Raw genomic sequence first — 41131 nt, 5'->3', positions numbered from 1 at the left:
CCCTCACCCTCCCCCCAACCCCACCGAACAACACCCCGCGCCCCCACCAACCGCCCTCCCGCTGCCCGCCCGTCGCCGGGGCAGGTACGGGTGGGTGGGAGAAGGGGCTTCGGGGCAGGTTCCGTGCGGGGGCTCGTGCTGTCACCATGCTCACCCAGGCTGAGGGGGAGGCGCGGATGGCAGAGGTGTTCTTGCGGCGGCTGTCACGTTGGCAGGCGGAGCAGCAGCGCGAGGACGTGGCGACCGTGTACACGGCGTGCCACGAACAGGCCCGGTATCAAGAACAGGGCAGCACCCGGGACGTGGGCAGGGGCCCGGGGCAGGCCCCGTACAGGATCGGCGGGCAGGAGCGCACCGAGTTCCTGGCCAGGTTCGAACGGCACGTGCAGGAGCGTGACTTCGACATGGTGGCCGCCGACTCCGCCGCGGGCCTGGTCGGCTGCCTGTACGGCTACCGCGCCGCCCCGGAAACGCCGGACTTCGCGGCCCTGCGCGACGTCCTGCCGCCCGCGGCGACGGCCGCGGCCGCGGCGGGCCGGCTGTTCCTGCTGGTGGAGCTGATGGTGCTGCCGGAGCACCGCCGCAGGCGGGTGGCGACCCGCCTGCGGGACCTGCTCCTGGCCAGGCACGGCACGGACGTCGTGGTCACGACGCTGGCCGCGGCGCCGGGCGAAGAGAGCGCGCACGAGGTGCTGCGGGCCTGGTCGTGCACGCGGCTCGGCGCGTTCGGGACGCCGCCGCGGGAGGCCTGGCTGCACCCGGCCTAGGACCGGGGCCGGCCGGCCTTCAGGGAGTACATCAGCGGCACGCGCGGGCTGGTGGCCGGATGGCGGTAGAGGCCCTCGCGCGGTTCGAGCGCGGCGAACCTCCGGAAGAGGGTCACGTCGTGCTCGTGCAGGAAGTCGACGCGCAGGCCCGCCTGCGCGAGGGCCGTGACGACCTCGCCGACGGGGTGCTGCCACTCGACGCTGCGGTTGTGGACGGTGACGGCGTCCCCGTCGGCGTACCCGCCGGGCCCGTCGTCGACCCACGGGTCGCGCGCGAAGTAGTCGTGCTCGATCCGCGTGCCGGTGGCGTCGTCGAGTACGTCCGTGAGGGGGTGGAACTCGGCGAGGTAGAGGAAGCCCCCGGGTGCGACGAGCGAGGCGGCGGTCTCGGCCCAGCGCCGGATGTCGGGCAGCCAGCACAGGGCCCCGGCACCGGTGTAGACGATGTCGTACGTGGAGTCCGGCACGGCGCCGGCGGCGTCGTACACGTCGGCCGCGACGAACGCCGCCCGGTCCTGGGTGAAGCCGAGCTCGGCGGCGAGGCCGCGGGCGGCCGCCACGGCGGGCTCGGAGAAGTCGAGGCCGACGACGCGGGCGGCGCCGTGCCGCGCCCAGGCGAGGGTGTCGAGCCCGATGTGGCACTGGAGGTGCAGCAGGGAGCGGCCGGTGACGTCACCGATCTCGGCGCGTTCGAAGTCCCGCAGCGGGTCCTTGCCCGCGCGGAAGGCGGCGAGGTCGTAGTAGTCGCTGGCCAGGTGGATCGGCACACGCTCGTCCCAGCGCCGCCGGTTGGACTCGCGCCAGCCGGCGGGGTTCGGTGTGTACATGCCCGAAAGTTATCCACAGGCTGGGGACCCTCGCCAGCGAATTGCCGGGAGAGCCAGGCACTATGGGGCCATGAGTGAGACGGGTAAGCAGGCGGACGCAGGAACCGGAAGCGACGCGGGGGCGGGGCGCGGCGCGGGCACCGGAGGGGACGCGGCGGGCGCCGCGACGCCCGAGTGGGAGAAGCGCTTCCGCGCGCCGCGCGTCTCCCTGCCGGACTGGGCGGAGGACGCCCCGGACCGCTCCCTGTTCGTGTCGAACGCGACGGGGACGTACGAGCTGTACGCCTGGGACCGCGCGACGGGCGCCCAGCGCCAGGTCACCGACCGGGCGAACGGCACGACGGACGGCCTCCTCTCCCCCGACGGCCAGTGGATCTGGTGGTTCGACGACAAGGACGGGGACGAGTTCGGCGTGTGGCGCCGCCAGCCCTTCGCGGGCGGCGCGGACGAGGCCGCCGTGCCCGGCCTCGCCCCCTCCTATCCGGCCGGGCTCGCCCTCGGCCGGGACGGCCGCACGGTCGTGGTGGGCCGCTCCACGGACGAGGACGGCACGACGGTCCACGTCGTGGGCCCGGACGCGGCCCCCGGCGCCGAGCCCGTCGAGATCTACCGCCACCGCGAGTCCGCGGGCGTCGGCGACCTCTCGCACGACGGCTCCCTGATCGTCGTCGAGCACACGGAGCACGGCGACGCGATGCACTCCGCCCTGCGCGTCCTGCGCCTGGACGGCTCGCCGGTCGCCGAGCTCGACGACACCAAGGGCGGCGAGGTCGAGCTCGGCCTGGAGTCCCTCGGCTTCGCGCCGGTCGAGGGGGACACCCGGCTCCTCGTCGGCCACCAGCGCCGCGGCCGCTGGGAGCCGATGCTGTGGGACGTGGCGTCGGGCGAGGAGACGGACCTGGCCCTCGACCTGCCGGGCGACGTGTCGGCGGAGTGGTATCCCGACGGCTCGGCGCTGCTCGTCGCGCACGGCTTCGAGGCCCGCGGCGACCTGTGGCGGTTCGACCTGGCCACCCGCGAGCTGACCCGCGTCGAGACCCCGCGCGGCTCGGTGTCCGGCGCGACGGCCCGCCCGGACGGCACCGTGGAGTACATGTGGTCGTCGGCCGCCGAGCCGCCCGTCCTGCGCTCCACCTCCGGCCGGGTCGTCCTGGACCCGCCCGGCATGAAGGCGCCCGCGTCGGTGCCCGTGACGGACGCCTGGGTGGAGGGCCCCGGCGGCCGCGTCCACGCCCTGATCCAGAAGCCGGCCGGGGCCGAAGGGCCGCTGCCCACGGTCTTCGAGGTGCACGGCGGCCCCACCTGGCACGACAGCGACGCCTTCGCGGCGGGCCCCGCCGCCTGGGTCGACCACGGGTACGCGGTGGTCCGGGTCAACTACCGCGGCTCCACGGGGTACGGCCGCGAGTGGACCGACGCCCTCAAGCACCGCGTCGGGCTCATCGAGCTGGAGGACATCGCCGCGGTGCGCGACTGGGCCGTCGCCTCCGGCCTCGCGGACCCGGACCGCCTGATCCTCTCCGGCGGCTCCTGGGGCGGCTATCTCACGCTCCTCGGCCTCGGCACCCAGCCCGACGCCTGGGCGCTCGGCCTCGCCGCGGTCCCCGTCGCGGACTACGTGACGGCGTACCACGACGAGATGGAGGCCCTGAAGGCGATGGACCGCACCCTGTTCGGCGGGACGCCGGAGGAGGTGCCCGAGCGCTTCGAGGCCTCCTCCCCGCTGACGTACGTGGACGCGGTCAAGGCCCCGGTCTACATCTCCGCGGGGGTGAACGACCCGCGCTGCCCCATCCGCCAGGTGGAGAACTACGTGGACCGCCTCGCGGAGCGCGCCGCGGTCCACGAGGTGTACCGCTACGACGCGGGCCACGGCTCCCTCGTCGTCGACGAGCGCATCAAGCAGGTCGCCCTCGAGCTGGACTTCGCGGCCCGCCACCTGCGGTAGCCCGCGCGGGGCGCCCCGGGGACAGGCCGCCCCGGAGCGCCCCGTACCGTGGAGGGCGTGTACCGGTTCCTGCTGACCCCCCGCTGGTGGGGGATCAACGTCTTCGTCGCGCTGTCGATCCCGCTGTGCCTGTTCATGGGCTCCTGGCAGCTGAGCCGCTTCGAGGACCGCGTGCAGGACCACGAGGACGCCAAGCGGCAGACCGCCGTCGACACGAGCGCGAAGGCGCGGCCGCTGGCCGGGCTGCTGCCCGTGGACCGGGAGACGTCCGGCAAGCGGGCGACCGCCACCGGCCGGTACGGCAGGCAACTGCTCGTGCCGGAGCGCACGTTGGACGGCAGGAGCGGGTACTACGTGCTCACGCTCCTGCGCACCGACGGCGGCAAGTCGCTGCCGGTCGTGCGCGGCTGGCTGCCCGGCAAGGCCGACGCGGCGAAGGCGCCCGCGCCGCCGAAGGGCGAGGTCACCGTCACCGGCGCGCTCCAGGCCTCGGAGAGCCCCAGTTCGGACGGTGTACGCACGGCGGGCGGCCTGCCCACGGGCCAGGTCGGCATGATCAGTGCGGCCTCGCTCGTGAACCTCGTACCGGACGACTTGTACAACGCCTGGGTCACGCTCGACCGCGGCACCGACGGTCTGCGGCCGGTCCCCGCGGCCGCGCCGGAGGACTCGGGCCTGAACCTCAAGGCGTTCCAGAACCTGGGCTACACGGGCGAGTGGTTCGTCTTCGCGGGGTTCGTGGTGTTCATGTGGTTCCGTCTGTTCCGGCGCGAGCGGGAGTCCGCCCGGGACGCCGAGCTGGGGCTCGCGCAGGAGCCCGAGGCGCCGCAGCCCTCCGCCGTCTGACGAGGCCGGACGCCCCTGACACCGGGGCCGCCGAGGCCGCCGGGGAGTCCCGGCGCGCGCCCCGGCGCGGTGCGCTACTGCGCCGGAAGCACCCCGGTCTTGTACACCGTGCCCGAGCACGCGTTCGTCACCGTGGCGTCCGCCGACGGGGCGCCGGGCTCCGCCGTGAGGGACACCGCGACGCTGCCGTCCTTGGTGCCGTCCTCGCGGACCAGCTGCGGGGTCACGCCGCCGCCGTCGCCCGTGCCGCCCTCCGAGCCGGTGCCGCCCGCGCCGTTGTCGGACGGGGATGGGTTCGGCGTGGGCTCGCCGCCGTCGGCGGGGCACTGCGCCGAGGGCACCCAGGCGAAGCGCACCTCGTACGACGCGCCGGGCTTGAGGACGAGCGAGCTGGCCTCCTGGGCCGGATCGGGCAGTCCGGTGCCGTCGCCCGGGGTGTGGTCGACGACGTTGATGTCCGAGGGGCTGGTCGCGCCCTGGGCGGTGGCGGCCACGGCGCCCGCGTTGTCGACCGTGCAGCTGTTGCCGGAGGTGTTGGCGACGCGGAAGGTGCCGTAGACCTTGCCGTCGGCGTCGGCGGGCGCCACGGAGCTGGAGGCGTCGAGCTGGGCGGCGTCGCAGGCGGGCGAGCTGACGGCGTCGGTGCCCTGGTCGTCCGGCTCGGTGCCGCCGGTGGCGCCGCCCCTGCCGGTCTCGCCCTTGCCCTTGCCGTCCTTCTTCTTGCCCTGGTCGCCCTTGTCCTTGTCGCCCTTCTTCTCCTTCTTCTCCTTGCCGCCGCCGGTCTCCTTGCCGGAGGGCTCGGTGCCCTTGCCCTCGCTGCTGCCGCCCTGGCTGTGCTGGCTGTTGCCCGCACCCGCGATGGACGGCCGCGCGTCGGAGTCGTCCGACGAGCGGGTGACGTGCACGAGCGCGGGCACGGCGGTGGCCGCGAAGAGGACGACGGCGGCCGCGCCGACGAAGGCCTGGCGCTTGCGGGCCCGGCGGGCGGGCACCGCGTGCCGGAGCTTCTCCAGAGCCGCGTCGCCCGGTTCGATGTCCTGGACGGCGGTGCGCAGCAGCCGCCGCAGCGCCAGCTCGTCGTCGGCGAGCCCGCCGGGAGCGTCGAGTGCGCCGGGCGCGTCGGGGCCGTCGACGGCGGCCAGCCGCCCGAGCCCGCGAAGCCGCTCCGTGACGTCCACCGCGTCCGGTACCCCGGACGCACTCGATGCGCTCGCTGCGTTCGGTACGTCGTGTCCGTGGTCGAGGCGGTCGCCGCCGCCCGGCCGGTGCTTCACCGTGTCGTTCCCAGCGTCGTGCTCGTGCTCGTGGTGCTTGTCCATGTCGCCCGCTCCGCTCATGCCGGGGCCTCCATGGCGACACGCAGGGCGGCGATGCCGCGCGAGCCGTAGGCCTTGACCGAGCCGAGCGATATGCCGAGCGTCTCGGCGACCTGGGCCTCGGTCATGTCCGCGAAGTACCGCAGGACGAGGACCTCGCGCTGGCGGCGCTGCAGGCCGCGCATGGCCTTGATCAGCTCGTCGCGCTCCAGCTGGTCGTACGCGCCCTCCTCGGCGCTCGCCATGTCGGGCATCGGCTTGGTCAGGAGCTTCAGACCGAGGATGCGCCGGCGCAGCGCGGACCGGGAGAGGTTCACCACGGTCTGGCGCAGGTACGCGAGGGTCTTCTCGGGGTCGCGGACGCGCTTGCGCGCGGAGTGGACGCGGATGAACGCCTCCTGCACGACGTCCTCGCAGGACGCGGTGTCGTCGAGGAGCAGGGCGGCGAGGCCGAGCAGCGACCGGTAGTGGGCGCGATAGGTCTCGGTGAGGTGGTCGACGGTGGTGCCCGCGGTCACGGCCACCTCATCGCCCTCGCGCTGCGTCGGAATGCGGGCGGGCCGCGTCACGGGCATGGGGGCGATCACCGGCATGCCGCCGGGTACGCGAGGACGGCGGGACGGTCGTAGTGCCGCCGCGCCGCTCGCGGTGAATTCGAGTACCTCTGCCACGCCTGTTGGACACGCTTCCCCCCATCAGGGTTGTACGCGTCAGGCATGGCGTTCGGCATCGCGTGCGCGGCGTGCCTCACAGGCACCGCTCTCCACGGTGCGTCAAAAGCCCCCATGCGTACCAGCTCTTCCCCTATGCCCCAATTGCTTTTCGCAGCGTTCAGGCCGCCCACCGGAGGGCGACGGCGAAGACGCTCACGCCGCCCGGTCGGTTGCAGCGGCCGGAAGCCGAATCTTCGAACGTACGGACGCCCCAGTTCAAGCGGTCTGGACCAGAGATCGGACACAGAACTTACACAGGTCCTACAGGGCGCTCCGCTTCGGGGAGCCGCTTCCCGGGCGGGCCCATGATCGATTCACGCGCCGGGGAACTCCCCCGCCACCAGCTCCGCGATCTGCACCGTGTTCAGGGCGGCGCCCTTGCGCAAGTTGTCCCCGCACACGAAGAGTTCGAGCGCGGCCGGGTCGTCCAGGGCGCGCCGGAGGCGTCCGACCCAGGTGGGGTCGGTGCCGACGGCGTCGGCGGGCGTCGGGAACTCACCGGCGGCGGGGTCGTCGAAGAGCACGACCCCGGGCGCGGTGGCGAGGATCTCCCGGGCCCGGGCGACGGTCACCTCGCCCTCGAAGCGCGCGTGGACGGTCAGCGAGTGCGTCGTGACGACCGGCACCCGTACGCAGGTGACCGCGACCTTCAGGTCCGGCAGGCCGAGGATCTTCCGGGACTCGTCCCTGACCTTCATCTCCTCCGACGACCAGCCGTCGTCGCGTACGGAACCGACCCAGGGCACCACGTTCAGGGCGACGGGCTCGGGGAACGGCCCGGTGTCGTCGCCGACGGCGCGGCGCAGGTCGCCGGGCCCGGTGCCGAGGTCGCTGTCCGCGACGAGCCGCAGCTGCCGCCGCAGGGTTTCGACGCCGTCGCGCCCGGCCCCGCTGACGGCCTGGTACGACGAGACCACGAGCTCCCGCAGGCCGAACTCGGCGTGCAGCGCGCCGAGGGCCACGATCATCGAGAGCGTGGTGCAGTTCGGGTTGGCGACGATGCCGCGCGGGCGGACGCGCGCGGCGTGCGGATTGACCTCAGGCACGACCAGGGGGACGTCCGGGTCCATCCGGAAGGCGGCGGAGTTGTCGACCACGACGACGCCCCGCGAGGCGGCGATGGGCGCCCACTGGGCCGCCACCTCGTCGGGCACGTCGAACATGACGACGTCGACGCCCTCGAAGACGTCCTCGCTGAGCGCGAGGACCTCGACCTCCTCACCGCGCACGGCCAGCTTGCGGCCGGCCGAGCGCGGTGAGGCGACGAGTCTGATCTCGCCCCAGATGTCGGCGTGCTGCGACAGGATCTGGAGCATCACCGAGCCGACGGCCCCGGTCGCCCCGACGACCGCGAGCGTCGGCTTGCGGTTCATCGGCCGGTGCCTCCATAGACCACGGCTTCGTCCGAGTCGGAGTCGAGGCCGAAGGCGGTGTGCACGGCGCGCACGGCCTCGTTGACGTCCTCGGCGCGGGTGACCACGGAGATGCGGATCTCGGAGGTCGAGATCAGCTCGATGTTCACGCCCGCGTCGGTCAGCGCCTCGAAGAACGTGGCGGTGACGCCGGGGTTCGTCTTCATGCCCGCGCCGACCAGGGAGATCTTCGCGATCTGGTCGTCGTAGCGCAGCGAGTCGAAGCCGACGCCCGCCTTCGTCTTCTCCAGGGCGTCGATGGCCTTGCGGCCCTCGGCCTTGGGCAGCGTGAAGGAGATGTCGGTGAGGCCCGTCGCGGCGGCCGACACGTTCTGGACGATCATGTCGAGGTTGATCTCGGCGTCGGCGACGGCGCGGAAGATCGCGGCGGCCTCGCCCGGCTTGTCCGGCACGCCCACGACCGTGATCTTGGCCTCGGACGTGTCGTGCGCGACACCAGAGATGATCGCCTGCTCCACCTTGCGGTCCCCTTGCGGTTCGTTGCTGACCCACGTGCCCTGCAGCCCACTGAAGGAGGACCGCACGTGGATCGGGATGTTGTAGCGGCGCGCGTACTCCACACAGCGGTGGAGCAGCACCTTGGACCCGGAGCTGGCCAGCTCCAGCATGTCCCCGAAGCTGATCCAGTCGATCTTCCGGGCCTTCTTCACGACGCGCGGGTCGGCGGTGAAGACGCCGTCCACGTCCGTGTAGATCTCGCACACCTCCGCGTCGAGCGCGGCGGCGAGGGCGACGGCCGTGGTGTCGGACCCGCCACGACCCAGGGTCGTGATGTCCTTCTTGTCCTGGCTCACGCCCTGGAACCCGGCGACGATGGCGATGTTGCCCTCGTCGAGCGCGGTCCGGATGCGGCCCGGCGTCACGTCGATGATCCGGGCTTTGTTGTGGACCGAGTCGGTGATGACTCCGGCCTGACTGCCCGTGAACGACTGGGCCTCGTGGCCCAGGTTTTTGATCGCCATGGCCAGCAGGGCCATGGAGATCCGCTCTCCGGCGGTCAGCAGCATGTCGAATTCGCGCCCGGCAGGGATCGGCGACACCTGCCCGGCAAGATCGATCAACTCATCCGTCGTGTCACCCATCGCCGACACCACGACGACCACCTGGTGGCCGTTCTTCTTGGCGTCGACGATGCGCTTGGCGACCCGCTTGATGCCCTCGGCATCGGCTACGGAGGAGCCTCCGTACTTCTGCACGACAAGGCCCACGTGCGCTCCTCGCTCAGTTACGTCTCTTCCCGCCTGTGGCGGTCGGCTCAGTCTAACGAGCGGCCGAATTCCGCCCCGGAAGTATCAGATCGTGAGATGTCCCGCTCACGTCGTGATCACCCGACGGCTCCCTGTCCTCCGGCCGCTCCGAGAACTCCACTGCCCGCTACGGAGCGGAGCACTCCGTAAAGTGGGGTGGGTCACAGGGGCGCGCGGGGCCACTGAGGGGGCTCCGCCTCAGTCGGCGTACTCCTTGAGCTTCTCCGTGTCGAGGGCGAAGCCGACGGGGTCGGGCAGCTCGACGGTCTCCCCGAAGGACCGCCTGATCACGCTGCGGTACGTACCGCCCTTCGGCTCGGCGTGCACGATGACCTCGCTGCTGTCGCGGTCGACGAGCAGGTACACGGGGATGCCCGCGGCGGCGTAGGCGCTGGGCTTCTCGACGCGGTCGCGCTGGTCGGCGTCGCGGTCGCACGAGGTCACCTCCACCGCCATGAGCACGCCCTCAGGGGACGCCCATTCCCCCACCTGGCCGACGAAGTGATCCAGCGGCGCCAGAGCCCCGTCCGCACGGGCGCGCCCTTTCCGATACGTGGGGACCTTGAGCCCCTGCTCCGGATACAGGGCCAGTTCGGGCCGCTGCTGCATGCACTGCCGCAGCAGCCACATGACCATTGCCCCGTGGACCTGGTCCGGCACGGGCTTGACCTCCAGCTTTCCGTTGAGGAATTCGAGCTGGTTGCGCAGCGTTTCCGGGGCCCTGTGGACGAGTTCCTCGAAGTCCTCGACGGACATCTGCGGGCGCTCTTCGAAGCTGGGGGTCATGGCGTCGCCTCCTCGACTCCATGGTGCCCGCACCGGCGCGTACGGCACGCTCATCCGCGCCTCCTGGGCGCGAAGCCCGCCGCGAGCCGCACCTCGTCGGCGCGCAGGGGCACGGCGTCCGGCCGGGTCGGGGCCGCCAGGAAGGTGTCCGGGACCGCGCCGGGGACGACCTGGTCCGGCTCCTCCGCCAGGCACTCCGCGCGGCAGTCCGCGCAGAGTCCGTTGATCAGCTCCGTGGTGGTCTCCGGCTCCTCGCAGAGGCCGCAGATCATCACCGCGCGGGTGACGCGGGCCCGGAGCCGGGTCTTGCCCGGCGCCTTGGGCAGCTTGGGGGGCATCTTGTTCTCCAGTCTGTTGCGGGTGAGGCCGCCCGGGTTGGTGACGGCCTCGGGCAGGCCGGTGGTCAGGGCCTCGGTGATGTCGGTCGGGGTCGCCCCGCGCGCCAGCCACTCGGCGGCGAGGGGTTCCAGCGCCCGGCAGTCGCGCTCGGACAGGGCGAGCCGCCGGTCCGCCGCGCGGAGCCGGGCGAGGGTGTTGTGGGCCGCGCTCGCCTCGGGCACGGGCTCGGGCTCCGGCACGGGCTCGGGCACGGGCACGGGCTCGGGCACGGGCTCGGGCTCGGGCACGGGCTCGGGCTCGGTTTCCTCTTCGGTTCCGGTCCGGGCGAGGCCCGGCGCGTACTGGTCCGTCACGTCCCGCCCGTGCCGCTCCCGCACGAACTCCGCCCACCACTCCGGTGACTTGGGCTCCCGCGACCAGTACGTCCTGGTCACCCACCGCATGGAGTTGTCCTCGACGGTGAGGTGTTCCTTGATCCAGCGCAGGTGGCCCGCCTCGATCAGGCGGCCCATCGACGTACGGACGGCCTGCTGGCCGTAGCGGGGGTGCTCGGCGGCGATGACCTTGTGCCCCATCGCCGCGCCAACAGCGAGGTGGTCGATGAAGGTCGCGATCTCCGCGTCGCGTGCGCTCAGGTGTGCGAAGTCGGCTTCGCTGTGCGGGGTTTCGTCACCCGCGTGACGTTTGCCGTAGCCCGTTCTGGCCATTGGGTGGGACGGGGACGGCAGGGCAGGACTAAGATTGGCGTAAGCCACGATCGACCACTTCTCGATTCGTAGGTCAGGCCCCGATCCCGGTGTTGGCGCACCGGCCGGGGCCGTTTCTTTGCCGCGAACCTAGGGCGGCTTTACGTTCTGACGCAAGCTGACCACGGAACGTCACCCTGACGGGTGACGCTCCGTTCAACTCCCTTAGGGGGTGGGTTGGTTGGGTCTCACTTCAACCAACCAGACCCAGGGGAAGAGCTCGGATCTCGGGGCTCAAGCCCCGGGCTGAACTGCGGTGATGAAGGCCCTCCAGGCGGGTGCGGAGATGCGCAGCCGGGGCCCGGCGGGTTGATCGAAGGGCAGCACCTGGCGGCTTCGTACAGCACGAAGCTGAACGCAATCAGCGGCTCATGGCCAAACACGGCAGTAGGGCGCAGCGTAACGCCGCGCCCTACCGGGGGAGCCGGAAAACGGCCTACTGGACGGGGCGCAGGCCCAAGGGGCCGGCGATCTCCTCGGCCATGACCTTGCCCGCGGCCTCTTCCAGGGTCTCGTCCGTGAGGTCCTGGTCGGTGTCGAGGCCGTTGAGGTCCTCCAGGGGCTGGTTCAGGCGGACGTGCGCGACCAGGGACTGGAGGGCCCGCAGGGACGCCGACGCCGTGGCGCCCCAGTTGGAGAAGTAGGAGAACTGCCACCACCACAGGGCCTCCGTGGTGCGGCCCTCGCGGTAGTGGGCCAGGCCGTGGCGGAGGTCCGTTACGACGTCGGCCAGGTCGTCGGAGATGCGGCAGGCCACCGGGGCCTTGCGCGGCTCGTAGGGGTCGAAGACCTCGGAGTAGACGTCGATCGGGTCGAGCAGGACGGCCAGGCGCTCGCGGAGCTCGTCCACGTCGCCCTCCGGGCCCAGGTCCGGCTCGTAGCGCTCGTCGGGGACGATGTCCTCGTGCGCGCCGAGGCGGCCCCCGGCCAGGAGCAGCTGGGAGACCTCTAGGAGGAGGAACGGGACGGCCGAGTCCGGCTCGTCGCCCCTCGCGACCTCCGTGACCGCGACGATGAAGCTCTCGATCTGGTCGGAGATCTGGACCGCGAAGTCGTCGGGGTCCTGGGACGCGGCGTGCACCAGCGTCTTCGGCTGGGGCTCAGGTGACTTAGACATCTAGGAGTCGTCTCCCCTCGAAAGCGCGGCCCAGGGTGACCTCGTCCGCGTATTCCAGATCTCCCCCGACAGGGAGTCCGCTGGCCAGGCGGGTGACCTTCAGGCCCATCGGCTTGATCATGCGCGCGAGGTACGTCGCCGTGGCCTCGCCCTCCAGGTTCGGGTCCGTCGCCAGGATCAGCTCGGTGACCGTGCCGTCGGCGAGGCGCGCGAGGAGTTCCCGTATGCGCAGGTCGTCGGGGCCCACGCCCTCGATGGGGCTGATGGCGCCGCCGAGCACGTGGTACCGGCCCCGGAACTCACGGGTCCGCTCGATCGCCACGACGTCCTTGGGCTCCTCGACCACACAGATCACCGAGGGGTCCCTACGGGCGTCACGGCAGATGTTGCAGAGCTCCTCCTGCGCCACGTTCCCGCAGGTCGCGCAGAAGCGGACCTTCTCCTTCACCTCAAGGAGCGCATGCGCGAGGCGCCGTACGTCCGTCGGCTCCGCCTGGAGGATGTGGAAGGCGATCCGCTGCGCGCTCTTGGGACCGACGCCGGGCAGCCTGCCCAATTCGTCGATGAGGTCCTGGACCACGCCTTCGTACAACGGACTGCCTTTCCTGCGGGTTTTCCGGGGTCAGTGTTCGGGGGTCAGGGGGCTTTGATACGTACCGTAGTTGGCCGCCGGGCGACTTTGAAGGTAACGGCGATTAGAACGGCAGGCCGGGGATGCCGCCGCCGCCCAGGCCCTGGGCCAGCGGGCCGAGCTTCTGCTGCTGGAGCGCCTGCGCGTTCTCGTTCGCCGCGTGCACGGCGGCCACGACCAGGTCCGCGAGGGTCTCCGTGTCCTCCGGGTCGACCGCCTTCGGGTCGATCACGAGGCCGCGCAGTTCACCGGAGCCGGTGACCGTGGCCTTGACGAGGCCGCCGCCCGCCTGGCCTTCGACCTCGGTGCGCGCGAGCTCCTCCTGGGCCTTCGCGAGGTCCTGCTGCATCTTCTGGGCCTGCTGGAGCAGCTGCTGCATGTTGGGCTGTCCACCACCGGGGATCACGATCAGCTCCTGGTGTCGGTCGAGTGCGTACGACGTGCTTGTCGGGCGGGTTGACGCCTGGCACGAGCCTACGTGGTGACGGGGGCGCGCGCCCCGGCACTCCCGGCGGCACTCTTTCGGGTGAGATCGGCGGCGCTCCTATACCTGATCAAGCACCCCTTCCAGGCGGAAAAGCCGTGAAAACGGCCGCATAGCCACCCATTGGGCGGTAGGACTTGTGCTCGCGCAGAGGCACCGTCCATTACGTTGCGTCACTTATGCGGAACTTATGCGGAAGCCGAGGGAGTGCCGGGTGAGCCACCACCAGCCGGAGATGCAGCCTGAGGGGGTGCCCCATGACGGGCACGAGGCCGGGGCGGGGGCGCCGGGCGGCGCGGGTGGCGGGCTCGGCGGCGCCCCCGGCGGCCGGGAGTTCCCCACGGGCGACTGGGGCGAGCCCGCGGCGCGCCTCGACGAGCTGTACCGGTGGGTGGAGCGGGGGGCGCTCGACACCGCCGCGTGGTATCTGCGCGACCGCGTCCGCAAGCGGCGCGGGGCCCGGCTCCTCAGGGGCGGCGCCGCGCTCGGGGCGCTCGGCACCGGGGTGCTGCCGCTGCTCGATCTGACCGGGGCGGTGGGGTCCTCGGCCACGTGGGGATTCGTTTCGCTGCTCGCGGGGGTCGCGTGCGTGGGGTGCGACCGGTACTTCGGCTTCACGTCCGGGTGGATGAGGGACGTCGCCACCGCGCAGGCCGTGCAGCGGCGGTTGCAGGTGCTCCAGTTCGACTGGGCGTCGGAGAGCGTGCGGGAGGTGCTCGGGCCGACGGAGGGGACCGCGAGCGAGGCGGCGGAGCGGTGCCTGGGGGTGCTGCGGAGGTTCTCCGACGACGTGACGGAGCTGGTGCGGGCCGAGACCGTGGACTGGATGGTGGAGTTCGGCGCGGGGGCCGCGCCGCTGGCCATGCAGTCCGGCGGGGGCGGGGCCGTGCCGGGCCCCGCCCGCGAGCCCGGCGCGGCCCCGGGGCGCTTCCCCCTGCCGCCCGGGGCCCGGCCGAACATGCCGCGCCAGCGGCCGCCGGAGCCGCGCTGAGGCGAGGGCCCCACACGGCGCGGTGATCCGCCGCGGCAGCGGCACGGCCGGCGGCTAGCTGTAGATGATCATTGAGCCCTGGGCCAGGCTGCGGGTCGTGGCCGCGTGCAGGCCGAGCCAGACGTGGCGTTCGCGGGCGAACGGGCTCGGGTCGTGGGGCGGCGGCGGGGCCGGTTCCTCCAGGGTCGTCGGGGACCGCGGCGGGGCCGGGGGCAGCGGCGGGTTCGCGGGGTCTATGCCGATGGACGGCGCCACGAACTCCAGCTCGCGCAGCAGGGCGTGGGAGGACCCCAGCGGCCCGCCGCCCGCGAGCAGCTCGTCGTTGGCGAGCGGCGCCGGGAAGTCCACGGGCACGTACGCCCCGGCGTGGTCGTAGTGCCACACCAGGTGCGACTGCTGGGCCGTCGCGTCGAACATCTCCAGGAGCTGCTCGTAGTCCCCGCCGAGCTCGTCGACCGGCGTGACCTCCAGGCCGCAGACGCGCAGCAGGTACGCGCGCCGCAGGAAGTGCAGCGCGTCGTAGTCGAAGCCCGCGACCGGCGCCACGTCGCCGGACAGGCCCGGCATGTACGCGTAGACGGGGACCGTCGGCAGTCCCGCGTCGGTCAGCGCCTTGTCGTACGCGGCGAGTTCCTCCGCGAAGGGGTTGTCGGGGCTGTGGCACAGCACATCGACGAGCGGGACGAGCCACAAGTCGCAGGCCAAGAAGGGCTCCTCGGGTCAGAACGTCGAACGTCGGACGACGTGGGGGTTCGGACGGGACGGGTGGGGGGTCGGTCGAGCGCTCGGGGGCGGACGCGGGTGGCGGAGGGGGCGGACGGGCGGACAGGGGGCGTACGCGGGGGTTCGCTACCGTGCGTGTTGTTCCCGCAGCGTAGTGGCAGCGGGGCCGCTCAGGATCCCCCTTGCACGTCCCAGATCCACACCCCGTCTACCCACTTTCCGCGCTGTCCAAGGAGGTCGTCGAGCGTGCTGCGCAGCGCCACGTCGGCGGCCTGCGGGGCGAGCACGACGACGCCCGCGTTCCAGTACCGCAGGTCCTCGCGCACGGCCCGGCGCCAGGCGTCCGTGGCGCGCACGGCCCGGCCCGTGCCCCGGATGTCGCGCAGCAGGTTGGAGGTGTTGCGGGGCGGGGCGCCGTAGATGCCGACGCGGTCCGGGCCCCAGGGCCCGTTGAAGTACCCGCCGGGGAGCCGGAAGCCCAGGCCCGCGGCGGTCTGCCAGTGCAGCGCCTCCGCGTAGCCGGGGTCGGGCAGCGGCACCGGGACGAGGGTCTCCCCCGCCGCCGTGTCGACGTACCGCTTCCAGGTGCCGTCGGCGATGAACGCCGGGACCTCGATCCGGTCCACGGCCTTCAGGGGCAGCGGTACGAGGGGCAGCAGGGCGGCGGCGACCGCGCCGAGGCCCGCGTACCGCAGGACGGCGGCCCGGGTGCGGCCCTTCGTGGACGCCCACCCCGGCGCCCGCCGCGTGCGCACGAGCAGCCGCTCGATCGCGAGCGCCACGAGCATGCCGAGCGCCGGAGCGCACACCATCGCCACGCGCCCCTCGATGACCGACTCGAAGAGCGGCCGGTCGGAGAGCAGGGCCCACGGCCCCGGCAGGACCACGTCCGTCAGCGGGATGCGGAACTTCGGGCCCAGGGACAGGAACGCCGCCGCGACCGCGGTGAACGCCAGCGCCTGCACCGCCGGACGCCGCCACAGCCACACCACGATCACCAGGGCGAGGACGACGAGCGGCCAGCCGTAGAAGGCGTTCTGCTCGGTCGGGTTCATCGAGAGCGAGGCGGCGCTCTCCGCGTCGCCCGCGAGGGAGCGCTCGGCGAAGGACAGCAGGGCGAGCGGGCTGTTGCCCGCGTTGTCGCCGTGCAGCACGCTCTTGTAGCTCTGCGGCCCGAAGAACTGCCACCACAGCGGGAAGGCGACCAGGGGCAGACAGACGCCGATGCCGATCGCCAGGCCCCGCGCGAGGGGGCGCCAGGCGGCGCGTGCGACATCGCGGCGCACCACCGCGTACGCGACGGTGAAGAGCACCATCCCCATCGCCGCGAGCAGCAGCGGCTCCTCGCCGAGGAAGATCTGGTACGTCGTGAACAGGCCGAGGACGACGCCGTCCCGTACGACGTGACGGCCCTCGCACAGGCGCAGCGCCCGCTCGATGATCAGCGGGATCATGAACAGGACGATGAAGTTCGGGTGCGCGTGCGCGTGGCTGACCATCGGCGGCGCGAAGGCGGCGAGCGCCGCGCCCACGGCGGCGGCTCCCCGGTGCCGCACGAGACGTCTGCGCAGCAGCCAGTACCAGGCGGTCGCGGTGGCGGCGAGGCCCAGCGTCATCGCCACGTTCAGGCTGACGGCCGGGCCGAGCGTCCAGGTCACGGGGGCCAGCGGGACGGACAGGCCGAGCATGACCGTGTTGGCCATGAGGTTCACGCCGTCCGGGGCGTTCTGGAACGTGGTGAACAGGGGGTTGTCGAGGTGCCTCACGTTGTGGGCGGTGACCTCGAAGAACCACTCCCACTGGTTCTGGTCCTGGAGGGCGTGCGGCAGGTAGCGGGTGTCCGGGGAGATCCAGCGCCGCGCGTACAGGGCGGTCGACGCGACCAGGAACAGGGCGGCGACGAGCAGGTCGGCGGGGCGCAGCGCGCGGGCGCGGAGCGCGGTCAGCTCGGCCAGGACGCGGACGTAGTCCGTGGGCCGCACCTTGGAGCCCTCCTGGTGCGACCACTGCACCGGCACCTCGGCGACCGGCCAGCCCTGGGCGCGGAAGTGGTGCAGGATCTCGACGTCGATGCCCCAGCCGCGCAGCCGTGACGCGGCGAAGGCCGCGCGGGCCCGGTCGCCGTCGAACAGCTTGAATCCGCACTGGGTGTCGCGGATCCCGGGGACGGCGACCGTGCGTATCAGGAAGTTCCCGCCCCGGCCGAGCAGCTCGCGCAGCCGGTGCTGGTGCACGCCGATGGTCGCGCCGGGCCGTGCCCGGGAGCCGACCGCCGCCGCGTTCCCTTCGGCGAGGGCCTTCTCCAGGACCTCCAGCTCCTCGATGGGCGCGGCCAGGTCGGCGTCCGTGACCAGGACGCGGCGGCCGTACGAGGCGAGGACGCCCTGGCGCAGGGCGTGGCCCTTGCCGCGGTTCCTGCCGCCGCGGACCAGCTGGATGCGCGGGTCGGCCGCGGCGGCCGCGGCGGCGATCTCCGCCGTGCGGTCCGTGGACCCGTCGTCGACGACGATCAGCTCCCACGCCGGGGGCTCGGGGGCCGCGTCCAGATAGGCGCGGACGGCCTCCAGGGTGGGGGCGAGGCGGCGCTCCTCGTTGAAGGCGGGGATGACGACGCTGAGGTCCACGGCGGTCATCCGGAAGCCCGCTCGTCGTCCCCTGCGGCCAGCGTCTCGATGAGCTTCAGGGAGTGCGCGTTGTACTGCGCGACGATCGCGTGCGCGGCGAGCGGGTCGCGGCGCGACACGGCGTCCACGAGCTCCGTGTGCCGCGACCACAGGCGGCCGCGCAGGTCGCCGCCGCGCTCCGCCTCGCGGCGCAGGTGCGGGACCGCGCACACCCAGGACTTCACGCGCAGGCGGTGCAGGAAGTCGGCGAGGTAGGCGTTGCCGAAGAGGGCGCTCAGCTCGCGCCAGAAGCGCAGGTCGTAGCCGATGAGGACGGTGAGGTCGCCGGCGGCGGCCGCGCGGGCCGCCTCCTCGCCGCGGCGGCGCACCGACACGAAGCCGCCCGACGGGACGGTGCGGCGCTCCGCCGTCACCGCGAGGTCGCGGAAGATGCCGTCGGCGACGAGGCCACGGGCCTCGATCATGCCGCGGTAGTCGGTGAGCGAGTGCTCGTGCACGCGGAAGCCGCGGTGCTGCACGGAGTCCAGGAGGCCCTGTGCGGAGAGGTTCACCAGGGCCTCGCGGACCGGGGTCGCGGAGACGCCGTACTGCTCGGCTATCTCCTTCACCGTGAACTCCTGGCCGGGCACGAGGCGGCCCGCGAGGATCTCGTCGCGCAGGGCGTCGGCGATCTGCTGGCGCAGGGTGCTGCGGATGACGGCGGGGCCGTCGGGTCCGGGCATGGTTGGTGGCCTCCCCCTGCGTGGTCGTGTCCGGGTCCGCTCGGACGACGTGGTAGGCGTCGTCGCTTACGAGCACGTCAGACTACGCGGTCGGGGTTCCGCCCCCGGAGCCCCGCCCGCCCTCGTACCCGGGCGGGGGCGAGGGCGGGCGGGTGCGGGAAGGGCCGTCGCCGGGGTCAGGCCACGTGGGTGTCGGCGATGTCCAGGGCGCGGTCCAGGGCGGCGAGGCCGGCCTTCGCCTCGGCGTCCGTGATGGTGCAGGGCGGCACCACGTGCGTCCGGTTCATGTTCACGAAGGGCCACAGGCCGTTCGCCTTCGCGGCGGCGGCGAACGCGGCCATGGGGGCGTTGGCCTCGCCGGTCGCGTTGTAGGGCACCAGCGGCTCCCGGGTCTCCCGGTCCCGTACGAGCTCCAGGGCCCAGAACATGCCGACGCCCCGCACCTCGCCCACGCTCGGGTGGCGCGCGGCCAGGTCGCGCAGGCCGGGGCCGATGACGTCGGCGCCGACGCGCGCCGCGTTCTCGACCACGCCCTCGTCCGCCATGACGGTCAGCGTCGCGACGGCGGCGGCGCAGGCCAGCGGGTGGCCGGAGTAGGTGAGGCCGCCCGGGTAGGGCCTGCGGGCGAAGGTCTCGGCGATCGCCGACGAGATCGCCACGCCGCCCAGCGGCACGTACCCGGAGTTCACGCCCTTGGCGAAGGTCAGCAGGTCCGGTACGACGCCGTCGTGGTGGTCCACGGCGAACCACGCGCCGGTGCGGCCGAAGCCCGCCATGACCTCGTCCAGGATCAGGACGATGCCGTGCCGGTCGCACAGCTCGCGCACGCCCGCGAGGTAGCCGGGCGGCGGGGGCATGATCCCCGCGGTGCCGGGGATGGTTTCGAGGATGATCGCCGCGATGGTCCCGGGACCCTCGAAGGCGATGGTGTCCTCCAGGTGCGTCAGGGCCCGCTCGCACTCCTGGGTCTCGTTCTCGGAGTAGAACGGGGACCGGTAGAGGAACGGCGCCCAGAAGTGCACGACGCCCGCCGACGCGGTGTCGGACGGCCAGCGCCGCGGGTCGCCGGTGAGGTTGATCGCGGCGGCGGTGGCGCCGTGGTACGAGCGGTACGCGGAGAGCACCTTGGGGCGGCCCGTGTGCAACCGGGCCATGCGGGTGGCGTTCTCGACGGCCTCGGCGCCCCCGTTGGTGAAGAAGATCTTGTCCAGGTCGCCCGGGGTGCGCTCGGCGATCAGCCGGGCCGCCTCCGAGCGGGCCTCGATCGCGAACGCCGGGGCGAACGTGGCCAGGCTCGCGGCCTGCTCCTGGATCGCGGCGACGACCTTGGGGTGCTGGTAGCCGATGTTCGTGTAGACGAGGCCGCTGGTGAAGTCGAGGTAACGGTTGCCCTCGTAGTCCCAGAAGTACGAGCCGTCCGCGCCGGCCACCGCGAGCGGGGTGATCAGTTCCTGGGCCGACCAGGAGTGGAAGACGTGCGCGCGGTCGGTTGCGGCGACCGCTGCGCCGAGCTGGGGGTTGGGCTGAGGGGTCATGGGGGCGAGGGTAGGTGTCCGGAATGCGGCCGGGACATGGGCGCGGTGTCTGGCACCCGCCGCATAACGCGACAACCTGTCGCCCGCGGGGGCCCGGGGGCGCCGGGCCTCAGTCGTCCGGGGCCGGCCGGGCCCGGGGCCTGCCGCCCGGGCAGGTGATGTCGTAGGTCAGGTCGTCGGCGTCCTCGGCACCGTCCCCGTCGTCGCTGGGCTCCGCCTCCAGGCGGGCCGCCCGCCCCGGCCCCCGCACCACGTCCTCGTCGAAGTGGTAGCCGTCCGCCGGGCTCCAGGACACGAGGTACACCGTCCCGCCGGGGCGGCACTCCACCGTGGCCGTGCCCCCGGTGAAGCGGACCGTCGACCGCTCGGGGGCGTGCGGGTGCGGGACCCCGGACGGCTTCGGCGAGCGCGCCGGGCCCGGGCTCGAAGGGCCAGAGCTCGAAGGGCCAGAGCTCGAAGGCCCCGGCCTCGAAGGCCCAGGCCTCGAAGGCCCCGGGCTCGAAGGCGCCGCGCTCGACGTCCCCTCCGCCGCGAGCGCCCTGCGCACCGCGCCCTCGTCCAGCGGACGGCTGTGCGCCGCGCCTCCGCCGTCCGCGCTCGCCAACTGCCAGGCGCCCAGGGCTCCCGCGGCCGTGCCGACCGCCACCCAGGCCATCGTGCCCGCGGCACTCCACCACTTCCGCATCCGTCCACCCTCCCCCGCCGTTCCCTAACGGCCGGTTAAGACCCGGGTCGAGAACCCGCCCGAGGACCGGTCGGCGGGAAACCGATGGTGAACCGGGCCCGAACTCCTGGCTACCGTGGCCCCCATGGCCCATCTTCTCGTCGTGGAGGACGACCCCCAGCTGCGCGAGGCCCTGCTGCGGGCCCTGCGGGACAAGGGGCACGCCGTGGTGACGGCGCCCACGGGCATGGCGGGGCTCGACGCGGCCGTGACGCACCCGCCGGACCTGGTCGTCCTCGACCTGGGCCTGCCGGACGTGGACGGGGCGCAGGTGCTGCGGATGCTGCGCGCCGTCAGCGACGTACCCGTCATCGTGGCGACGGCCCGCGACGAGGAGCCGGAGATGGTGGCGGCCCTGGGCGACGGGGCGGACGACTACATCGTGAAGCCGTTCGGCGCCGCCCAGTTGGACGCCCGCGTCAAGGCGGTGCTCCGGCGGCTCGGCGCGGGCGCGGCCGAGGAGCCGCTGCGGGTGGGCGGCCTCACCGTGGACCCGGCCGCGCGCGAGGTGACCCTGGACGGCGCGGCCGTGGACCTCACCCCGCGCGAGTTCGACCTCCTTGCCCATCTGGCCCGGCGCGCGGGCCGGGTGGTGTCGCGGCGCGAACTCCTCGCCGAGGTCTGGCACCAGCCGCTCGGCGGCGCCGACAAGACCGTCGACGTCCATCTGTCGTGGCTGCGCAGGAAGCTGGGCGAGACCGCGCAGGCCCCGCGCTATCTGCACACCGTCCGCACGGTGGGCGTCAAACTCGCCGCCCCCGAGCCGTCGTAGGGCCCGGCCGCCATGCGCCGTCGCCTGCTCCTGCTGACCGCCGCCACGACCGCCCTCGTCCTCACCGCCCTGCTCGTCCCCCTCACCCTGCTCACCCGCAGCCACGCCGCCGACCGCGCCACCGCGGAGGCCACCGCGCGGGCGCAGTGGGTGGCGCACGCCATCGGGCCCGCCCTCGCCTCCCGGAAGGAGCGGCCGACCGCCGAGCAGACCGTGGAGAGCGTCAACGGCCCAGGGCTTCCGCGCACTTCACTCATCCTGGGCAGCGGCGCGACCGTCGGCCCCGGGCCCGCCGAGGTCACCGACGCCGTCCGGCTCGCCCGCACCGGCCGGGCGTTCACCTACGAGCCCTCGTCCGGCGGCCGTCAGGTCCTCGTCCCCGTGCACGGCGCCGCCGACGGCACCGCCGTCGTCCAGGTCACGCTCACCGGCAAGCAGCTGTACGCGGGCACCCTGACCTCGTGGCTCGTGCTCGCCGGGATCGGCGTCGGGCTCGTGCTGCTCGGCCTGCTGCTCGCCGACCGGCTCGGGGCCCGCCTCGTGGGCGCGACCCGGGGCCTGGCCAGGACCGCCGACCGGCTCGCCGCCGGGGACCTGTCGGCCCGCGCCGCCCCGGAGGGCCCGCCCGAGCTGCGGCTCGTCGCCGCCGAGCTGAACCGGCTCGCCGCCCGCATCGACGACCTGCTCACCGCCGAACGCGTCACCGCCCGCGAGAACGCCGCCGACCTCGCCCACCGCCTGCGCACCCCGGTGGCCGCGCTGCGGCTCGACGCGGAGACGCTGCGGGACCCGGAGGAGGCCCGGCGCATCGCGGCGGACGTGCTCGCCCTGGAGCGCAGCGTCGACGACGTCATCCGCAAGGCCCGCCGCCCGCTGCGCGCCGCCCCGGGCGCGGACCTGGCGGCCGTGGCCCGCGAACGCGCCGCGTACTGGCAGCCGTTGGCCGAGGACCAGGGGCGCAGCGGCGCCGTCGACACACCGGCCGGCGGCCTCACCGTGCCCGTTCCGTACGACGAACTCGCCGCCTGCCTGGACGCGTTGATCGGCAACGTGCTCGACCACACGCCCCAGGGGACCGCCTACCGCGTCGCCGTCACCACCGGGCCCGACGGCCGCGCGCGCCTCACCGTCAGCGACGAGGGGCCCGGCTTCCCCGGCTCCTGCGCCCGGGCCGCCGCGCGCGGCACCAGCGGCGGCGGGTCGACGGGCCTCGGCCTGGACATCGCCCGGCGCACGGCGGAGGACGCGGGCGGCTCCTTCACCGTCGAGCACCGCCCGACCCGCGTCACGCTCGCCTTTCCCCCTCCGGCGCCCCGGGACCGCCCGCCGCCCGTGGGAACGCGACCCGCACCGCCCGCGCCCAGCGGTTGATCCCGAGCTCCGGCCGCACCGCCGCGAGGCCGCCGCAGTACTTGGTGAACTCCGCGGCCCGCAGTCCGTACCGGTGCAGGACCCGGTCCGCCTCCGTCAGCCTGCCGCGCGTCTTGGTCTCGACGAGGACGAGCCCGCTGTCGGCCGTCGCCGTCCGGCCCGTCGCCACGTCCCGTACGACCAGTGCGGCGTCGCAGGTGATCCGCTGGCCGTCGGCCACGAACGTCGCCCGCCGGTAGTGCGTGACCAGGGAGGGCGTCAGGGAGGCCGGCGCCTCCACGCCGTACGAGCCGCGGAGCACCCCGGCGAGGAAGCCGCGCCGGGTGTCGTCGAGCGCGTGCGCGTCGCCCTCCATGCGCTGGCGGTGCTTGACGGTCTCGCCGCGCCCGGTCTTCAGCTTGATCTCGAACTGCCGCTCCCCGCTGTCCTGATAGACCCGCTCCCGTATGCGGTAGCGCAGTCTGCGGCCCTGCCGGTGGTCGTGGAAGGTGCCGAGGCCCGGGGTGTCGTAGTACGTCGAGTGGTAGCCGAAGCTGCGGCGGCCGCCGATGCTCAGGGCCCGGAAGGGGCCGCCGCGCCGGCGCGGGTCGGTGAGCAGCGCGGCGAAGTCCTCGAAGACCTCGACGGGGACCAGATAGCCGTGGTCGTAGCGGGCGAGCAGCTCCGCGCGGGCGTTCAGCTCGGCGAGCGAGACGGGGTGCGCGGCGAGCGCGGCGCGGCTCAGGGCACGAAGGGCAGGGTTCACGCGGGCTCCTAGCTGAGACGTGCGGCCGGTCGTGACGTCGTACTCGTATCCGTACTCGTACTCGTACTCCGAGTGAACGGGCGGGAGCCCTCCGTGAGTTCCGGCTGCCGGAACCGGACTTCCAGCACCATGAGGTCGCGGACGAAGTCCACTTCGTGGACGGTCCAGCCGAGCGGCCGCCCGACGCGGCGCTCCAACTCGGCGCGCAGGGCGCCCTCCTCGCGGTACACGGCGTCGAGGGTGACGACGGCGCGGCGGTCGCGGGCGTACAGGCGCGGATGGTCGGCGACGTACATGACGAGCAGGAGCACGGCCGCGAGGCCCGCGGCGGTCAGCAGGGGCAGGCCGGGGAGCCCGCACAGGAGCCCGAGGACGAGCGTCGTGAAGTAGTACGCGACCTCCTGGTGCCGCACGGCGTCGGAGCGGAGCCGGACGATCGAGAGCACGCCGAAGAGCCCGAACCCCAGCGCGAGGCCACCCCCCTTGGCCTCCGAAAGGGCGGCGACGACCGAGAACAGCGCGACGTTCAGGGCCAGATACGCGGGCACCAGCTCGCGCCGGTGGTGGCGCGGATAGAAGACGGCGAAGGTCAGCAGCGCGACGGCCGCGAGGTCGAGGCCCAGATGGGCGGCGAGTGTCTGCGAGTCCATGCGCCGGACGCTAGGCGGGCGCGGGTTAAGGGGGCTCCTGGCGGGCGTTAAGGCCCCACGCGAAGCCCTTTGCAGGATCCATTGACAGTATGCTGTCGTAATGACAGCATACTTACATACCCGCTCGGGCAGCGGCCCGGGTACGGGAGTCCGGCACTGGAGGTCACCATGAGCAAGGCCGTTCACCTCGCCGTCTACGACACGCTCGCCGACTGGGAGACCGGGTACGCCACCGCGTTCCTCGCCCGCACCGGCCGCACCGTCCGCACGGTCGCCCTCACCGCCGACCCCGTCACCAGCATCGGCGGCGTCCGCGTCGAGCCCGACCTCACGCTCGACGCGCTGCGCCCCGAGGACAGCGAGCTGCTCATCCTGCCCGGGGCCGACCTGTGGGACACCGGGGACGGCCTCGCGCCGTTCGCCCGCACCGCCCGCGCGTTCCTCGACGCGGGCGTGCCCGTCGCCGCGATCTGCGGGGCCACGGCGGGGCTCGCCCGCGAGGGGCTGCTCGACGACCGCGCCCACACCAGCGCCGTGTCGATGTACCTGGACGCGACCGGCTACCAGGGCGCGGACCGGTACGTCGAGTCCGACGCCGTCACCGACGGCGACCTGATCACCGCGGGGCCCACCGAGCCCGTCGCGTTCGCACGCGAAGTCCTCAAGCGCATGGGCGCGTTCGAGGGCGAGAAGCTCGACGCCTGGTACCGGCTCTTCCACGACTCGGACCCGGCCGCGTACGAGACGCTGAACTCATGAGTTCCCCGAACGACGGCGGTTCCGCGAGTGGCGGCGAGCGCGCCGCCCAGGACCTGCTCAGCCGCACCGCACTCGGTGTCTTCCGGCTCAACGGCCAGTTCCTCGGCGTCTCCGAGGAACTGGCCCGGCCCGCCGGGCTCACCGCCGCCTGGTGGCAGGTGCTCGGCGCCGTCCTGCGCGAGCCGCTGCCGGTGGCCTCCGTCGCCCGCGCCATGGGCATCACCCGGCAGAGCGTGCAGCGCGTCGCCGATCTGCTCGTGCGCCGCGGGCTCGCCGAGTACGCGGAGAACCCCGCGCACCGCCGCGCCAAGCTCCTGCGCCCCACCGAGGAGGGGCGCGCGGCCGTCGCGAGGATCCAGCCGGGCCACGCGGACCTCGCCGCGCGGCTCAGGGACGCGCTCGGCGCGGAGCAGTTCGAGCAGACCGCGCTGGCCCTGGAGCGGCTTTCGGACGCCCTCGCAGGACTGGAGCCGTCCGTTACGCAACCGTAGAGGCAAGCCCGGGGCGGCCCTCCTCACCCCGCACTGTCCTCGCCGGGGGCGACGGGGGTCCGGCTTCTCCGCCCGCTCCCGCGCGGGCACCACGGCCAGGAGCAAGCCCTGGGGCACGTCAGGCACGCGCTCGCTCCCCCCAGGAGAAGCGTGGCGTGGTTCCGGCGGCCCCGTAGCCGGGCCAGTCCTCTTCCAGCCATGCCGCGCACAGGCGGGCACCCTCGACGCAGTTGGCGAGGAGGCCGACGTGGATGCCGGGGCAAGTGTCGAGGTGCTCGCGGTAGGCCGCGTACAGGTCCGGGAACTCGTAGTCGTCCACGAGCTCGTCATGGTCATCCGTGGTCATGTGAGCACGCCCTTCATCGCCTCGTGCGCGCCCAAGTAGGCCGTGAGCAGGTCGGCGGGGTCGGTGAGGACGAGCGGGGCGGTGGGGGCGACGATCCAGGAGCGGGTGCGGACGGTGAGCGGAGCGACGACGGCGGGGTCCGGGGCGGCGATGCAGTCGCCGCGGCCGAGGGCGGTGGACTGCGGCGCGTACCAGGACTCGGCGGTGTCCGGGGGGACGAGGGCTTCGACGTGGGTCACGGTGTGCAGTACGGGCCCGAGCAACGCGCCGTCCGCGCGCAGGCGGTGGACAGCTCGCCAGCCGAGACGCTGCGGCATGCGCACCACGTCCCAGGCCCTGCCGACAGGGACCGGCGCGAGGTCGCCGCGGTCCCACGCCGCAAGCGCCCTGCGGATGTCGGCTTTCGCTTCCGCGAGCCAGGTGACGGCGCACGCGGTCGCCTTGGTCTCGGCCATGTCGACTCCCACCAGTCGGCCACGCCCCGGGGCCGTGACGGCGATCGCCGGGGCTCTTGTTGATCTGGCCAGCGTCCTGTGCCGGGTGGGGGCGACTCGATCCCCCACCGGTAATCTCACGGTGAGATGGAATCTCATCCCGTTCGTGAATACCGGGAGCCGCCCCATGGGGACCGCGCTGGAGCCGATCCAACTGCCCAACTGGGCATGGGAACGCGCCGAGGTGCGCCAAGCCCTCAGGACCCGCGACATGGGCGCCGTCTTCCGGCACGTGCAGCAGTACGCCGGTGCCAGCCAAGCTCGCATCGCGACCGCGACCGGCATGACGCAGGCCCGTGTCTCCGAGATCATCAGCGGGCGCCGGGAAGTGTCGCGGCTGGACGTGTACGAGCGGATCGCTGACGGGCTCCACATGCCGGACGACGCCCGGCACCTGCTTGGCCTTGCCTCCGCCCGGGAGCGGCGGACGGGCGGGGCCGCGTTCGACCTCGCGGCGTTCCCGGAAGTGGTGCGCGTGTACGCAGCGCAGAACTCGGCGGCGGAAGAGATCCAACAGCATGCCCGTGAAGCAACGGAGCTGGATGTCCTCGCGGTGCGCGGGCTCGGGCTGCTCGGCCTGAACGACAGCCTGTTACGCGCTTGCCTCCCGCGCGATCGGGGCGGCAAGGGTCTCCGCGTCAGGGTCGCTCTCCTCGCCCCCGACAGCACCCCCCTGGTGCGCCGCGCGGCGGAGATCGGGGAGTCCGCGGAGTCCCTCGCTTCCGGGGTGCGGCTCACCGAGGCGCGGCTCCGCGAGCTGGCGGACGTGGGCGACGTCAGCGTGTGGCAGTACAGCGTGCTTCCGACGTGGCGGCTCATCCGTGCCGACGGGACGATGTTCGTCGGGGCCTTCGACGCCGGCTGGGAAGGACACGAGTCGGCGTTGTACAAGGTGGTGGAGACCCCGCACGGCCCTCTGTACCGAGGGTTTCGACGGATGTTCGAGGCAGTCGTCGACGGCGCGCAGCGCGTGGTCTGACGAGGAGGGAACCGCAGATGATCGAAGCGGAGCTGAAGGCACGCGTCCGTGAGCCGGAGCAGGTCGTGCGGCGACTGGACGAGCGTGCGACGGCGCGGGTCGAGGTGTACAGGGACACGTATTACGACCGGCCGGACGGCTCGTTGGAGAAGGCGGGCGAGGAACTGCGGGTGCGTACCGTGCACGGCGCGGACGACACCCGCACGGTGCTCACGTACAAGGGCGCGGCAGTCGACGAGGAGTCCGGGTCGAAGCCCGAGTACGAGACCCGTGTCGAGGACGCCGGGCAGGCACACGCGATTCTGCGAGGGCTCGGGCATGTGGAGCTGATCGCGTTCGAGAAGCGGTGCCGGAACTACGACTTCGAGGCCTACGGCCGGCAGATGCTCGCCACGCTGGTGCGCGTGCCGGAGATCGACGGCACCTTCCTGGAGGTCGAGACGCTCGTCGACGAGGCAGACGTGGCCGCGGCCCTGGAGGACATCCGGGCGACGCTAGCCGACTTCGGCATCAGCCCCGAGGACTTGACCAAGGAGACGTACACGGGCGCGGTCGCCGAGCGGCGCAGCTGAATCCCGAGACGTGCCGAACCCCGAGACACGCTGAGGCGGCCCCGCCCTCCCGAAGGGGAACGGGGCCGCAGTTCGCCGGGCGGAAGGCCTGCCCGCTGACGTGGGGGATGACGGCGTGGTCGACGGTGGGCAGCGGGACGGTACGGTCTGGCACGGGGCTGACTTCTGGTGGTGCAGGGGTCGGATCAGGCCACGTCCGGTGGTGGAGTCACCGCGGCGGAGCCGCTCGCCGTCTCACGGATGTGTCACAGATTCCGTCGACGGCTGCGGAGAAGGCGCCCATGATGTGGGCTAGACGGATCTGAGAAGGCGCAGATGGACCGCGTAGACGGTCCGTAGACTTCTCGGTCTGTTGCATGGCGGTACACGCACAGTGGCCGCCGGGAAAGTGGCTGGAACTGGGGGAGGACGGCGCCGCGATGGCCATGGAGAAACTGGGCCCGGGGGAACCGCAGCGGATAGGCGCCTACCGCCTGCTCGCGCGGCTCGGCGCGGGCGGCATGGGGCAGGTGTACCTGGCACGTTCCGGCCGGAACCGCACGGTCGCCGTCAAGCTGGTGCGCGAGGAGCTCGCCGCGCAGGAGGAGTTCCGCAGCCGCTTCCGGCAGGAGGTGCAGGCCGCGCGGCGCGTCGGCGGCGCGTGGACGGCGCCGGTGCTCGACGCCGACACGGAGGCCGCGATCCCGTGGGTCGCCACCGGGTACGTCGCCGGGCCCTCGCTGCAGACCGTCGTCTCGCACGACCACGGCCCGCTGCCCGAGCGCTCCGTGAAGATCCTCGCGGCCGGGCTCGCGAACGCCCTCAAGGACATCCACGCCGCCGGGCTCATCCACCGCGACCTCAAGCCGTCCAACGTCCTGGTGACCATCGACGGGCCGCGCGTCATCGACTTCGGGATAGCCAGGGCCCTGGAGACGGTCACCGACGGCGGCCTCACGCGCACCGGCGCGCTCGTCGGCTCTCCGGGGTTCATGGCGCCCGAGCAGGTGCGCGGCGACCGCGTCACCGAGGCGGCGGACGTCTTCTGCCTGGGGTCCGTGCTCGCGTACGCCGCGACGGGCGCGCTGCCCTTCGGCACGGCCAACAGCGGTGTGCACGCGCTGATGTTCCGCATCGCCCAGGAGGAGCCGGACCTGGAGCCGGTGCCGGAGTCGCTGCGCGACCTCATCGAGCACTGCCTGGCCAAGGCGCCGGGAGACCGGCCCTCCCTGGACGACGTCCTGGACCGGACGGGCGCCGGGGACACGGTCTTCGAGGGGAAGTCCCGCGAGCCGTGGCTCCCCGGGGCCCTGGTCGCCCAACTCGGGCGGCACGCGGTGCAGTTGCTGGAGGCCGAGGACCCGGAGGCGGAGCCTTCGGCGGAGCCGGGCGAGGCCGCGGGTGCCGCCGGGCCAGGTGCCGCCGGAGCCGCGGGCGCCGCCGGAGCCGCGGGCGCCCCCGGGGCCCCAGCCGCCGCGGGAGCCGCAGCCGCCGCGGGAGCCGGGGCCGCCGCGCCCGACGGCCCGCAGCCGCCCGCGGAAGGCGCCCCGCCCCAGCCCGCGGCACCGCCCGCCGCCGCGCCCGGCACCCCCGGGCAGCCCGACACCCCGCCGCCGCCCGGCGTGCCCGGCCACGGCTCGGTCGACCGGCTGCCGACCATGGTCAGCGGGGCGCCGCCCGCGCCCCTGCCCCTCGCGCCCGCCGCCACGCCCGCGCCTCCGCCGGGCCACACCCCCGCCTACGCCTACCCCCACCAGCCCGCGGGCCCCGCCGGGCCCGCCGTGTACGGCTACCCGCACCCGCAGGGGCCGTACGGCACCGGCACCGGCACGCCCCCGTACGGCCCGCCGCCGCTCGACCCGCCGCGCCGCAGCGCCCGGTCCACGGCGCTGCTCGTCGTCGTGGCCGTCATAGTGGCCCTCGGCGCGGGCGGCACCGTGTACGCGGTGATGAAGGGCGACGGCGACCCGAAGGCGCGCGGCGACGGCAAGAACCGCGAGAGCACCGCCCCCAAGACGCCGGGCACCCCGTCCGACTCCGCGGGGCCCGCCTCGCCGACGCCGTCCCCGTCCGACGAGGACGACGACGGCACCGTCCCCGACAAGTACCTCGGCACCTGGAACGGCACCCTGTCCGGCGAGGCCGGGACCAGCACCCGCCGTCTGACCATCCAGCAGGGCGAGGTCGGCGACACCGTCCTGTCCCTGACCGCCGACGGCCCGCTCAAGGGCGGCGGCACCTACCACTGCGTGTTCCAGGGCACCTTGACCTCCGCGTCCGACAGCGAGCTCCAGATCTCCGCGACCACGGTCACCGTGGGCCCGGCCCGCACCTGCGAACCGGGCGCCCCCAGCGTCGTCAGCATCCTGCCGAGCGGTGAACTGCACCGGGTCAACACCGACGGCGGCAAGGCGCTCACGTACACCAAGGGCTGACCGGCCCGCGGGCGCGGGCCCCGTGGCCCGGGCCGCCGCCCGCCCCCCGTCGGCCGGGCGGCGGCCCCTGCCACCCGGCCGATTCCAACCCGCGGCGGCGTTGTCCCGCACCCCCTGCGCGTGCCGCGGGACAAAATCCGGTTTTGGCTCGCCCGCGGCTTCCGCCCGGCCGGACAGCGGAGTTGGGTGGGTGCCCGTCACGCAGGTACGGGGGCACGCGGGGGGATGCGTCGTGGGACGTCGCGAGAAGCCGATCGATCCGGCCGCGGGCCCTGTGGAGCGGTTCGCACACGAGCTGCGCGTGCTGCGCCGGAGGGCGGGCGCGCCCACGTACCGGGCGATGGCCGCCGACTCCGCGTACTCCGCCACCACCCTCGCCTACGCCGTCGCGGGCGAGAAGCTGCCGTCGCTGCCGGTCGCGCTCGCCTATGTGAAGGCCTGCGGCGGCGACCCCGGCTGGTGGGAGCGGCGCTGGCGCGAGGCCCGCGTCGAGGAGGCCGCGCACGGGTCCCGCGACGACGCGGAGGACGCCGATCCGCCCTACCGGGGCCTCGCCCGCTTCGACACCGGGGACCAGGAGCGCTTCTTCGGCCGCGACCGGCTCACCGCCGAACTCGTCGCCCTGGCCGGGGAGCACCGCGTCACGACCGTCTTCGGCCCCTCCGGCAGCGGCAAGTCGTCCCTGCTGCGCGCCGGGCTCATCCCCTCGCTGCGGCAGCCCGCGCCCCGCGCGGCCCGGCCCGCCGCGATCCGCCTGCTCACCCCGGGCCCCCGGCCCGTACGCACCCACGAGCGGCTCTTCGAAGCGGCCCCCGGCGACGGCGACACCTGGCTGGTGGTCGACCAGTTCGAGGAGGTCTTCACCCTCTGCCACGACGCGGGCGAGCGGCAGGAGTTCATCGACCGGCTCGTGGCCGCCCGCGCCCCGGCCCTGCGCCTGCGCGTGGTGCTCGGCGTGCGCGCCGACTTCTACGGCCGCTGTCTGCAGCACCGCAGGCTCGCCGACGCCATCCGCGAGGCCAATCTGCCGGTGGTCCCGATGAGCCCCGCCGAACTGCGCGAGGCCATCGTCAGACCGGCCGCCGCGCACGGCCTCATCGTGGAGCGCGCCCTCACCGCCCGGCTGATCGAGGAGACCCTGGACGAGCCGGGCTGTCTGCCCCTGACCTCCCACGCGCTCCTGGAGACCTGGCGCCGCCGCCAGGGCCGCACCCTGACGATGGCCGCGTACGAGGCGTCGGGGCGGGTCACCGGCGCGCTCGCCCGCACCGCGGAGGACCTGTACACCCGTCTGCCCGTCGACCAGCGGGAGCTGGCGCGCCGCATCCTGCTCCGTCTGATCACGCCCGGCGACGGGGTGCCGGACACGCGGCGGCCGGTGCGCCGGGCCGAGCTGGACGGCGGGGACGGCACGGGCGGCACGGGCGGCGACGGCACGGGCGGCTCGGACAGCGCAGACGCGGCGGGCGCGGGCGCCCCCCCCGCGGCCCGCGTCCTCGACCGGCTCGCCCGCGCCCGCCTGGTCACGCTCGACCACGACACCGCGGAGCTGACCCACGAGGCCGTCATCACCGGCTGGCCCCGGCTGCGCGGCTGGATCGAGGAGGACCGCGAGCGGCTGCGCTGCCACCGCCGCCTCACCGAGGCCGCCGAGGCCTGGCAGGAACTCGGCCGCGACGCCGGCGCCCTGTACCGGGGCACCCGCCTCGGCACCGCCGACGAGCACTTCCCGCGGGCCCACGCCCATCCCGAACTCACCGCCCTTGAACGGGACTTCCTCGCCGCGAGCACCGCCGCCCGCGACCAGGAGCAGCGCGCGGCGGCCCGCGTCACCCGCCGCCTCCGCCGGTTCACCACGGCCCTGTCCGTGCTGCTCGCCCTCGTCCTCGCCGCCAGCCTGATCGCCTGGCAGCAGAGCCGCGACAGCGACCGGGAGCGCGACCGGGCCCGTGCCGCGCAGCGCGTGGCCCAGTCCCGCCAGCTCGCCGCGCAGTCCGCGGCCCTGGCCGACAGCGACCCCGACCTGGCCTCGCTGCTCGCGGTGCGGGCCCACCGCACGGCCCCCACGCCGGAGGCCGCGGGCAGTCTGTACGCCGCCGCCGAGCTGCCGCTGCGGCGCCGCTTCACCGCCGCCGAAGGACCGGTCCTGTCGGTCGCGGTGAGCCCCAGCGGGCGCACCCTCGCCACCAGCGGCTACGACGGCACCGTACGGCTGTGGGACGCGACCACCGGCAGGCTGCGGGCCGACCTCAGCAGCGAGGCCGGTGACGTCTACGCGGTGGCGTTCAGCCCCGACGGGCGCACCCTCGCCGCCAGCGGCGACACCCGGGTCCGGCTGTGGAACGTCACCACCGGCACGGTGCGCCGGGCCTTCCCCCGCCACACCGACGCGGTGTTCACGCTCGCCTTCAGCCCCGACGGCCGCACCCTCGCCAGCGGCAGCGACGACGGCACCGTACGCCTCTCGGACACGGCGACGGGCCGGACCCGCGCCACGCTCCGGGGCCACAGGGGCGAGGTCTCCGGAGTCGCCTTCGGCCGCGCCGGGAACACCCTGGCCACCAGCGGCGCGGACCGGACCGTACGCCTGTGGGACACGGCAGGGGGCGCGCCGCGGGCCACCCTGCGGGGCCACCGCAGCGAGGTCTCCGCCATCGCCTTCAGCCGCGACGGCCGCACCCTGGCCAGCACCGGCTACGACCGGACCGTACGCCTGTGGGACGTGACGGAGCGGCGGACGCGGGCCGTCCTCAGGGGGCACACCGGCGAGGTCTCCGCCGCCGCGTTCAGCCGCGACGGGCACACCCTGGCCACCGGCGGCGCCGACCGGACCGTACGCCTGTGGAACACGGCCACCGGCCGCACCAGGACCGTCCTCACCGGCCACACCGCCGCCGTCTCCGGGATCGCCTTCGGGCCGGACGGGCACACCCTCGCCACCAGCGGCTACGACCGGACGGTGCGGCTGTGGGACACGGCACCGCGCACCCCGCACACCACGCTCACCGGGCAGGGCGCCCCGGTCGCCCTCGCGGCGTACAGCCCCAGCGGGCGGACCCTGGTCACCGGCGGCACCGACGGGGGCGTACGCCTGTGGAACCCGGCCACCGGCCGCACCAGGACCGTCCTCACCGACCGCACCGGGCCGGTCCTCGCGGTCTCGTTCAGCCGGGACGAGCGGACCCTGACGACCGTCAACGACACCCAGCGGGTGCGGCGCTGGGACGTGGCCACCGGCAGGCCGCGCAGCACGTCCGTCGACAGCCCCGAGGCCGTCGTGGCGGCGGCCATCAGCCCGGACGGCAGCACCCTCGCCGTCGTCACGGGGCAGCGCACGGTACGCCTGTGGGGCGTGGCCGCGGGCCGGTCCCGGACGGAGCTCGACCACCCGGGGGCCGTGCTCGCGCTCACCTTCAGCCGGGACGGGCGGACCCTCGCCACCGGCAGCGCCGACGGTTCGGTACGGCTGTGGGACGTCGGGAGCGGCACCCGGCGCACCACCCTGACCGGGCCCGCCGACGCGGTCGGCGCGGTCGCGGTCGGCCCCGACGGGCGCACGGTGGCCGCGGGCAGCGACGACGGCACGGTACGGCTCTGGGACACGGCCACGGGCCGGACCCGGGCCACCCTCACCGACCGCACGGGGCAGGTCCTCGCGGTGGCCTTCAGCCCCGACGGACGCACCCTCGCCAGCGGCGGCGCGGACAGCGCGGTCCGGCTGTGGGACGCGGCCACCGGCCACCTCCGTGCCCGGCTCGCCGGGCACGGCGAGGCGGTGCGCGCGGTGGCGTTCAGCCCCGACGGGCGGACCCTGGCCACCGGCGGCGAGGACGCGAAGGCCCGCCTGTGGCGGACCGACCTGCCCACGCCGGCCGGGGCGGTCCGGCGGATCTGCCACGCGGTCGGCCGCGACCTGACCCCGCAGGAGCGTGCGAGCTACCTGCCGGACCAGCGCCGCGGCCGCGCGTGCTGAATCACTAGATGAACGAGTTGATCTCGATCGTCTCGTCCCGGCCCGGACCCACGCCGATCGCGGAGATCGGGGCGCCGGACATCTCCTCCAGGGCCTTCACGTACGCCTGCGCGTTCTTCGGCAGGTCGCCGAAGGTCTTGGCCTTGGTGATGTCCTCGGACCAGCCCGGCAGCGTCTCGTAGACGGGCTTCGCGTGGTGGAAGTCCGTCTGGCTGTACGGGAGCTCCTCGACGCGCTTGCCGTCGATCTCGTACGCCACGCAGACCGGGATCTCCTCCCAGCCGGTGAGGACGTCGAGCTTGGTGAGGAAGAAGTCCGTCAGGCCGTTCACGCGGGTCGCGTAGCGGGCGATCGGGGCGTCGAACCAGCCGCAGCGGCGGTCACGGCCGGTGGTCACACCGCGCTCGCCGCCGATGGTGCGCAGCGCCTCGCCGTCCGCGTCGAACAGCTCCGTGGGGAACGGACCCGCGCCGACACGGGTCGTGTACGCCTTGAGGATGCCGATGACGCGGCTGATCTTCGTCGGACCGACGCCGGTGCCCGTGCAGGCGCCGCCCGCGGTCGGGTTCGACGAGGTGACGAACGGGTACGTGCCGTGGTCCACGTCCAGGAGCGTGCCCTGGCCGCCCTCGAACAGGACGACCTTGTCGTCGTCGAGCGCGTCGTTGAGGATCAGCGTGGTGTCGGCCACGTACTGCTTGATGTTCTCGCCGTGCTCCAGGAGCTGCTCGACGATCTGCTCCGCCTCGATGGCCCGGCGGTTGAACACCTTGGTGAGCAGCTGGTTCTTCTGCTCGAGGGCCGCTTCGACCTTCTGCTTCAGGATCGACTCGTCGTAGAGGTCCTGAACGCGGATGCCGGTGCGGTTGATCTTGTCGGCGTACGTCGGGCCGATGCCGCGGCCGGTCGTGCCGATCTTCCGCTTGCCGAGGAAGCGCTCGCCGACCTTGTCCACCGTCACGTTGTACGGCGTGATGATGTGCGCGTTTCCGCTGATCAGCAGCTTCGACGTGTCGACGCCGCGCTCGTTCAGACCGCTCAGCTCGGAGAGCAGGACCGACGGGTCGACGACGACACCGTTGCCGATGACAGGCACGCAGTCCGGGGAGAGGATCCCGGAAGGGAGGAGATGCAGCGCGTACTTCTGGTCGCCTACGACAACCGTGTGGCCGGCGTTGTTGCCGCCCTGGTAACGCACCACATAATCCACGGAGCCACCGAGCAGGTCAGTGGCCTTTCCCTTGCCTTCGTCACCCCACTGAGCACCGAGCAGCACGAGTGCGGGCACAGGCGTACACCCCTTCCGGGCGGGGCATGTCCAAGGTCAGGGGCCACGGCCAGGTGCCGTCGCCGCCGGTGTGGGTGTGCCTTGGTCGCCCCGGAATAGACGAAGCCCCTGGCGCAATAGCGCAAGGGGCTCTTGCACAAAGATGCTACCCGAGGACTAAAGAAAGGGCGCACGTGTCGGCTCGCGGCCAGCGCGATGACCTCATCGTGATCATCGACCCGGTCGCCCGGCGCACGGACGGCGAGTCCGTACGCATCGCCAAGGACGTGCTTGGCGCGGGCGCGGCGCTCAAGCTCTGTCTGCCCGAGGGGCCCGAGGAATTCGCCCGCGCCCTGGCCAGACGCGGCACGCGGCGGCCGGTCGTGGTCGGCGACGACGCGGCCCTCAGACGGGCCGTCGCCGTCCTGCACCGGGAGCGGGCCCTCGGCGCGACCGACCTGGCGGTCGTGCCCGTCGCGGGCACCACCACCGGGGTGCGCCTCGCCCGCGCCCTCGGCGTGCCCGCCGGGGCGGTCGCCGCGGCGCGCACCGTGCTCGACGGGGTGCCCCGGCGGCTCGACCTGCTCGTCGACGACCGCGACGAGGTCGTGCTCGGCGACGTGCGCATCCCCTCCCTCGACGCGGGCCTCGCCGACGGGCCCGGCGCCGAGCGGCACGGGCACGCCTGGCTGCGGACCTGCCAGTCCCTCGTGCGCACCCTCGGCGCGCGGCCCGCGGCGGGCCGGGCCGGGCCGTCCCGGCTGCGCGTCGAGGCGGACGGGGTGACCCTCGTCGACCTGGACCAGCCCGTCGAGGGCGTGTCCGTGAGGCCCGGCGGCGGGGGCCTCGCCCGGGTGGAGGTGCGGCCCTCGTCCGTCGGGGCCGGGGTCGCGCCCGTGGGGGCGCGGGCCCGCTCCGTGACGGTGTCGGGGCCGGACTTCCGCTACCGCGCGGACGGCGCGACGGCCGGCCCCGTCCGCACCCGCACCTGGACCGCCCGCCCCCAGGCCTGGCGCCTCACCCTCCCGGCGGACCGACCGCACTAGGCCTCCGCGGCCGGGGCCCGCCTTCGCCTTCGGGCGGAGTGGGCCCTTGCCGTACCCGGCAGTGCGGGACCGCTTCGGCATGCCCTGGACAAGCAGCCCCGCCATCCGGGCGGCGTACCGTGGCGGCGTGGCAACCGAAGATCTGGGGCGCACCCTGCGCCGCCTGCGTCGCTTGGCCTCGCTGAGTCAAGAAGAGCTGGCCGAGCGTTCGGACGTATCCGTCGACGTCATCCGCCAGCTCGAACAGGGGCGGAAACACTCGGCACGCCTGCCCACGCTGCACGCCCTGGCGAACGGCCTCGGCGTGGAGCTGACCACACTGCTGGGAGACCCGCCCGCCGTCTCCTCCACAGGCGAGAACGACGGACCGCGCTTCGTCGCGGTGCGCCGCGCCATCATGCCCACGCTCTGGGCGCCGGAAGCGCGGCCACCGGGGCCCGGCTTCTCGATGGCCCGGCTGCGCGAACAGATCGCGGAGGGCTGGACGCAGTACCACGCCGCCGAGTTCGACGCGGTGATGAAGGCCCTGCCGGACCTGATCTCGGACGCGCGCTCAGCCGCCGCGGCGGCGGGCGACACCGCGGACCGTGGGGCCGGTTTCGCGGCCCTCGGCAAGGCGCTTCAGCTCGCCGGGCACGTCGCCGTGCGGATGGGCAAGACCGACCTCGCCCTCATCAGCCTGGAGCGAGCGATAGATGCCGCTCGGCAGTCCTGTGACCCGCTGCTCGTGCCGATGGTCGTCAACTCCACTGCGTGGGCCTACCAGAGACAGGGACGCCTGGAGGACGCGCTCGGCATCGCCCTCCACGCCGCCGCCGACATGGCAGACGCAGGCCACACGGGCACGGCTGACGGCCTGAAGGTCTGGGGTGCCCTGACCATGAGCGCCGCCACGTCAGCCGCACGAAGCGGCGACTACGAGCGCGCGGCAGCGATGATGGAGACGGCCGAGAAGGAAGCCACCCGGGTCTCGAAGCTGCCCGACACTGGCGACAGCCGCATGGTCAGCGTCTTCAGCCCGTCGTCGGTCCGCATCGAACGCGTCCGTCTGGCGGTCCAGTACGCCCACCCGGAAGACGCGTTGAAGCTGGCCAAGGGCATGCGGCTGGCGAAAGACACACCGCCGTCGTGGCGGACGTGGCTGCTGCTCGACGTGGCGCGGGCCCACACCGATGTCGGGGATGCCGCCGGAGCGGTGAAGACCCTGGAGGCCCTGCGCCGGACCGCGCCGATGTGGATGCGGCACCACACGCTGGCGGTGGCCATCGTCCGGGACCTGTGGGCCCTGCCCAACCACCCTCCGGGGCTGCGCCCGTTGGCGGAGTTCCTGGGCATCGCCGATTAACGTCGCGAAAGTAGGACGCCACGTCCCTGGGTCTGTGCGTGGCGGGCCGGTTGCATGGCGAGGTGACAAGCACCCCGGCGACCGTGCCACCGGCCCCGGGGCGCGGCCGACTACCCAGGGACCCGACATGGGCGAGAGTACGTCCCCAGCGCCAGCGCCGAACAGCGCCCCTCAGACGCAGAACCCTTCCAACGGCCAGGAGTTCCGGGCCATCGTCTGCTGGCTGGCGGAGGCCGAGCCACGACCGCGCACGGTCTGGGCGGCGTGGGAGACGCACGGCGTCGCGCTGCTGCCGCTCGGCCGCCGCTTCGACGCGATCCGCGTACCGGCCGAGCACGTCCACGACGCGGTGGGCAGTGACGGGCCCGAGACGGTGGCCACCGCGCTGCGCGCGCGGTGCGACGGGCCGGTGATCCGTGACTTTCGCAGCAGCCTCGGCCCGTACTACGCGCTCATCCCGCCCGGCACCGACTGGGACGGCCCGGCCGAGCGCCTCACCACCGGGACCTACCTCGGCGTCCCCCGCCCCGGCCACACGACGGCGCTCTCGCGCTGGGTGGTGTTGCCGCAGCACCCCGGCGCGCTGTGCGACACCCGGTGCGTGCGTACCCTGCTCGCCACGGCTGCTCCGCTCAGGACGGTGGGCCGATGACGACGGCCGCCGCCCCTGACGACTACGTGGACGACTGGGAACCGCCGGATCTGTACGGGGCCTACCGCGAGCACCTCGACCACTGCCCCCTCATCCACACCGGCCTTCTCGCCAACTGCGTCGCGGGCGCGCGCCTGTGTGCCGCCTGGCTGGAAGAAGGCTGGCCCGGCCACGGGGCCGCCGGAACTGTCGAAGCCCGGCGGGCGGTGTGGGCTGATGCGTGACGTGGCCCGGGATCTGCGCCTGTTCGTCGTGCCCGCCATCACCACCTCTGCGCCGAGCAGCGGTCCGGCGCTGCGTGCGTGTGGTGCCCTTTCGGCCCCTGCGAGGGGGCCGAGCTCTCGGTGCCGAGCACCTGGTCGCACTCCGCCCTGGTGGGGGCGGGTGGGTGGGAGCTGGCCCGGCGGGGGCACCAGGGCCCGCTGACCGGCCCCGCCCAGGCCGGACCCAGGCCGGGCCCCGTCACACCGCCACGCGCAGCTCCGTCAGGCCCCGGATCACGAAGCCCGGCTTCCGTGTCGGGTCGGTCAGGAGCCGGAGCCCCGGTGCCCGGCGCAGCAGTGCCCCGAGCGACGCGCCCAGTTCGAGGCGGGCCAGGGGTGCCCCGATGCAGTAGTGGATGCCCGCGCTGAAGGAGATGTGCGGGTTCGCCTCGCGGGAGCGGGTGAGGTCGAGGGCGTCCGGGTCGGGGAAGACCGCCCCGTCCCGGTTGGCGGAGCCGAAGAGCAGGGCCACCTCGCTGCCCCGGGGGATCACCGTGCCGCCGACCTCGATGTCGTCGAGCACCCACCGCTCGAAGAGCTGCAACGGGGTGTCGTAGCGGAGCAGCTCCTCCACGGCCGTGGGCAGCAGCCGTTCCGGCTCCGCGCGCAGCGCGGCCAGCTGCCCGGGGTGGCGGAAGAGCGCGTACCAGCCGTTCACGGTGGCGTTGACGGTCGCCTCGTGCCCGGCGTTCAGGAGCAGTACGCAGGTGGAGACCAGCTCCTGCTCGCTGAGCCGGTCGCCCTCCTCGTGGGCGGCGATGAGCTCGGTGAGCAGATCGTCGCCGGGGCGGACGCGCCGCTCGGCGATCAGCTCCCGCAGATACGCGGAGAACTCCAGGGACGCGCGCACCGCCCGCTCGGCGGCCGCCGCGCCCGGGTTCAGCTCGTACATCCCGCAGATGTCCGCCGACCACGGCCGCAGCGGCGCCCGGTCGCCCTCCGGGATGCCGAGCAGCTCGGCGATCACCGCGACGGGCAGCGGCTCCGCGACCCGCGCGAGCAGGTCGCCGCCGCCGTCCGCGACGAGGCCGCGCACCAGCTCGTCCGCGAGCCCCTCCACGTACGGGCGCAGGCGCTCCACCGTGCGGGGCGTGAACGCCTTCGCGACCAGGCGGCGGATGCGGGTGTGCGCGGGCGCCTCCAGGTCGAGCATGCCGTGGTCGTTGAGGACGTGGAACGGCTCGTGCGCGGCCGGCGGCGCGGTCCGCCCGAACTCCTCGTGGCTGAACCGGTGCAGATAGGTGCGGCCGAGCCGCCGGTCGCGCAGCAGCGCGGCGACGTCCGCGTGGCGCGGGATCAGGTACTGGTCGCTCGGCCCGTAGTGGTGCACCCGCCCGCGGGCGCGCAGCTCGGCGTAGGCGGGGTAGGGATCCGCGAGGAAGGCGTCGGACGAGGGCGCGAACACCTCGGTGATGTGTGCGGCAGCGGCCATGCACGGACGCTAGCCGCGCTCACCCGGGTGTGACCAGCCTCGCCTCGTAGGCGAACACGGCGGCCTGGGTGCGGTCGCGAAGCCCCAGCTTCACCAGGATCCGGCTGACGTGCGTCTTGATGGTGGACTCGGCGACGACGAGCCGCTCGGCGATCTCCGCGTTGGAGAGCCCCTGCGCGATGAGCACGAGCACCTCCGTCTCGCGCTCGGTCAGCTCCCCGTACTGGGCCTGCGCCTGCGCGGTCCCGGCGAGCCGCGGCCGCTCCGAGAGCCGGGAGAACTCCGTGATCAGGCGGCGCGTCACGCTCGGCGCGAGCAGCGCCTCGCCCGCGGCGACGACCCGCACGCCGTCCGCGAGCTCGCGCGCCGAGGCGTCCTTGAGCAGGAAGCCGGACGCGCCCGCGCGCAGCGCCTGGTACACGTACTCGTCGAGGTCGAAGGTGGTCAGGACCAGGACCTTGGTGGTGGTGCCGTCGGCGGCGACGATCTCGCGGGTGGCCTCGATGCCGTTCAGCTCGGGCATGCGGATGTCCATGAGGACGACGTCGGGGGCGAGTTCGCGCACCCGGCTCACGGCCTCGCGGCCGTTCACCGCCTCGCCGACGACCTCGATGTCGGGCATCGCGTTGAGCAGCACGGAGAAGCCCTCGCGGACCATCATCTGGTCGTCGACGATCAGCACGCGGATGGGTGCGGCGCTCACGCGGCCTCCCCCTCGGGCGCGTTCGCGGCCGCCGCGAGCGGGACGGGCAGGAACACCGTCACCTCGTACCCGCCGTCGGCCGTCGGCCCGGCCGTCATCTCCCCGTCCAGCATGCCGACCCGCTCCCGCATCCCTGTGATGCCGTGCCCGGCGCCCATCGAAAGGGGCGGGCGAAGCCCTCGTTGAGGGGCGGTGGCCGGGTGACGGGCGGGCGGCTTCACGAGCCCGGTCGCGGGTCCGTTCACGATGCGCAGGCCGAGCCCGCCGAGCACGTAGCCGATCTCCACCCGGGCCGTCGCCCCCGGCGCGTGCCGCAGGCTGTTGCTGAGCGCCTCCTG

General features: G+C 73.8%; 40 protein-coding genes (1 of these 40 only partly in view). 17 read left to right on the top strand and 23 right to left on the bottom strand.

Features of this window, described 5'->3' with window-relative positions:
- Positions 1-176: 176 nt before the first annotated feature.
- Positions 177-767, top strand: a complete 591-nt coding sequence (locus IG74_RS0127470) for a hypothetical protein (protein ID WP_051855492.1) — start codon at positions 177-179, stop codon at positions 765-767.
- Here the strand turns inward: IG74_RS0127470 and IG74_RS0127465 are convergent.
- On the bottom strand, positions 764-1594 hold the full coding sequence (locus tag IG74_RS0127465) for a class I SAM-dependent methyltransferase (protein ID WP_030682794.1): 831 nt from the start codon (positions 1592-1594) through the stop codon (positions 764-766). The genes IG74_RS0127470 and IG74_RS0127465 overlap by 4 nt on opposite strands.
- Positions 1595-1664: 70 nt before the next feature.
- Between IG74_RS0127465 and IG74_RS0127460 the strand changes: the two genes are divergently transcribed.
- Together IG74_RS0127460 and IG74_RS0127455 are read left to right on the top strand one after the other, a co-directional pair.
- Entirely contained in the window at positions 1665-3542 is a 1878-nt protein-coding gene (locus tag IG74_RS0127460; protein ID WP_030682792.1) for a prolyl oligopeptidase family serine peptidase, read from the top strand.
- 57 nt (positions 3543-3599) lie between these two features.
- Complete coding sequence (locus tag IG74_RS0127455; RefSeq protein ID WP_030682790.1) at positions 3600-4388, top strand: SURF1 family protein; 789 nt, start codon at positions 3600-3602, stop codon at positions 4386-4388.
- 74 nt (positions 4389-4462) lie between these two features.
- Here IG74_RS0127455 and IG74_RS0127450 read toward each other — a convergent pair whose 3' ends face one another.
- The 9 genes from IG74_RS0127450 to IG74_RS0127410 form a co-directional block, all read right to left on the bottom strand.
- Positions 4463-5725 (bottom strand): hypothetical protein, encoded by a 1263-nt coding sequence (locus IG74_RS0127450; RefSeq protein ID WP_078869076.1) that lies wholly within the window; start codon positions 5723-5725, stop codon positions 4463-4465.
- Entirely contained in the window at positions 5722-6375 is a 654-nt protein-coding gene (locus tag IG74_RS0127445) for a SigE family RNA polymerase sigma factor (protein ID WP_078869075.1), read from the bottom strand. Before IG74_RS0127445 ends, IG74_RS0127450 begins: the two co-directional genes overlap by 4 nt.
- Before the next feature lie 356 nt (positions 6376-6731).
- Positions 6732-7790: an aspartate-semialdehyde dehydrogenase gene (locus IG74_RS0127440; protein WP_030682782.1), complete on the bottom strand. Its 1059-nt coding sequence runs from the start codon at positions 7788-7790 to the stop codon at positions 6732-6734.
- The gene (locus tag IG74_RS0127435) at positions 7787-9058 is read right to left on the bottom strand and encodes an aspartate kinase (protein WP_030682780.1); all 1272 of its coding nucleotides are present in this window, start codon (positions 9056-9058) and stop codon (positions 7787-7789) included. Before IG74_RS0127435 ends, IG74_RS0127440 begins: the two co-directional genes overlap by 4 nt.
- 237 nt (positions 9059-9295) lie before the next feature.
- Positions 9296-9883, bottom strand: coding sequence for a Uma2 family endonuclease (locus tag IG74_RS0127430; RefSeq protein WP_030682778.1), 588 nt, complete (start codon positions 9881-9883; stop codon positions 9296-9298).
- A 50-nt stretch (positions 9884-9933) separates the two neighbouring features.
- The gene (locus tag IG74_RS52830) at positions 9934-10929 is read right to left on the bottom strand and encodes a hypothetical protein (RefSeq protein ID WP_037826118.1); all 996 of its coding nucleotides are present in this window, start codon (positions 10927-10929) and stop codon (positions 9934-9936) included.
- A 475-nt stretch (positions 10930-11404) separates the two neighbouring features.
- Positions 11405-12085, bottom strand: a complete 681-nt coding sequence (locus tag IG74_RS0127420) for a DUF5063 domain-containing protein (protein ID WP_051855490.1) — start codon at positions 12083-12085, stop codon at positions 11405-11407.
- Complete coding sequence (gene recR, locus IG74_RS0127415; protein WP_030682774.1) at positions 12078-12677, bottom strand: recombination mediator RecR; 600 nt, start codon at positions 12675-12677, stop codon at positions 12078-12080. Before recR ends, IG74_RS0127420 begins: the two co-directional genes overlap by 8 nt.
- A 103-nt stretch (positions 12678-12780) precedes the next feature.
- A complete protein-coding gene (locus tag IG74_RS0127410) occupies positions 12781-13122 on the bottom strand; it encodes a YbaB/EbfC family nucleoid-associated protein (RefSeq protein ID WP_078869071.1) in 342 nt (113 codons plus the stop codon).
- Positions 13123-13435: 313 nt separating this feature from the next.
- Between IG74_RS0127410 and IG74_RS0127405 the strand changes: the two genes are divergently transcribed.
- Positions 13436-14191, top strand: a complete 756-nt coding sequence (locus IG74_RS0127405; RefSeq protein ID WP_030682769.1) for an SLATT domain-containing protein — start codon at positions 13436-13438, stop codon at positions 14189-14191.
- A gap of 54 nt (positions 14192-14245) precedes the next feature.
- On the opposite strand, the gene IG74_RS0127400 is transcribed toward IG74_RS0127405, so the two are convergent.
- The 5 genes from IG74_RS0127400 to IG74_RS52245 form a co-directional block, all read right to left on the bottom strand.
- The gene (locus IG74_RS0127400) at positions 14246-14896 is read right to left on the bottom strand and encodes a hypothetical protein (RefSeq protein ID WP_030682767.1); all 651 of its coding nucleotides are present in this window, start codon (positions 14894-14896) and stop codon (positions 14246-14248) included.
- 188 nt (positions 14897-15084) lie between these two features.
- Positions 15085-17547, bottom strand: coding sequence for a dolichyl-phosphate beta-glucosyltransferase (locus tag IG74_RS0127395; protein WP_030682764.1), 2463 nt, complete (start codon positions 17545-17547; stop codon positions 15085-15087).
- Entirely contained in the window at positions 17544-18260 is a 717-nt protein-coding gene (locus tag IG74_RS0127390; protein WP_030682762.1) for a GntR family transcriptional regulator, read from the bottom strand. The genes IG74_RS0127395 and IG74_RS0127390 overlap by 4 nt, the downstream gene beginning before the upstream one ends.
- 176 nt (positions 18261-18436) lie before the next feature.
- The gene (locus IG74_RS0127385) at positions 18437-19795 is read right to left on the bottom strand and encodes an aspartate aminotransferase family protein (RefSeq protein ID WP_030682759.1); all 1359 of its coding nucleotides are present in this window, start codon (positions 19793-19795) and stop codon (positions 18437-18439) included.
- Between the two features lie 109 nt (positions 19796-19904).
- Positions 19905-20090, bottom strand: coding sequence for a hypothetical protein (locus IG74_RS52245; RefSeq protein ID WP_158857784.1), 186 nt, complete (start codon positions 20088-20090; stop codon positions 19905-19907).
- Between the two features lie 40 nt (positions 20091-20130).
- On the opposite strand from IG74_RS52245, the gene IG74_RS52240 reads away from it, so the two are divergent.
- The 3 genes from IG74_RS52240 (at position 20131) to IG74_RS0127365 (ending at position 22662) form a co-directional block, all read left to right on the top strand.
- Complete coding sequence (locus tag IG74_RS52240; protein ID WP_158857782.1) at positions 20131-20508, top strand: hypothetical protein; 378 nt, start codon at positions 20131-20133, stop codon at positions 20506-20508.
- A 96-nt stretch (positions 20509-20604) separates the two neighbouring features.
- Entirely contained in the window at positions 20605-21291 is a 687-nt protein-coding gene (locus tag IG74_RS0127370) for a response regulator transcription factor (protein ID WP_030682751.1), read from the top strand.
- 12 nt (positions 21292-21303) lie between these two features.
- Positions 21304-22662, top strand: a complete 1359-nt coding sequence (locus IG74_RS0127365; protein WP_078869068.1) for an ATP-binding protein — start codon at positions 21304-21306, stop codon at positions 22660-22662.
- Here the strand turns inward: IG74_RS0127365 and IG74_RS0127360 are convergent.
- Together IG74_RS0127360 and IG74_RS0127355 are read right to left on the bottom strand one after the other, a co-directional pair.
- The gene (locus IG74_RS0127360; protein WP_051855486.1) at positions 22577-23407 is read right to left on the bottom strand and encodes a VTC domain-containing protein; all 831 of its coding nucleotides are present in this window, start codon (positions 23405-23407) and stop codon (positions 22577-22579) included. The genes IG74_RS0127365 and IG74_RS0127360 overlap by 86 nt on opposite strands.
- A gap of 8 nt (positions 23408-23415) precedes the next feature.
- A complete protein-coding gene (locus IG74_RS0127355; RefSeq protein WP_037826117.1) occupies positions 23416-24057 on the bottom strand; it encodes a DUF4956 domain-containing protein in 642 nt (213 codons plus the stop codon).
- 168 nt (positions 24058-24225) lie between these two features.
- Between IG74_RS0127355 and IG74_RS0127350 the strand changes: the two genes are divergently transcribed.
- Both IG74_RS0127350 and IG74_RS0127345 read left to right on the top strand, forming a co-directional pair.
- On the top strand, positions 24226-24816 hold the full coding sequence (locus tag IG74_RS0127350; RefSeq protein ID WP_030682743.1) for a DJ-1/PfpI family protein: 591 nt from the start codon (positions 24226-24228) through the stop codon (positions 24814-24816).
- Positions 24813-25307, top strand: coding sequence for a MarR family winged helix-turn-helix transcriptional regulator (locus IG74_RS0127345; RefSeq protein ID WP_051855484.1), 495 nt, complete (start codon positions 24813-24815; stop codon positions 25305-25307). The genes IG74_RS0127350 and IG74_RS0127345 overlap by 4 nt, the downstream gene beginning before the upstream one ends.
- Positions 25308-25425: 118 nt before the next feature.
- On the opposite strand, the gene IG74_RS52235 is transcribed toward IG74_RS0127345, so the two are convergent.
- Positions 25426-25653: a hypothetical protein gene (locus IG74_RS52235; protein ID WP_030682739.1), complete on the bottom strand. Its 228-nt coding sequence runs from the start codon at positions 25651-25653 to the stop codon at positions 25426-25428.
- Positions 25650-26108, bottom strand: coding sequence for a hypothetical protein (locus tag IG74_RS52230; protein WP_030682737.1), 459 nt, complete (start codon positions 26106-26108; stop codon positions 25650-25652). Before IG74_RS52230 ends, IG74_RS52235 begins: the two co-directional genes overlap by 4 nt.
- A 34-nt stretch (positions 26109-26142) precedes the next feature.
- Between IG74_RS52230 and IG74_RS0127330 the strand changes: the two genes are divergently transcribed.
- The 4 genes from IG74_RS0127330 (at position 26143) to IG74_RS0127315 (ending at position 34085) form a co-directional block, all read left to right on the top strand.
- Positions 26143-27126 carry a helix-turn-helix domain-containing protein gene (locus tag IG74_RS0127330; RefSeq protein WP_234334469.1) on the top strand — a complete coding sequence of 328 codons (984 nt, stop codon included), beginning with the start codon at positions 26143-26145 and terminating at the stop codon, positions 27124-27126.
- 17 nt (positions 27127-27143) lie between these two features.
- Positions 27144-27698 carry a class IV adenylate cyclase gene (cyaB, locus tag IG74_RS0127325; RefSeq protein WP_030682733.1) on the top strand — a complete coding sequence of 185 codons (555 nt, stop codon included), beginning with the start codon at positions 27144-27146 and terminating at the stop codon, positions 27696-27698.
- A gap of 425 nt (positions 27699-28123) precedes the next feature.
- Positions 28124-30112, top strand: coding sequence for a serine/threonine-protein kinase (locus IG74_RS0127320; RefSeq protein WP_030682730.1), 1989 nt, complete (start codon positions 28124-28126; stop codon positions 30110-30112).
- A 232-nt stretch (positions 30113-30344) separates the two neighbouring features.
- On the top strand, positions 30345-34085 hold the full coding sequence (locus IG74_RS0127315) for a hypothetical protein (RefSeq protein WP_324607519.1): 3741 nt from the start codon (positions 30345-30347) through the stop codon (positions 34083-34085).
- Between the two features lie 4 nt (positions 34086-34089).
- Here IG74_RS0127315 and IG74_RS0127310 read toward each other — a convergent pair whose 3' ends face one another.
- The gene (locus IG74_RS0127310; protein ID WP_030682726.1) at positions 34090-35373 is read right to left on the bottom strand and encodes an adenylosuccinate synthase; all 1284 of its coding nucleotides are present in this window, start codon (positions 35371-35373) and stop codon (positions 34090-34092) included.
- A 173-nt stretch (positions 35374-35546) separates the two neighbouring features.
- On the opposite strand from IG74_RS0127310, the gene IG74_RS0127305 reads away from it, so the two are divergent.
- The 4 genes from IG74_RS0127305 (at position 35547) to IG74_RS0127290 (ending at position 38619) form a co-directional block, all read left to right on the top strand.
- Entirely contained in the window at positions 35547-36398 is an 852-nt protein-coding gene (locus tag IG74_RS0127305) for a hypothetical protein (RefSeq protein WP_030682723.1), read from the top strand.
- Between the two features lie 127 nt (positions 36399-36525).
- Positions 36526-37743: a helix-turn-helix domain-containing protein gene (locus tag IG74_RS0127300; protein ID WP_030682721.1), complete on the top strand. Its 1218-nt coding sequence runs from the start codon at positions 36526-36528 to the stop codon at positions 37741-37743.
- A gap of 127 nt (positions 37744-37870) precedes the next feature.
- Positions 37871-38395, top strand: a complete 525-nt coding sequence (locus IG74_RS48150; protein ID WP_051855483.1) for a hypothetical protein — start codon at positions 37871-37873, stop codon at positions 38393-38395.
- Complete coding sequence (locus IG74_RS0127290) at positions 38392-38619, top strand: hypothetical protein (protein WP_030682717.1); 228 nt, start codon at positions 38392-38394, stop codon at positions 38617-38619. Before IG74_RS48150 ends, IG74_RS0127290 begins: the two co-directional genes overlap by 4 nt.
- A gap of 238 nt (positions 38620-38857) precedes the next feature.
- On the opposite strand, the gene IG74_RS0127285 is transcribed toward IG74_RS0127290, so the two are convergent.
- The 3 genes in view from IG74_RS0127285 to IG74_RS0127275 are tightly spaced (at most 19 nt apart) and all read right to left on the bottom strand, a layout consistent with a single transcriptional unit that may run on beyond the window.
- Positions 38858-40090: a cytochrome P450 gene (locus tag IG74_RS0127285; protein ID WP_030682714.1), complete on the bottom strand. Its 1233-nt coding sequence runs from the start codon at positions 40088-40090 to the stop codon at positions 38858-38860.
- A 19-nt stretch (positions 40091-40109) separates the two neighbouring features.
- The gene (locus tag IG74_RS0127280; protein ID WP_030682712.1) at positions 40110-40793 is read right to left on the bottom strand and encodes a response regulator; all 684 of its coding nucleotides are present in this window, start codon (positions 40791-40793) and stop codon (positions 40110-40112) included.
- A protein-coding gene (locus tag IG74_RS0127275) for a sensor histidine kinase (RefSeq protein ID WP_030682710.1) crosses the window boundary here: on the bottom strand, positions 40790-41131 show its 3' portion. Its footprint extends 1023 nt past the window's final position; only the last 342 of its 1365 coding nucleotides appear in the window; the start codon falls outside the window, past its right edge — the gene reads right to left on this strand; its stop codon occupies positions 40790-40792. Before IG74_RS0127275 ends, IG74_RS0127280 begins: the two co-directional genes overlap by 4 nt.

Origin of the sequence: Streptomyces sp. NRRL B-1347 (genome assembly GCF_000720325.1) — a bacterium.
Classification (GTDB): domain Bacteria; phylum Actinomycetota; class Actinomycetes; order Streptomycetales; family Streptomycetaceae; genus Streptomyces.
This window is presented reverse-complemented; position numbering and strand designations above follow the sequence as displayed.

What these genes read in the sequence shown, in the direction of transcription:
- IG74_RS0127470 (WP_051855492.1), top strand. Translation starts at nt 177, where the DNA reads ATGGCAGAGGTGTTCTTGCGGCGGCTGTCACGTTGGCAGGCGGAGCAG.
- IG74_RS0127320 (WP_030682730.1), top strand. Translation starts at nt 28,124, where the DNA reads ATGGAGAAACTGGGCCCGGGGGAACCGCAGCGGATAGGCGCCTACCGC.
- IG74_RS0127285 (WP_030682714.1), bottom strand. Translation starts at nt 40,090, where the DNA reads ATGGCCGCTGCCGCACACATCACCGAGGTGTTCGCGCCCTCGTCCGAC.
- IG74_RS0127390 (WP_030682762.1), bottom strand. Translation starts at nt 18,260, where the DNA reads ATGCCCGGACCCGACGGCCCCGCCGTCATCCGCAGCACCCTGCGCCAG.
- IG74_RS0127430 (WP_030682778.1), bottom strand. Translation starts at nt 9,883, where the DNA reads ATGACCCCCAGCTTCGAAGAGCGCCCGCAGATGTCCGTCGAGGACTTC.
- cyaB (WP_030682733.1), top strand. Translation starts at nt 27,144, where the DNA reads ATGATCGAAGCGGAGCTGAAGGCACGCGTCCGTGAGCCGGAGCAGGTC.
- IG74_RS0127420 (WP_051855490.1), bottom strand. Translation starts at nt 12,085, where the DNA reads ATGTCTAAGTCACCTGAGCCCCAGCCGAAGACGCTGGTGCACGCCGCG.
- IG74_RS0127385 (WP_030682759.1), bottom strand. Translation starts at nt 19,795, where the DNA reads ATGACCCCTCAGCCCAACCCCCAGCTCGGCGCAGCGGTCGCCGCAACC.
- IG74_RS0127370 (WP_030682751.1), top strand. Translation starts at nt 20,605, where the DNA reads ATGGCCCATCTTCTCGTCGTGGAGGACGACCCCCAGCTGCGCGAGGCC.
- IG74_RS0127460 (WP_030682792.1), top strand. Translation starts at nt 1,665, where the DNA reads ATGAGTGAGACGGGTAAGCAGGCGGACGCAGGAACCGGAAGCGACGCG.
- IG74_RS0127450 (WP_078869076.1), bottom strand. Translation starts at nt 5,725, where the DNA reads ATGAGCGGAGCGGGCGACATGGACAAGCACCACGAGCACGAGCACGAC.
- IG74_RS52230 (WP_030682737.1), bottom strand. Translation starts at nt 26,108, where the DNA reads ATGGCCGAGACCAAGGCGACCGCGTGCGCCGTCACCTGGCTCGCGGAA.
- IG74_RS0127465 (WP_030682794.1), bottom strand. Translation starts at nt 1,594, where the DNA reads ATGTACACACCGAACCCCGCCGGCTGGCGCGAGTCCAACCGGCGGCGC.
- IG74_RS0127405 (WP_030682769.1), top strand. Translation starts at nt 13,436, where the DNA reads ATGCAGCCTGAGGGGGTGCCCCATGACGGGCACGAGGCCGGGGCGGGG.
- IG74_RS0127440 (WP_030682782.1), bottom strand. Translation starts at nt 7,790, where the DNA reads ATGAACCGCAAGCCGACGCTCGCGGTCGTCGGGGCGACCGGGGCCGTC.
- IG74_RS0127355 (WP_037826117.1), bottom strand. Translation starts at nt 24,057, where the DNA reads ATGGACTCGCAGACACTCGCCGCCCATCTGGGCCTCGACCTCGCGGCC.
- IG74_RS0127365 (WP_078869068.1), top strand. Translation starts at nt 21,304, where the DNA reads ATGCGCCGTCGCCTGCTCCTGCTGACCGCCGCCACGACCGCCCTCGTC.
- IG74_RS0127345 (WP_051855484.1), top strand. Translation starts at nt 24,813, where the DNA reads ATGAGTTCCCCGAACGACGGCGGTTCCGCGAGTGGCGGCGAGCGCGCC.
- IG74_RS0127290 (WP_030682717.1), top strand. Translation starts at nt 38,392, where the DNA reads ATGACGACGGCCGCCGCCCCTGACGACTACGTGGACGACTGGGAACCG.
- IG74_RS52830 (WP_037826118.1), bottom strand. Translation starts at nt 10,929, where the DNA reads ATGGCCAGAACGGGCTACGGCAAACGTCACGCGGGTGACGAAACCCCG.
- IG74_RS0127350 (WP_030682743.1), top strand. Translation starts at nt 24,226, where the DNA reads ATGAGCAAGGCCGTTCACCTCGCCGTCTACGACACGCTCGCCGACTGG.
- IG74_RS0127395 (WP_030682764.1), bottom strand. Translation starts at nt 17,547, where the DNA reads ATGACCGCCGTGGACCTCAGCGTCGTCATCCCCGCCTTCAACGAGGAG.
- IG74_RS52235 (WP_030682739.1), bottom strand. Translation starts at nt 25,653, where the DNA reads ATGACCACGGATGACCATGACGAGCTCGTGGACGACTACGAGTTCCCG.
- IG74_RS48150 (WP_051855483.1), top strand. Translation starts at nt 37,871, where the DNA reads ATGGGCGAGAGTACGTCCCCAGCGCCAGCGCCGAACAGCGCCCCTCAG.